A 57180-nucleotide genomic window follows, 5' to 3' on the forward strand; every position below is an offset into this window, starting at 1 on the left:
GGGCGGCTGGATGGCCTGGACCTTCCCGGTCGCGCTGTTCTTCTGGATCATCGCGAGCCTGCTCGTGACCTTCACCATCCTTGCGATCCGGTTCCCCGAAACCCCGCGCGTCGGACTCCTGCGGATCGAGACGACGCGCGGCGACCGGCTGTTCATCTCTCTTCTCGGCTCGGCCTTCATCTGTCTGGCCTGGCTGTTCTTCGCGGGCCCCCCTGTCTGGGGCGGGCTCGCACTGTGCCTTGTCTATGCCGTGGCGGTTTTCGTCTGGGTTTAGACCGGAAGATCCCTCTGGTGCGGCTGGACCCCGCGCCAGAGGGCAAGAATGCTCAACGCCTGTTTCACATTCCAAGGGAGGAATACAATGAGACTGACATCAACCGCAATGGCGCTGGCGCTGCTGGCCGTGGGGGCCCCCGCCTGGGCCGACATGGACGCCGCCAAGAAATTCCTCGATTCCGAAATCGCGGGCATGACCGTCCTGTCGCCCGAAGATCAGGAAAAGGAAATGCAGTGGTTCATCGACGCGGCCAAGCCCTTTTCGGGCATGGATATCAAGGTCGTGTCCGAAACCATCGCGACGCATGAATATGAATCCAAGGTTCTGGCCCCGGCCTTCACTGCCATCACCGGCATCAAGATCACCCATGATCTGATCGGCGAGGGTGATGTCGTCGAGAAGCTGCAAACCCAGATGCAGACCGGCGAGAACATCTATGACGCCTATGTCAACGATTCCGACCTGATCGGGACGCACTGGCGCTATCAGCAGGCCCGCAACCTGACCGACTGGATGACGGGCGAGGGCAAGGATGTCACCAGCCCCGGTCTGGATCTGGCCGATTTCATCGGCACCCAGTTCACCACCGCGCCGGATGGCAAGCTTTACCAGCTTCCTGACCAGCAGTTCGCCAACCTCTACTGGTTCCGCTACGACTGGTTCACCGATCCCAAGACCATGGAGGATTTCAAGGCCAAATATGGCTATGACCTCGGCGTGCCGGTCAACTGGTCGGCCTATGAGGATATCGCCGAATTCTTCACCGGCCGCGACATGAGCTATGCGGGCGGGCCGTCCTCGGGCGTCTATGGCAACATGGACTACGGCAAGAAAGACCCGAGCCTCGGCTGGCGCTATACCGATGCCTGGATGTCGATGGCCGGTATGGGCGACAAGGGCGAGCCGAACGGCCTGCCGGTCGATGAATGGGGTGTCCGGGTCGATGAAAACTCGCGGCCCGTCGGCTCTTGCGTGGCGCGGGGTGGGGCAACCAACGATGCGGCTGCGGTCTATGCCGTGACCAAGGCGATCGACTGGTTGCAGAAATATACCCCGCCGGAAGCCATGGGCATGACCTTCGGTGAGGCCGGTCCGGTTCCGGCGCAGGGTTCCATCGCGCAACAGATGTTCTGGTATACTGCTTTCACCGCCGACATGGTGAAGCCGGGCCTGCCGGTAATGAACGAGGATGGCACGCCGAAATGGCGCATGGCTCCCAGCCCGCATGGTGCGTATTGGACCGAGGGCACCAAGATCGGCTATCAGGATGTGGGGTCGTGGACGCTGATGAAATCCACCCCGGTGGATCGTGCGCAGGCCGCATGGCTTTATGCGCAATTCGTGACCTCGAAGCTGGTTGATCTGAAGAAATCCGATGTCGGCCTGACCTTCATCCGTCAGTCCACCATCGACAGCCAGCACTTCACCGACCGTGCGCCGAAGCTTGGCGGATTGATCGAGTTCTACCGCTCGCCCGCCCGGACCCAGTGGTCGCCCACCGGCACCAATATCCCGGACTATCCGAAGCTGGCGCAGCTGTGGTGGCAGAATATCGGCGACGCGCTGTCGGGGGCCAAATCCCCGCAGGAGGCGCTGGACGCGCTGTGCGCCGATCAGGAAAAGGTGCTGATCCGGCTTGAGAAGTCGGGCGTTCAGGGCGACATCGGCCCGAAGATGAACGAAGAGCAGGACCCGCAATACTGGATCGACCAGCCGGGCGCGCCGGTCGGCAAGCTGGACAACGAAAAGCCGCAGGGCGAAACCGTGTCCTATGACGAGCTGATCAAATCCTGGCAGAACTGATGCCATGAAGGGTCCGGGCGGCTGCGGTCGCCCGGACCTGTCTCTTCCACGACCACGGGACCGCGCTGCCATGACCCATATCCTTGCCATCGACCAGGGCACCACCTCGTCACGGGCGATCCTGTTCGACGCGGATCTTCGCCCGGTCGCTTCGGCGCAAGAGGAGTTTCCGCAGCATTATCCTGCCTCCGGCTGGGTTGAACATGATCCGGCAGATCTTTGGGCCACCACGGCGGCAACAGCGCGGGCGGCCATTGAACGCGCGGGGCTAGGCGTCGCGGCGGTTTCCGCCATCGGCATTACCAACCAGCGCGAAACCACCCTGCTGTGGGACCGCGCGACCGGCCAGCCATTGCACAATGCGATTGTCTGGCAGGACCGCCGCACTGCCCCGATCTGCGAGGGCTTGCGTGCCGCCGGACACGAGGCACTGATTACCGCGCGGACCGGGCTGCTGCTGGACCCCTATTTCTCGGGCACCAAACTGAAATGGCTGCTTGATACCATTCCCGGCGCCCGTGAGCGTGCCAGAAGGGGTGAACTGGCTTTCGGCACTGTGGATAGCTGGCTGATCTGGAATCTGACCGCCGGCAAGGTGCATGCCACCGATGCCACCAATGCCTCGCGCACCCTGCTTTATGACATCGGGGCGAACCGCTGGGATGCCGATATCTGCGCGCTTCTGGATATTCCCATGGCGCTGCTGCCCGAGGTGCGCGACTGCGCGGATGATTTTGGCACCACGCGGCCCGATCTGTTCGGACGGGAAATCCCGATCCTCGGTGTTGCGGGTGACCAGCAGGCGGCGGCAATGGGGCAGGCGTGCTTTCAGCCCGGCATGATGAAATCGACCTATGGCACCGGCTGTTTCGCCTTGCTGAACACCGGGGCGGATCGGGTGCCCTCGACCAACCGGCTGCTGACCACCATTGCCAGCCGTCTGGACGGCAAGACCAGCTATGCGCTGGAAGGTTCGATCTTCATCGCAGGGGCAGTGGTGCAATGGCTGCGTGATGGTTTGAAGATCATCCGCAGCGCGCCGGAAACGCAGCCCCTCGCCGAAAGTGCCGATCCGGCGCAAGAGGTGATCCTCGTTCCCGCCTTCACCGGCCTTGGCGCGCCCTACTGGCGGCCCGAATGCCGGGGGGCGATCTTCGGATTGACCCGCAACTCCGGCCCGGCCGAACTGGCACGGGCTGCACTGGAAAGCGTGGGCTACCAGACGCGTGATCTGCTGCAGGCGATGCGCTCTGACTGGGGCGCGGCTGCCGATGGTGTGCTGCGGGTTGACGGTGGCATGGCGGCAAGTGACTGGGCGATGCAGTTTCTGGCTGACCTTCTTGGCGCGCCGGTGGATCGGCCGGTTGTGACGGAAACCACCGCGCTCGGCGCGGCCTGGCTTGCCGGCTACCGGGCCGGTCTTTACCCCGGACCCGAGCAATTCGCCAAGACCTGGGCGCTGGAACGCCGTTTCGTACCGGCTATGGGCGGGGCAGAACGGGACGCGAGATACGCGCGCTGGACCCGCGCCGTCAGCGCCACTGTGGCCGCGTCCGAATGAAAATCCGCTCCGTCATTTGCTGCGTCAGACAGGAATGACGATGCGCTGACGCAAGGCAGGTCATTGTCCTTTCAAGCACCGCGGCTGTTGCCGCATCGCCGAGGACCGAACGATGACCTGCACTCTCGACAGCACTGAAGTTGCCAGCGCCACGGCGATGGACCAGTTCGATGCCGGATGCGTCTCGCTGATGGATCGCTGGCAGCCGATGACGGAATGGTATGACGAGCGGCTGAAATCTGGGCTTGATGCCACATGCAAGGCCAATGCCTGCCGCATCGGCCCGCGCGTGGTGGCGCGTGATCGGGCAGGGCGCGGGCTGGCGGGAATCAATATGGCCTCGCAGGATTTCCTGAGCCTCGCCTCGCATCCCAAGATCCTTGCGGCGGCTTCGGCGGCGGCACGGCGCTACGGGGTCCATTCGGCGGGCACTGCGGTCCAGATGGGGCTGACCACGCTGACCACCTCGCTGGAAGAGCGGATTGCCGCTTTCGTCGGCATGGCACAGGCCATCGTGTTTCCAAGCGGCTGGACCGCCGGTTTCGGCGCCATTCGCGCGCTGGTGCGGCCGGGCGATCATGTGCTGGTGGACGCCCATGCCCGGGAATGTCTTCAGGACGGCGCCGCCGCTTCCGGTGCAACCGTGCATCAGATCCAGCACGGCTCGACCGAGGCGCTGGTCCGCCGGCTGGAACGACTGCGGGATGAAGACCCGCAGGCCGGCATCATCGTTGTGACCGAGGCGCTGTTCGCCATGGAACCGGGCAGCGCCAGCCTGCCCGAATTGCAGCAGCTTTGCCGTCGCTATGCGGCGACGCTACTGGTGGATGTGGCCAATGACCTGGGTGCGCTTGGCGCCACAGGGCGTGGTGTCTGCGAGATGCAGGGCATCCTTGGCGGTATCGACATCCTCACCGGCAGCTTCTCCAAGACTTTCGCGGCGAATGGCGGGTTTGTCGCCTCCAACCATCCGGCCCTGCGGCTTGCCATGCGGGTGGGCAGTTCGGTGCAGGGATGCAGCAATGCGATATCGCCCCTTCAGGCAGCGGTGGTGCTGGCCGCGCTGGAAATCGTGGACAGCGAGGAAGGCGCCGAACGGCGCAACCGGCTGATGCAGAACATCGAAAGGCTGCGCACCGGGCTGGAGGACGCAGGGTTTGAGGTCACCGGTGCGCCGGGCGCGGTCGTGACCGTCAGGCTCGGGCGGCTGGCCTGCGCGCGGCGGCTGACGGCCGACATGCTGTCGCGGGGCGCGCTGCTCAACCTGACCGAGCCGCTGACGCCGGGAAGCGCCGATGCGCTGTGGCGGCTGAAGCTTCTCGCCGATCACGGAACCAGCGAGGTCGATGGCTTCGTGGCGATTGCCCGCGAGGCGAAAGCCCGGCTTGACGAAGAAAATGCGCGCAGTGCCGCGCTTCAGTATGCGGTGGCCTGACGATCCCCTCAGGGCCACTGTATCGGTGCGGATCGGTCAATGACGGCAGGTGGCGGGGCAACCCGGAATGTCGTCTTTGGCCGATCCGCATCTGCCACGGGTTTACGCCCGCACCGCACACGGCTATCCCTAGAATCAGACTTCGATTTCTGGGGATGTATCGAAGATGGCCGGGTGCACCTACTTCCGCATCCTTGACAGATTTTGCTTGTCGGTCGACGGGCAGGAACTGCCCGTAAAGGGGCAGAAGCAGAAGGCTATTCTCGCATGGTTCAGCCTGACCGGCGAAAGCGGTATCGCGCGCGACCGGCTGGCTGATCTTTTGTGGTCCGATTCCGGCGCGGAAAAGGCTCGTGGTTCTCTGCGCAATACCCTGCATGTGCTGGCACGCGACTGTGCGGGGATTTCGCTGTTCGAGGCTGACCGTCTGGCGGTGCGGGCACGGTTCGCGGGCGCGCCGTGTGACATATCGCAGGCTTTGGCGGCTTTCGACGCGGGGGATACAGCACCGCTTGCGGCGCGGTCGCTTGCCGATGCCGACATCCGCTTCGCCGCCGATCTGTGGGGGCTGGACCCGGAGTTCGATGGCTTCCTGACCGAACGCAAGGCAGCCTATCTGGCGCATCTTTCAGCGCAGCTGCGCTCCCGTCTGCACGCGGCTGGCGAAAAAACCGGCGCGCGTCTGCTGGCCGAGCGCCTGCGCGAGCTGGAACCTCAGGATGAAGAGGCAACGCGGGCGCTGATGCGTCTGGATATCGCGGCGGGTAATAACGCTGCTGCGATGGAACATTATCGCAAGCTCTGGACGCTTCTGGACGAGGAATTCGATCTGGAACCCGCCGAGGAAACCCAGGCGCTTGCGATTTCGCTCAAGCTTTCCGGTTCGGCTGCGCCCTTGCCGGCGCAGCTTGACGACAAACGGATCACGATTTTCGTCCAGTCCTTCGCCTTGTCCGCGCTGCCTGATGACGAACAGATTCTGGTGGCGGCGGTGCAGGCCGAACTGGGATCGGCGCTTTATGCGGTCGAAGACTGGGTGACCATCGAAACCAGCCCCGGAATGCAACTGCCCGCCCGCCCCGGCAATTACGAACTGCGTGGTTCGCTGTCGCCGGGGCTGGAGGAAATGCGGCTGATCCTGTCGCTGAAGGATCTGTCCACTGGCGCGATTATCTGGTCATGGCCGCTGCATATCCGGCGCGGCGACTGGGTGCGCAACTCGGGTTTCGCGGTGCAGCGTATCGCCATGCGCCTGACCGGCAAGCTGGAGTCGCATTACATCAGCGGGCTGGAAGGCCTGTCCGATGCCCAGCTTGCCGATTATCGCAAGCTGATGCGCGCGGGCTGGCTGATGCGCGACTGGTCTTCGGATGCGGACCGGCGGGCGGAGGCGCTGCTGCGCTCGGTTTCCTCCGGCGGCGATCTGGGGCTGCGCGCGCGTATCGGGCTGGCCGAATTGCTCAACAGCCGCGAACTGATCTTTCCGGGCTCGGGTCCGGTTCATGCCGGTGTACCCGAAGCGCTGGAAATCGGGCGGGCCTGCACCGCCGAGGCGCCCGACCGTGGCGATGCCTGGCTTGCCTTCGGCTGGAGCTCGATCCTGCTGGATCACGTCGACGCCGCGGCCGAGGCCGCGAATGTGGTGGCCGACCTGTCGCAAAGCAATCCGCGCCGCCTGTCGGCGGCGTCGGAAATGATGGCGCTGACCGGGCAGGTGACTCGCGCGACCCGCCTGGCCGAGGCGGCTTCGGCGCTTGATGCCGGGGTGTGCCGGGTGTCGATGGGCTATCGGACGCCGGTCGCGCTGTTGTTGGGCGATTATGCCACAGCGATGGATCTGGCCGACCGGGCCGCCGGGGCCATTCCCTTTACCTATGCCTATGGCTGCGCCGCCGCCGTGATGGCGGGGGATATGGCGCGGGCGGCCGGGTTCTGGCACCGTTTCAGCACCGATATTTCCGGCCGCTGGCAGGGCGCAGGTGCGCCAGATCCGCTGTCGTGGTTTCTGGCGGCGACGTCGATGCGGTCAGCCTACGGACTTGACCGCATCGCCGAGGCCCTGTGGCAGATCGCCGGTCAGCGGCAGGATCGCGTGGTATAATCGCCCACATTGCCCCAGACGAACTGCATCGCGGTTGTCTTGCCCGCAAAGTAATCGTCCAGATAGGTCAGGTTCTGGAACCTGCTGCCCTCAGCCTGGTGCTGGAGCGCCAGATCCTCCTTGGCGGCGATGTTGTTCTTTTCGGGCAGGCGGATATTCACATGGTCGGCGGTGTTCTGGAACAGGCTCATCGTCGCGGCTTTGTGGACATGCTGGACCTCAAGCACCCCGTCGACAACCCAATGCCCCAGCGGATCATCGGAGGTGTCCCCGTCCAGCGGTTTGAAATAGGCGGCGAACAGCGGCGACTTGACCGTTTCGGTCACGATGTCGGGCGAACGGGCGAGGCTGCCCTCTCCCTCGGCGAGCTGCGCGGCGAATTTGCGGGCATAATTCGCCAGCAGATTGCAGAATGCCTCGACCGTTGTCGGGTAGTTCGCCGCGGGCTGCCGCGTCATGGCAATCATGAAGGCGCCGACGGTTTCAAAGTCGATGGTATTGTATTTCACATCCGGCTGGGCCGGGCTTCCGGTGGTCATTGTCACACTCCGCTGTTGAGGGTCAGAAATCGTATCAGGCTGGGCATGTCGGGGATATCCGGCATGTCAGGGTCGACGGGGGCGTCTGGCAGGGCGGCTTCGGCAGTTTCAACCGCCGCGCGGATCGCCCCCCACAGAAGTGCCGACCCCAGCGCGCCCAGTCGCAGACCGTCGCCAAAGCCCTGCGTGGCGGGCCCGCGACCGGCCTCAAGCAGCGTGTAAAGATATAGCGGCGGATCGGCAGCCAGATGCGGTGGCGCCAGATGCCCGCAGGCGTTGCACCAGTCGCTGATCAGCTTTGCCCGTGCGGGGCCATCCCATAGCAGCCAGTCGGGAAAGCGGCTCCGCAGGGCAGGGGCCAACCGGGTGGCGAGGCTTGACACGGATTGCAGGCCGCCATCGGTGCTGCGGGCCAGATCGCGCAACGCCAGATCGTTGTCGCTGGTGACAAGCGAGGAGTGAATCTCCATCGCATCCGGCAGGCCGAAATCACTGCCGAACATGGCCGCCAGCCCGCCTTCCATCCGCATGGCCTTTTGCGGTGGTGAGAGCAGATCGAGATCAAAGAAATTGCGCCAGTCGATGCGCCAGAAATTCTCTGCCCCCGGCCGGGCGCGCAGGGCGGCGATATCGGGATCGCCACGCAGCAACAGGCGCACGGGAACGGTGTTGACGTTCAGCCTGTACTGGCTGCGCACCAGCCAGTGTCCTGCGCGCAGGATGGCCGCCATCACTTCAACCGGGATATCGGCGGCGCCGGGCGGTCCCAGGTCGGCAGGCGTATCGGCCAGCGCGGGCAGGGCGAGGCGCGGCAGCAGATCGCGCAGCAACAGCCCGTGCCACATCCGAACCGTGGCGGTCTTGGCCCCGCGCAGGCTGTCGGCAGGCGAATGACCGCGTGCGGCAAGCCGGGTGGTCACCGCCCCGGCATGGGCGATGAACAGCGCCGAAAGCTGTGCGATCATCGGGTTGTCGTCATTGCGCGTATCAGGCAGCGCGCCCAGCGTCCGGCCAAGGCCGCTTGCAGGTTTCCGGCGCGTGATGTCGGCGGCGAAATACGGATAGAACAGCGGTGCCGGGGGAAACCTGTGCAATTCGGGCAGGGACAGATCGGCGGAAACCGGGCCGAACAGGCTTTCCAGATGCAGCGGCTGGGTCCGCTCGGCCTGTGTCACCGTTGTGCGGGTAAGCTCTGGCGCGGGGTCGGACAGCGCATAATCGAATTCACCTTCCGTCGGCGTGCACAGGTCATGGGCCAGCAGTTGCCCGAGGTAGGTATACCCCGCAGGCATCTCGCCTTCGGCACCGGCCTGCGCGGGTTTGACCAGCCGCGCCGCCAGATCCGGCAGGTCGCGCACCGACCCCAGCAGCGATTGCCCACCGCAATAGAGCGATGCGGACTCTGCCATCTTCGGACAGCCGAAACTGCGCCGCCCCGCGGGCAGGGCAGGCGGCGGCAGTTGTGCCGCCGCTTTCAGCATACGCCATGCCATGTAAGGGCTGGTCCCTCCGGGTGGATTCGGCATCGGTTTCTCCCTTGTCACGGGGAATATGTCGCGCGATGCGTCAGCGTAACGTCAGTCAGCGGGGGCAAGCAACGGGCGGGAGCGGGGCCAGGCCGGACAGACAAAGCGCCAGACAGGTACCCGGAGTTGTGGTGATGTCAGGTCAGAAAATCCATAAGTTGTAACGAGATCGCCAAGAAGCTTTTCCAGCGATCCGCCTGCCGGTTCCGGTGCGGCAGCCTGCGCTGTATGCAACGCGGGCAGACGCGGAGCCAGTGCGGTCTGCACATGGTCGCGGAAGGGTGTATCGGGGTGATGCGCCGGGGCGAGCCAGGCCAGTTCGGCCTGCAACATCTCGCGCGTGGCGGCCTCGGCGGCGCGGGCCGGATCGGGAGAGGCGGCGCTGCCAAGCGCGATCTGCCCGCCCGTGCCGTCGTCGCCCAGCATCAGCCGTACAGACAGACCCGGAAGAAAGGGCAAGGCCAGACACAGTACCCGCCGTCCCGTATGGCCCGCGCGGTAGGCGGCGAGTTCGGGCGGCTCGGCGCAGGCGTGGCCGGGCAGTTTGCCCTGCCACCACAGCGCCAGCGCCGCGCGTTCGGCCGCTTCGCAGAAAGCCGCCAGCCGGGCCGCCGCGTCGCTGTCCTGCGCCGCCGCCCCTTCGCTGCCCAGCCCCTCTGGCCCCGGCAGGGCGCGGGCATCTTCCAGCACGATCCTGCCCGTGGCATCCCGCGCGGGTACGGGTTCAGGATGCGCCTCCGGTCCCAATGACAGGCCCTCTGCCACCTCCCCCAGCGCGCGCAGGCGGGCGCTCCCGGCGGAAGGTCCGGTTCCGGTGCCGGGCTGGCCGCTGGCATGTCGTGCAAAGACCACGCAAAGCGCGGGCGCCCAGGGCGCACGCAACTGGTGCAGATCTGTCGTTTCGGCAAGCGGTGCGAGCGGGTTCATTCCCGCAGCCTAAGGTGCGCGGGGACCGCCCTCAAGCCGGGTTCTCGACCTCGCGCCGATTGCCCGCTAGGCTCGCCCCGTCGCAGCGAGGGGAGACGCCGACATGACCATGCCACCCGTGGCCATCGAGGATGCGGCGCTGACGCGGCTTCTGTCGCGTGCCCGCGTTCTGGTGGTGGATGACGAAGCCGGGATGCGCAACTTCCTGATGAAGACGCTGGCGCCCTTCTGTCAGGCGGTCGAGGTCGCGGGCACCACGGCCGAGGCCGATGCCCAGCTGGATCGCGGCAATTTCGACATCGTGATCCTCGACAATATCATGCCCGGCCTGAAAGGGCTGGATTGGCTGGCCGAACAGCGCCGTCGCGGCGGCTTTGCCGAAACCATCATGATCACCGCCTACGCCGATCTGGAAACCGCCATCGAGGCGCTGCGGGCGGGCGCGTCGGACTTCGTGCTGAAACCCTTCCGGTCGAACCAGTTGCTGAACGCCGTGCGGCGGGCCTTGCAGATGGCGCAACTGCGGCGTGAGAATCTGCTTCTGCGGCATGAGCTGGCCAGCGGCGATACCGGGCCGGGGCGGCGCAACCGGCTGATCGGCAGTTCCGCCAGCATCGCCGCGGTGCGGGACATGCTGGCACGGGTGGCGGGAGTGACCACGCCGCTTCTGATCACCGGGGCTTCGGGTACCGGCAAGGAAGTCGCAGCGCGGCATCTGCACGGGATCTCCGACCGCGCCGACCGGCCCTTCGTGCCGATCAACTGCGCCGCCATCCCGCCCGACCGGATCGAGGCGGAACTGTTCGGCCATATCGCCGGTGCTTTGCCCGGCATTCCCGAAGGGCGCGAGGGTTTTCTGCCTTCGGCGCAAGGAGGCACGGTTTTTCTGGACGAGGTCGCCGAACTCAGCCCCGCGGCACAATCGGCGCTGCTGCGGGTGGTGGAGGATGGCCGGATCCGTCCGCTGGGGGCGGCGCGGGATCTGGCGCTGGACCTGCGTTTCGTCCTCGCCTCCAGCCGCCCGCTGGAACCCGAAGTGGCAGCGGGGCGCTTCCGGCAGGACCTGTTCTTCCGCATCAACGTGCTTCAGATCGACATGCCGCCGCTACGCCAGCGCGAAACCGATGTGATCGACCTTGCCGAACTGTTCCTGACCGAAATCGCACAGCGGCAAAGCCTCGCGTCTTTGCAGATGGACAGCACGACCCGCGCGGCCCTGTTGCGGCATGACTGGCCCGGCAATATCCGCGAGTTGCGCAATTTCATCGAACGCGCCCTGATCTTCGGGCGGTTTCCGCTGGAAACGCTGGCTCCGCCACAGCGGCAGGCCGAGGCCATCGAGCCTCTGGATGCGGTGGAACGCCGCCTGATCCTGCGCGCGCTGGATCTGACCGGCGGCAACCGCAGCGAGGCGGCGCGGCGTCTGGGCATTTCGCGCAAGACGATTGACCGCAAATGCGCGGGCTGGGGGCTTTAGTGGCGCGGGTCCTGCGCTCGGTCCGGGTGCGGCTGCTGCTGATTGCGCTGTTGCCCATGCTGGTGCTGCTGCCGCTTCTGCTTGGCGCCACGATGCAGCGCTGGTCTGGCAAGGTGGACGACCTGCTGATCGTCAAGGTGAATGGTGACCTGACCATCGCTGACCAGTATCTCGCCCGGCTGCTGGAACTTTCGGGCGAAAGGCTGGATGCGCTGGCGCAATCGGTGGCGATGGAACGCGCGCTTCAGAGGCCGGACGATCTGACGGCACTGATCGCGACGCAAAGGCAGACGCTGGGGCTGGATTTCCTGTATGTGACCGATGGTACTGACGCCCCGACCGGGTTTTTGCCTGCCGATTGGCCGGTGATCGGCGCCGCGCTGCAAGGGCAGGGCAAGGCGGCGGTGGATATCCTGTCACCTGCCGCGATGGAGGCTTTGGCCCCCGGCTTGGCGGCACGGGCGGCGGTGCCGCTGGTGGCCACTCCCAATGCCGCGCCGACCGACCGGCTGACCGAGGATCGTGGCATGATCATCCATTCCGCCGCGCCGCTGCGCCTGCCCGACGGCCGTGCGGCGGCGCTGGTGGGTGGGTTGCTTCTGAACCGTAACCTCGATTTCATCGACACGATCAACGCACTGGTCTACCAGTCGCGCAGCCTGCCCGAGGGCAGCCAGGGCACCGCGACGCTGTTTCTTGACGATGTGCGCATCTCGACCAATGTGCGCCTGTTCGAGAATGTCCGGGCCCTTGGTACCCGTGTTTCGCAGGCGGTGCGCGCGCGGGTTCTGGGTGAGGGGCAGACATGGCTCGACAGCGCCTTCGTGGTGAACGACTGGTATATCTCGGCCTATGAGCCGATCATCGACAGCCACGGTGCGCGGATCGGGATGCTGTATGTCGGCTTTCTGGAAGCGCCGTTCCGGGCCGAGAAAACCCGCTCTTACCTGATTGCCACGCTGGTGTTCCTGGCCATCGCCGCGCTGTCGGTGCCGATCTTCCTGCGATGGGCGGGGCGCATCTTCCTGCCGCTGGAGCGGATGGGCCAGACTATCGCACGGGTCGAGGCGGGCGAGATGGATGCCCGTAACCGGATCGGCGCCGGGGATGACGAAATCTCGCGCGTGGCCGATCACCTCGACGGGTTGCTGGATACTGTGCAGGAGCGTGACCGCCAGTTGCGCGACTGGAACGAGCAACTGAACCAGAAAGTCGAAGAACGCACCCGTGACCTGCGCGACGCCAACCGGAGGCTGGAACGCACGACCGAACGGCTGATCATGTCGGAAAAGCTTGCGGCAGTGGGCGAGATCACGGCAGGCGTCGCGCATGAGATCAACAATCCCATCGCGGTCATCCAGGGCAATCTGGATGTGGCGCGCATGGTGCTGGGCGAAGGCGCGGCGCCGGTAAAGACCGAATTCGACCTGATCGACGATCAGGTTTACCGCATCGGTACCATCGTCTCGAAACTGCTGCAATTCGCGCGGCCCGGCGAATATTCCGGCGCGGCCAACATCATCTCGCCCGCACAGGTGGTGCGGGACTGTCTGGTGTTGACCCGTCGTCAGATCGAGGGAGCAGGCATCGAAATCCGCACCGATCTGGCAACGGAGGCGCAGGTGTTCATGGAACGGACCGAACTTCAGCAAGTGGTCGTCAACCTGATCCTCAACGCCGTTCACGCCATGCCGGGCGGTGGCGTGCTGTCCCTGTCTGTGGCGCTGCGGCAGGGCAGGGTCGAGATCGGCGTGGCCGATAGCGGCACCGGGATGAGTGCAGAGATCCAGCGCCGCATCTTCGACCCGTTCTTCACCACCAAGCAGGCGCAAGGCACCGGGCTGGGTCTGTCGATCAGCCAAACGCTGATCACCCGCGCCGGAGGGCGGATCGGGGTCCGCTCGGCGCCGGGTAAGGGCAGCCGCTTCGTGATCCGCCTGCCGGTCGTGGAAAGTCCGTAAATGGACAAAATGTCCCACATTCAGCGCAAGGCCTGCACCGTTGCGGACAGAATGTCCCTGTTTTGGCGGATCAGAGAAATTATTACAGCCAAAATGACAATTTAACTCATTGAAATTATTGATAAATTTTGTTGACCTGCAAATGATTCCCTCGCAAGGCTGAAGCGGCATGCTGTCGCATGCCAGATCGGGAGAGGCGCAAGGCAGGAGGGGCCGGCGCGTCATCCCCCGCCAAAAAGGGAGGGAAAACCCATGAGCAACGTCAAGTCAGGCGGCGCTTTCGGCTTCTTGCGGAAAGACCACATCGTCGCCAAGCCCGGCTTCAACCGCTGGCTGGTGCCACCGGCCTCCATCGCCATTCATCTGTGCATCGGATCGGTCTACGCATGGTCGGTGTTCAATCCGGCGCTGACCAAGCAGCTTGGTGTCGTGGCCCCTGCGGCTGACGACTGGTCGCTGGCCTCGGTCGTCTGGATCTTCTCGGTCGCGATCGTGTTTCTTGGTCTTTCCGCCGCTTTTGCAGGGCGGTGGCTGGAAGAAGTGGGCCCCCGCATGGTGGGCGTGGTCGCGGCGATCTGCTGGGGCGGTGGATTTGTCATCGGCTCGGTCGGGATTGCCACCCATCAGCTCTGGCTTGTGTATCTTGGCTATGGGGTGATCGGCGGCTGCGGGCTGGGGCTTGGCTATGTCTCGCCGGTGTCCACCCTGATCCGCTGGTTCCCCGACCGGCGCGGCATGGCGACGGGGCTTGCGATCATGGGCTTTGGTGGCGGGGCTATCATTGCCACGCCGCTGAAGGGCTGGCTGATGCAGACTTTCGCCAAGGCGCCTGAGTTTCTGGGTGCGCAGGAGACGGTGACGCTCGTCACCGAAGGCGGCCGGCAATTCGCGGAAACCGCAGCAGGCAAGGTCGAGGTCGTGGTGGCCTCCGCCGCGCAGGCGGCGGCACTGCCGGGTGGCGGCGAGGCAGGTGTTTACGCCGTTGGCACCGGCAATACCGGCGCGGCGGCCACCTTCCTTGCGCTTGGCATCGGCTATTTCGTCGTGATGATCGTGGCGGCCTTCCTTTATCGCGTGCCCGCACCGGGCTGGAAGCCCGCAGGCTGGCAGCCGAAACCCGCCGCCGCCAATGGCCTCATCACCTCTGCCAATGTTGACATCAATCAGGCGCTGAAAACCCCGCAGTTCTGGCAGCTCTGGATCATGCTTTGCTTCAACGTGACCGCCGGGATCGGTGTGATCGGCGTCGCCAAGACCATGATGTCGGAAATCTTCGGCACCACCATGCCGCTGGTCGTCACCGCCGCCTTCGCCTCGACCTATGTGCTGATGATCTCGGTCTTCAACATGCTCGGGCGGTTCTTCTGGGCCTCGACCTCGGATTATATCGGGCGCAAACCGACCTATATGATCTTCTTCCTGCTGGGGACGCTGCTGTATCTGTCGATCCCCTATTTCGCCAGCACCGGCAGCGCCAGCCCGTCGATGTTCTATCTGGTAGGGTTCTACATCGCCACCATGGTTATCTTCACCATGTATGGCGGCGGCTTCGCCACCATCCCGGCCTATATCGCGGATCTGTTCGGGACGATGCATGTCGGCGGCATCCATGGCCGCATCCTGACCGCCTGGTCCACCGCCGGGGTGCTGGGGCCGCTGGCCATCACCAGCCTGCGCGACATGTCGGTGGGCAGCGCAATCCGGGATCTGGCCTCGCGCGTCGATCCGGCGGCCTTTTCCGAAAAGTTCGGGGCGCCGCTCGATCAGCTAGACAGCCTTGTCGCCGCCAAGACGGTGACTATCGCCCGGCTGATGGAGATTGCACCCGCGGGCACCATTGACCCGACGCCAAGCCTTTACAACACGACGATGTATGCGATGGCGGCGCTGCTGGTGATTGCCTTCATTGCCAACATGCTGATGCGGCCGGTGAAGGAACATCACCATCACGACGAACCAAAGCTGGCGCGCGTTCCGGCAGAATGATGAAAGGGGGCGCCAGTGGCGCCCTTTTTCGCATCAGGAGTGCAGCAGGTGGCGCAGCGCCGTGACCAACGTTTGCACCCCGTCATCGGTGGTGACGGGACCGGGCGAGGTGCGCAGAATCTGCCCGCGCCCGTCGGTGGCAATACCTGCCGAACGCAGCGCCGCTACGATCTCTGGGGCCGGGTGGCTGTCGGGCAGCCGCAACATGACCGAGCCGCCGCGTGCGGTTTCCGCGCGCGGGGTGATCAGGTCCAGCCCCATCTCATCCGCGGCGGCGATGATCCGCGCGGTCTGCCGCCGGTTCTGTGCCAGCAGTGCCGCGCGATCCTGCGCGGCATGCCAGTCCAGCGCGGGCAGCGAGGCGATGGCCGCCATGCAGCCCGGCGTGCCGTTGTCAAAGCGGCGGATGTCGGGGGCATAGGCGAAGCGGTCCAGCGCCCAGTTGAACGGGTCGGGCTGGCTGAACCAGCCGCGCAGCTCGGGCAGACACTGGCTGATCAGATCCGGCGCCACATGCAGGATGCCCGCGCCGGGCGTGCCACACATCCATTTCAGGCTGGTCGAGATGGTGAAATCCACCGCCGGATCGGCGACGTCGAAGGGCAGCAGCCCCGCGCCCTGTGTAATGTCCACCCCGATCAGGCTGCCCATCGTCCGGCCATGCGCCACCATCGCGGGCAGGTCGATCCGGTGCGAGGTGGTGGAGGCGACCCATGTCAGCAGCGCTACAGCCACATCCGGCCCCCAATGCGCAAGGAAATCCTCGGGCTCCACCCAGGCGGCACCCTGCCGCATCGGCACGGTTTCCAGTGTGAACCCCAGCCGGTCCTGCAATTTCGTCAGAAGGAAGTGGTTCGACGGAAAGCAATCTGCCGCCACCAGCACCCGCTTACCGGACAGCCGCTCGGGCGGCAGCGCGGTCATCAGCATGTGCAGGCCCTGCGTGACATTTTCGCAGGTGGTCAGGCTGCCTTCCGGGGCGCCGATGATGCCGCGCCAGTGTTCGATGAAGCCCGCGCGTTTGCCCAGCAGGTAGCCCCATTGCGCGTCATCCGGCGCTGCCCAGACGGCTGCAAATTCGGCCATGGCGTGGGCCAGATCCTCGGCCTTGCCGGGATACTGGCCGATGGAGTGATAAAGGAAATAGCTGTCTTGCATAGGTCTTACCGTTGATAGGCGCGCTGGAAGCGTTGCTCCAGCCAGCCGGTCAGCCGCACCAGCGGCCAGAGGATCGCCACATAGATCAGCGCGGCGCCGATCAGGGGCGTGGGATTGGCGAACAGGGCCTGCGCATCGGTGGCCTGTTTCAGCAGGTCGGTCATTGCCACCACCGACGCAAGCGAGGTGTCCTTGATGATGCTCACGCAGTTCGAGGCATGCGGCGGGATCACGATGCGCATGGCCTGCGGCAGCACGACCTTGCGCATGGCCAGCCAGAAATGGATGCCAAGCGCGGCTGCGGCCTCGAACTGACCCTTCGGGACCGCCTGAATGCCCGCCCGCATCACCTCTGCCGTATAGGCGCCCAGCACCAGCGACAGCGCGATGGCGGCGGCGGCGAAGGAGGACAGCACGACCCCCGCGAAGGGCAGGGCGTAATAGATCAGGATGAGCACCACCAGAACCGGCATGGCGCGCATGAGATCGGTATACAGCACCGCGAACAGCCGCAGCGGTTTCGGCGCATAAAGCCGCATCAGCGCGATGCCGACCCCCAGCGCCGTGCCCATCACGATGGCGGTGACACCAAGCGCCAGCGTCATTCCCAGTCCGCGCAACAGGATCGGGAAAGCGCGTCGCATCACATCGGCGTTGAAGAAGATGTCTACGGCGTCCATGCGCTCGCTCCATGCGGCTGGGCGGGAAGGTCGGTGATCAGCATGTGCCCCGGTGCATGGGTGATGGCGAAGGGCAGCCGGGCGGAGGCGATGGCGCGTTCCATCGTCACGCCGCAGGCCCAGAACACCGCGACTTCGCCGGGCCGAACGTCGGTCAGCCCCAGCCCGTCGATCGGGCGTGACAGGTCGACCCCGATCACCGCCGGATCGCCGGTATGGACGGGCGCGCCATGCGCCTGGGGATGGTTGCGTGTGACCTCGGTCGCCAGCGCGACCTGATCCGCCGCGACCGCCCGCATCGTCACCACCAGATTGCCGCCGAACAACCCAGCCGCCCGGTTGGGCAGCGCAGTATCAAAGGCGGAACAGCTTCGCCCCGGAGCATGGCAGCGCAGGGGAACGCCTGCCGCCACCAGATCGGCTTCGAAACTCAGCGAACAGCCGATGGCGAAGGGCACCAGATCGTCGCGCCAATGCGCGGCGATGTCGGGCAGGGTGCCGGTTGGCTGCCCGTCGCGGAACGTCCGGTAAAGCGGCAGGTCGTGGCGCAGGTCGATGTCGCCCAGATCCGGCAGCGCCGGATCGCCCGCACTTCCACGCGCCAGCAAGGGGCAGGCGGCAGGATTGGCGTGCAGAAACGCCTCGAAATCATCGGCGAAGGCGGCGGGGATCAGCGCCAGATTGGCCTGTGTCCAGCCCGGACACAGCGCCGCCGTCTGCCGCACCTCGCCCGCGCGAAATCGTTGCCGCCAGTCCGCCGGGGTCATGCCGCGTGCCAGTCGGTTTCGATCTGCGCTTTGAACAGCAGCACCTCAAGCTCATGCGTCTTGCGGGTGCGCATCCAGCGGTCGTCATCCATCCAGCCTGCGCGCCAGGTCGTCATCGCGACGAGGCAGGCGCCCGCAGGCAACCCCCAATCAGGCCCGGGCGTCACGCGGATAGAGACCCGCGGCACCCGCGCACCCGCCGCGCCAAGGTGAAAGTCGATCAGCCCCAGATCGGGATGCGGTCGGATTTCCACCGCCGCCTCCGACCCGTCGAAGAGCGATACCCCGCGCCAGAGGCCGGGTTCGGCCTCCGGCTGCAAATCCATCGACCCCAGTGCCCAACGGCCCAGCTTTCGCCCATCTGCCAGATGGCCGAAGGTGAAATCAGAAGGCGCCTCCACGCGCACCGAGGCCAGATGTGCGATATCCTGCATCTCAGTCGGCCGAGGTCGGCACCGGCATCGGCGTCACTGTATAGCTGTCCGCCGCCGGGGCGACGCCCATCCATTTCTCATAGATCGCCGCCATGGTGCCATCCGACTTCATGTCGGACAGGATCTGGTTCACCTGTTCCAGCTTGTCCGAACCCTTCGGCATCATCATGGCGAATTTCTCACCCGTGACGATCTCTGCCCCCACGGTCAGGCCCTTCATCTGGGTGAAGGCATAGCGCAGGCCGACCACATCGTTCACCGCCGCGTCGATCCGCCCGTTCAGCAGATCGGTCAGCATGTTCGAAGTGGTGTCATAGCTTTTGTATTCAGCATAACCGATTTCGGCTTCGCGTTCTTTCAGCCAGTTTTCGGGGAAGGAGGTGGCAACCGACCCCACAACCTTGCCCTTCAGCCCCTCGACCGACACGATGTCGGACCCGTCCTTGACGCCGATCCCCAGCGCGCCCTGGAAGTAGGGCTGAGTGAAGGCCTGGCTGTCCAGCCGTTCATTGGTGATGGTCAGCGAGGAAATCACCATATCCACCCGGCCCGAGGCAGAGGCGACGAACAGCGCCTTGAAATCCATGCCGTCGATATTGGCGGTGCTGCCCATGCGCCGGGCGATTTCGTTCACGATATCGACCTCGAACCCCTCGAACGTGCCCGCCTCGGTCTTGTTTTCCCATGGCGGGTTGGCCGGATAGGCACCAACGCGCAGCGCATCCTGCGCGAAAGCGGCGGTCGACAAGCTCAGGCCAAGCATCAGACCGGCGACGATGCCGGTGCGGCGGGTCATTTTCATGGGAACCTCCCTGTTGGACTTCGGGTCTCTCATCGGCCCGATTCTGCAAGGAATGGTGCCATAAACTGTATACTTTTCAAGAGATATTTCGGATTCAAAATGTCGCTCGGATATAAGAATACCCTTTATATATTGATAAAAATCAGTTTTTATACAGTTAATCGGCTTCCAAAGAGTATGCAAATGTCCAGACAAAGTCATCGTGATCGGATCTATGACGTGCTGATGACGCGTATCCAGCGCGGCGAGGTCGGCTGGGAGGATCGGCTGATCGACACCGTCATTGCGACTGAACTGGGGGTGTCGCGGATGCCTGCGCGCGATGCGCTGATGCGGCTGGCTGCCGAGGGCTATCTGGTGCCGACAACGCGTGGCTTCACGCTGCCGAACCTCAGCCGCGCCGAGGTGCTGGAGGTGTTTGAGCTGCGCCGCATGCTGGACCCCCGTGCTGCCGCCATGGCCGCGCAGGCGATGACGTCCGAGGTGCTGGCCGATCTGACGCATGCGGTCGCGCAGACGCAGGGCTCGCTGGTGTCGGGCGACGTGCCGCTGTTCTTCCACGCCTGCGAGGTTTACCGTAACCGCTGGCTCGACATCGTGCCGAACCGGGTGCTGGTCGACACCATCCGCCGTTACCTGGTGCAGGTGCAGACCGTCCGGCTGACCACGATGCGTGACGATGCAACCAACCGCATCATTGTCGAGGGGCAACGTGATCTGCTGGCCGCATTTCAGGCCCGCGACGCGGTTGCGGCTTCGGACCGGATGCTGCGCTTCGTGATCGAGGGCGAACAGGCGTTCCGGGCAATCGCGTCCTGAAGGGCCGGGGAAACGGTCAGGCCGGGGCGGGGCCGGTGCTGGCGCGCAGGATCAGCTCGACCGGCAGCACGGTATCGGCATCGCGGGCCTCACCCTTCAGGCAGGCCAGCATGCGTTCGGCTGCGGCGCGGCCGATCTCGGTCCGGGGCTGGCGGATCGTGGTCAGTGGTGGCGAGATATGGGCGACCAGTTCGATATCGTCAAAGCCCACCACCGACAGGTCGCCCGGCACGCGCAGCCCGTGGCGCTGCACCTCGCCGATGAAACCGCAGGCCATGGCGTCGGAGGCGAAGAATACTGCGGTCGGGCGGGTGGCGGCGGGTTGATCCAGCCAGATGCGCGCCGCCGTGCGCCCGGAATCCAGCGAGAAATCGCCGGGATAAAGATAGTCCTCGGGGAAGGGCAGGCCGCGCGCCGCCAGAGCCTCGACCGTGCCGGACAGCCGCGCCTCGGTCAGCACGTTGCCGCGTGGCCCGGCGACATGGCCGATGCGGCAATGGCCCAGATCGGCCAGATGATCTACGGCCAGTCCCGCCGCAGCGCGATTGTCGATCTTCACGCGCGGCGCGGGCAGGCCGGGCACCCATTCGCAGGCCTCGACCACCGGCACGCGCCCTTGCAGCGCGGCGGCGGGCAGCGTGCCGTCAAGAATGATCAGCCCGTCGGCCCGGCTGGGTTCGGCGTAATCCAGCAGGGTTTGCGCGTCAGCGGTGCGGGTATCGGCAATCAGCAGGTTGTAACCGGCCGGGCCAAGGACCGAGGCGATGCCGGACAGGATCTGCGAAAAGAACGGGTTGGCGAGGTTCGGCACCAGCGCCACGATGCCGCCCGTTCGCCGGTGGCGCAGATTGCGCGCGGCGAGGTTCAGCCGGTATCCCGTCGCCTCCACCGCCTGTTGCACGGCGGCGCGGGTGTCCTCGCTGACCCGCTCGGGGGTCGACAACGCCCGGCTGACCGTGGCGGTGGAAACCCCGGCAAGGCGGGCAACGTCGCTGATCTTGGGGCGGTCGTGCTTCATGGCCTTTCATACGCCGGGGCTGCGGCGGGCTCAATCCGTTCAGATGTGCAAGAATCATATTGCAAACGATTACATCGCATGTCTATCGTTGATGTAACCGATTACATAATCGGTCCCGTCACCAGTTTTGGGAGGAGCTGATGCGGACGATCAAAGGCCCCGGCCTGTTCCTTGCGCAATTCGCGGGGGACGCGGCGCCGTTCAACAGTTTCGCCGAGATTACCCGCTGGGCTGCCGATTGTGGTTACAGGGGGGTGCAGATCCCGACATGGGACGCCCGGCTGTTTGATCTGGACCGCGCCGCCGCCTCGCAGGACTATTGCGACGAGGTGAAGGGCATCGCCGCCGAGGCGGGTCTCTCGATCACCGAGCTTTCCACCCATCTGCAAGGCCAGTTGGTTGCGGTGCATCCGGCCTATGATGTGGCCTTCGACGGCTTCGCAGTGCCCGCCGTGCGCGGCAATCCGGCGGCGCGGGCGGAATGGGCGCAGGATCAGGTGAAGAAGGCGCTGACCGCCTCGCGTCGTCTGGGGCTTGGGGCGATGGCCACCTTCTCGGGTGCGCTTGCGTGGCCCTATATCTACCCCTGGCCGCAGCGCCCCGCCGGGCTGATCGAGGAAGCCTTTGACGAGCTTGCCCGCCGCTGGCGCCCGCTGCTGGATCATGCCGAGGACTGCGGTGTGGATCTCTGCTATGAAATCCACCCCGGCGAGGATCTGCACGACGGCATCAGCTACGAGATGTTCCTTGAGCGCACCGGCAATCACGCGCGGGCCTGCATGCTGTATGACCCGTCGCATTATGTGCTCCAGCATCTCGACTATCTGGAACACATCGACATCTATCACGAGCGCATCCGCATGTTCCACGTCAAGGATGCTGAGCTGAACCCGACCGGGCGGCAGGGGGTCTATGGCGGCTATCAATCCTGGGTCAATCGCGCCGGGCGCTTCCGCAGCCCGGGTGACGGGCAGGTGGATTTCGGCGGGATCTTCTCGAAGCTTACGCAATACGGGTTCGATGGCTGGGCGGTGGTCGAATGGGAATGCTGCCTGAAACACCCCGAGGATGGCGCGCGGGAGGGGGCCGAATTTGTGCAGGCCCATATCATCCGCGTCACCGAAAAGGCGTTTGACGATTTCGCGGATGCGGGCACCGACCGCGCTGCCAATCGCCGCATGCTTGGGCTGGAGGGCTGACACGATGGAACCGATCCGGCTGGGCATGGTGGGCGGCGGGCAGGGGGCTTTCATCGGCGGGGTGCACCGCATAGCTGCGCGGCTCGATGGCCAGTATGCGCTGGTGGCGGGGGCGCTGTCCTCCGATCCCGCGCGGGCGGCGGCTTCGGCGGCGGAGCTTGGGCTGGCGCGCAGCTATGACGATTACCGCCAGATGGCGGCGCGCGAGGCGCGACGCAAGGACGGCATTCAGGCGGTGGCCATTGTCACGCCGAACCACATGCACGCGGGGCCGGCCATCGAGTTCCTAAAGCGCGGCATCCATGTGATCTGTGACAAGCCGCTGACCGCGACCATGGCCGAGGCGAAGCGGCTCGCCAAGGTAGCCGAAGCCTCGAAGGCGCTGTTCATCCTGACCCATAACTACACCGGCTATCCGCTGATCCGGCAGGCCCGTGCAATGATCGCGGCGGGCGATCTGGGCGCGTTGCGGCTGGTTCAGGTGGAATATGCGCAGGACTGGCTGACCGAGGCGGTGGCCAGCAAACAGGCCGACTGGCGCACCGATCCGCTAAGGTCCGGCCTTGGCGGTGCGCTGGGGGACATCGGCACGCATGCCTGGAATCTCGCAGCTTTCGTGACGGGGATGGAGCCGGAAGCGCTGGCCGCCGATCTGTCCAGCTTCGTGCCGGGGCGGGCGCTGGATGACAATGCCCATGTGATGCTGCGCTATCCCGGCGGGGCGAAGGGGATGCTTTGGGCCAGTCAGGTGGCGCCGGGGAACGAGAACGGGTTGCGGTTGCGGGTTTATGGCGCCAAAGGCGGGCTGGAATGGGAGCAGGAGAACCCCAACCGCCTGTGGTTCACGCCCTTCGGCGAACCCAAACGCCTGCTGACCCGCAATGGTGCCGGGGCGCTGCCCGAGGCGCAGCGGGTCTCCCGCGTGCCGCCCGGTCACCCCGAAGGCTATCTGGAGGGTTTCGCCAATATCTATACCGAGGCCGCGCGTGCGATCCGGGCGCATGAGGCGGGCGAAGCGCTTCCCGAGGGCGTGCTGTTCCCCGGCCTCTCGGACGGGATTTCCGGTATGCGCTTCGTCGCGGCCTGCGTGCAATCGGCGAAACGCAACGCGGCCTGGGTCGCGCCATGACCCCGGCGCTGGCGCTTCAGGATGTGCACAAGAGCTTCGGCCCGATCGAGGTGCTGCATGGCATCGACTTCGCGCTGCGTCCCGGCGAGGTTCATGCGCTGATAGGCGAAAACGGCGCCGGCAAATCGACCATCATGAAGATCCTCGGTGGCTTCCTGACGTCGACCTCCGGTCAGGTGCTGCTGGACGGCCAGCCCGCGCCCTATCGCAGCGGAGCGGAGGCCGAGGCGGCGGGCGTCGTCGTCATCCATCAGGAATTCAACCTCGCCCCCGATCTGACGGTGGCACAGAATGTGTTCCTGGGACGCGAGCCGGGACGGTTCCTGCTGGACCACCGCGCGATGCGGCGCGAGACGCAGGCGCTGCTGGATCAACTGGATTGCCGGGTCAGCCCGGATGCCCGCATTCGCGATCTGGCGGTCTCGGATCGCCAGATGGTCGAGATCGCCAAGGCGCTGGGGCGCAAGGCGCGCGTCCTGATCATGGATGAACCCTCGGCCGTGCTGACCCACCGCGAGGTCGAGGTGCTGTTCCGTCAGATCGACCGCTTGCGCGCCAGTGGCGTCGCGCTGCTTTACACCTCGCACAGACTGGACGAGGTGCGCCATCTGGCCGACCGCATCACCGTTCTGCGCGACGGCGCCGTGGTGCGGCAGGCGCTGCGCGGCGAGCTGACAGAGGACGGCATGGCCACTGCCATGGTCGGGCGCGATCTCAAAGACATCTTCCCGCCCCGGCGCGACAGTTTCGGCCCCGTGGTGCTGGAGGTGCAGGGTTTCAGCGTCCCGCCGGTGGTGCAGGATGTCAGCTTCACCCTGCGGCGGGGCGAGGTGCTGGGGATTTCCGGCCTTGTGGGATCGGGGCGTACTGAACTGGCCGAAGGGCTGGTGGGCCTGCGCACGCACCGTGGCAGCCTGCGCCGCGAGGGCCAAGCGATCACGCTGCATTCCACTGCCGATGCGGCTGCGCATGGCCTTGCCTATCTGACCGAGGATCGCAAGGAACTGGGCTTGCTACTCGATAAATCCCTGCGCGAGAACCTGACGCTTTCGACGCTGGGCCGCTTTGGCCGCCTGATGATCTCGCGGCCCGCCGAGGAAACCGCGCTGACCCGTGCCATTGAGGATTTCGACATACGCGCCCCGCGCCGCGACATGGCGGTGGGCAACCTGTCGGGCGGCAACCAGCAGAAGCTGTTGCTGGCCAAGACCATGCTGCCCGATCCGCAGATCGTCATCATCGACGAGCCCACGCGCGGTATCGACATCGGCACCAAGAGCCAGATCTATCATTTCATCGACCGCCTCGCCCGCGACGGGCTGAGCGTCATCGTCATCTCCTCTGACATGCCGGAAATCCTCGGCCTCTCGGACCGCGTTCTGGTGATGCGGCAGGGCCGGGTGGCGGGCGAGTTGCAGGGCGATGCGATCACCGAAACCGCCGTGGTGCGGCTGGTCATGGGCACAACCGAAGAGGCCACAGCCGATGCGTAACCTTTCGCTTTCCACCCTCGGGCCACTGGCGGCGCTGATCCTTCTGGTGGTGCTGGGGGCCTTTCTGAACGCCAACTTCCTGTCGGCGGGCAATATTACCAATGTGCTGGCGCGGTCCGCCTTCATCGGGATGATCGCCGTGGGGATGACTTTCGTCATCACCTCGGGCGGGCTGGACCTGTCGGTCGGGTCGATGGCGGCTTTCATCGCGGGCATGATGATCCTTGCGATGAACGCCATGCTGCCCACGCTGGGGATTGGCGTGCCGCTCGTGCTGGCGGGTATGGCTGTTGCGCTTGGCGTCGGGCTTCTGGCGGGGCTGGCGAACGGGTTGCTGATCACCCGTGCCGGGATCGAGCCTTTCATCGTCACGCTGGGCACCATGGGCATCTTCCGCAGCCTCGTGACCTGGATTGCCGACGGCGGCACGCTCAGCCTCGATTTCGAGGCGCGGCAATTCTATCGCCCGGTCTATTACGGCGGCATTTTCGGCATCACATGGCCCATTCTGGTCTTCGCCGTGGTGGCCGTGCTGGGCGAACTTGCCATGCGCCGCACCCGTTTCGGCCGCTATTGCGAGGCCATCGGATCGAACGACCGGGTGGCGCGCTATTCGGCGGTGAAGGTCGAACGGGTGCAGTTGATGACCTATGTCGCGCTTGGCGTGCTGGTCGGCCTCGCGACCATCCTTTACGTCCCGCGCCTTGGCTCTGCCTCCGGCTCGACCGGGCTTCTGTGGGAACTTGAGGCCATCGCCGCCGTCATCATCGGTGGCACCGCGCTGAAGGGCGGCTATGGTCGGGTCTGGGGCACGGTGGTGGGCGTGCTGATCCTCAGCCTCATCGACAATATCCTGAACCTTGCCGACCTCGTGTCGCCCTATCTGAACGGGGCCATCCAGGGGGTTATCATCGTGCTCGCCGTTGTGCTGCAACGCGGGAAATCTTCCGCCGAAGGGCGGTAACCATCCGCCGCCGGGGAGGGCGGCGCTCAGGGAGGAAAGACTATGAAACGCAGACAGTTCTTCGGTGCCACCGCAGCGCTTGCCATGTCCGCTAGCCTTGCCACCATGGCGGTGGCCGAGGACAAGACCTATACCATCGGCGTCTCCATCCCCTCGGCCACGCATGGCTTCATGGGCGGGCTGAACTGGCACGCGCAGGACACGATCAAGCGGCTTGAGGCCACTTATCCCAACGTCAAATTCGTGCTGGCCACGGCGGGAGAGCCGGGCAAGCAGGTCGATGACATTGAGGATATGCTGGCCACCCGCAATATCGACGGGCTGGTGGTGCTGCCCTTCGAATCCGAGCCGCTGACCGGGCCGGTCAAGGCGGTGAAAGACGCGGGCAAATGGGTGACCGTGGTCGACCGGGGGCTGTCGCAGCCGGGGATCGAAGATCTTTATGTCGCGGGCGACAATACCGCTTTTGGCCAGGTCGCTGGGGAATATTTCCGCGAAAATCTGCCCTCCGGCGCCAAGGTGGTGATCCTGCGCGGCATCCCCACGACACTGGACAACGAGCGGGTGGACGCCTTCGAGAAGGCCATTGACGGCTCGGGCATCGAGGTGCTGGACAAGCAGCACGGCAACTGGAACCGCGACGACGCCTTCACTGTCATGCAGGATTACCTGTCGAAGTATCCCAAGATCGACGCGGTCTGGGCGGCAGATGACGATATGGCGCTGGGTGTGATGGAGGCCATCGCCGCCGCCGGGCGCACGGATGAGATGTGGATTGTCGGCGGCGCCGGGATGAAGGAAATCATCAAGCGCGTCATGGACGGCGACAAGCAGGTTCCGGTGGATGTGACCTATCCGCCTGCGCAGATCTCTTCGGCCATCGAGATGACGACACTGCATTTCGTGTCGGCGGCGCCGGTCTCGGGGCGGTTCATCATCGGATCGACCCTGGTGACGCCTGAAAATGCAGCACAGTTCTACTTCCCCGACAGCCCGTTCTGACGTGAAGGGCGGGGGCTTTCCTGCCCCCGCCCGCCGCTGCCCTGCGTGACGCAACGTGACCCGGCCCTTCGCTTCGGCCCATGCTATGATTGCGCCGAAGCAGGAGGCAGCCGATGCGACTGAATGTGAACGGGACCATGCACGAGGTGGATGTCGAACCCGACATGCCGCTGTTGTGGGTATTGCGCGATGAACTGGGCCTGACCGGCACGAAATACGGCTGCGGCATTGCGCAATGCGGGGCCTGCACCGTCTGGCTGGGCGGCGAGGCGATGCGGTCCTGCCAGATCCCGGCTTCCGATGCCGAGGGCGCCGAGATCACCACCATCGAAGGGCTGGGCACGCCCGCCGCGCTGCATGCGGTGCAGGCGGCATGGGTGGAAGGGCAGGTGGCGCAATGCGGCTACTGCCAGTCGGGCCAGATCATGCAGGCGGCTTCGCTGCTGACGCAGATCCCGAACCCGAGCGACGCCGAAATTGATGAAGCGATGGCGGGTAACCTCTGCCGCTGCGGCACCTACCCGCGCATCCGTGCGGCGGTGTATCGCGCGGCGCAACTGATGCGGGAGGGTTGAATCATGTCCCGGATCGGCAAGATCGCGCGCCGCAGCTTTCTCATCGGTTCCGCTGCTATCGCGGGGGGCGTTGCTTTCGGCCTTTACGCTGTGCGCAAGACCCCTGAAAACCCGCTGCTGGCTGGGCTGGCGCCGGGGGAGTTAAGCTTCAACCCCTGGGTCAAGATTACCGCTGACCGCATCACCCTGATCACCCCGCATGCCGATCTGGGGCAGGGAGCCATGTCGATGCAGGCGCTGCTGATCGCCGAGGAGCTGGACGTTGATCCCGCGCAGGTCGCCACCGAATTCGGTCCGCCCGCTGCGGCCTATTGGAATACTGCGCTGGGTGCTGAAAGCGCGCCCTTCCTGCCGGGCGATACCGGCCTCGCGGCCCGTGCCACGCGCGGCGCGATGAATGCGGCGTTCAAACTGGTCGGGATGCAGGGAACGGGAGGCTCCAGCGCGGTGCCGGACAGTTTCGTGAAGCTGCGACAAGCCGGGGCCATGGCACGCGAGACGCTGAAGCGGGTGGCGGCACAGCGCCACGGTGTCGATGTGGCCCTGCTGCGCAGCGAGAACGGCGCCGTGATCCTGCCTGATGGCACGGCGGTGCCCTATACCGCGCTGGCGGCTGATGCCGCGCAGTCCGATCCGGTGCAGGAAGTGCCATTGCGCCCCGACAGCGACTGGCGGCTGATCGGCAAGCCGATGCGGCGGCTGGATATACTGCCAAAATCCACCGGCACGCAGGTCTATGGTATCGACCTGAAGGTCGAGGGTATGGTTCATGCGGCGGTGCGGCTGAACCCCCGGCGTGGTGTGCTGCTCAGCCATGACGCGACGGCGGCGAAAGCGATGCGCGGCGTTGCGCAGGTGCTGCCGATCCGCGATGGCGTGGCGGTCATCGCCGACAACACATGGCGCGCCATGCAGGCGGCGCAGGCGGTGGTCTGTGACTGGGGCCCCGCGCCTTACCCCGCCGAAATGGCCGATCACTGGGCGGCAGTGGAGGCAGGCTTTGATCCCGCGCATCTGGACAAGGAATGGCGGGCCGACGGCGATATGGACGCGGGCCTCTCCGCCGCTGATGTCGTCAGCGCCGAATATCGCGCGCCCTATCTGGCGCATCAGCCGCTGGAGCCGCTGAACGCGATTGTCCGCTATTTGGAGGCGGAAACCGAGGTCTGGACGGCGCATCAGCTTCCCCGGATGTTGCAGGATCTGGTGGCGGGTGTCACCGGGCAGGGCTCTGGCCAGATCACGCTGCACAACCAGTTCGCGGGCGGCAGTTTCGGACACCGGCTGGAGTTTGACCATGTGCTGCGCGCGGCCGAGATTGCGCGGCAGATGCCGGGCACCCCGGTCAAGCTGACCTATTCCCGCGAAGAGGATTTCGCGCAGGATTTCACCCGCCCGCCGGGCATGGCGCGCGGGCGTGGCACGGTGGCAAACGGGCAGGTGCAGGCGGTGGAGATCGTGACCTCCGGCCCCTCTCCCAGCCGCTCGCAACTCGGGCGCGCGGGCTATTCGGTGCCGGGGCCGGACAACCAGCTTCCCGCCGGGATCTGGAACGCGCCTTACGCGCCCGCCGCCTTTCGGGTGCGGGCGCATGCGGTGGAAGGGCTGGCGCCGGTCTCCAGCTGGCGTTCGGTCGGCGCCTCGCTCGGCGGGTTTTTCCTTGAAAGCTTTCTGGACGAGCTGATCCACGCCGCCGGGGCCGATCCGATGGCCGAACGGCTGCGGCTTTGCAATGACCCGGTGGCGCGGGGCGTGCTGGAGGCGGTGGCGGAACTGTCTGGCTGGCAAGGCCCCAGCCCGGCACCGGGGCAGGGCAGGGGCGTCGCGCTTGTCCAGAGCTTCGGGGTCAATGTGGCCGAAGTCGTGGATGTGCGCATGACCGACGCCGGGCTGCGTATCGACCGGGTGTTCTGCGTGGCCGATGTGGGCCGCGTCGTCGATCCGGTGAATATCGAGAACCAGATTCAGGGCGCGGTGATCTGGGGTCTGGGTCATGCGATGAACTGCGAAATCACCTATGCCGATGGCATGGCCGAGCAGACGAATTACGACAGCCACAGCGGGATGCGGCTGGACCAATGCCCCGAGATTGTGGTGCGGGTGCTGGAAAACGCGCCAGAGGTGCGCGGCATCGGCGAGCCGCCGGTGCCCCCCGCTGCGCCCGCGCTGGCCAACGCGATCTTCGCTGCCACGGGGCAACGGCTGCGCGAAATGCCCTTCGGCAAGTTTGTCGATTTCGCCTAGGCGCCGTCCAGTTGCGCGACCAGGCATGTGGCGGCGGCATCCAGTGCGGCTACGGTACCTGACAGGTCGAGCGGCTGGGCGCTGACCACGCCCAGACAGGCTTCGATCCCGGCACGGCTAAGGAACCCCGCGCGCAGCGGCACGGCGATACCATGCGCGCCCGGCTGCAATTCGCCGCTGGTCGCCGACCATCCGTCCCGCCGCGCCTGCACCACCTGCGCGCTGTCACCGGGCTGCGGTGACCGGGCTGACAAGATCGCGATGCCCGCCGCGCCGCGCCCGATGGGATGGCGGGCGCCGACGCGATAGGTAATCTCCAGCAGCCCGCTCTTGCCCGGACTGGTCAGCAGCGCCAGACAGTCCTCGCCCGCCGCGACCGAAAGGAAGGCCGTCTGCCCGGTATCACGGGCCAGCGCATCCACCGCTTCTTGCCCGTGCAGCCGCAGGCGGGCATGGACTCCCTGCATCAGCGGCAAGAGCCCCGGCCCGAGGATCGCCGTGCCATCCGCCAGCCGGGTGACGAAGGCATGCGCCTCCAGCGTGGCGACCAGCCGGTAACAGATACGCCGGTCCACCCCCAGCGCCAGCGCCAGCGCCGCCATGCCAATCGGCCCGCGCGCGGCAATGACGCTCAACGCCTGCAAGCCGCGGTCGAGGGTCTGCACCCGTTCGGGAGTCGTTGCAGTTGACACGAGCGCCGCCCTTTCTGTAGCGTCAAATATAGCACATTTATGTGCTATTATCGCTCATATATCAAGCCGCAGGGGAGGATCGCCAATGACCACCGGATGCCCGGCCCATGCTGATGGCGCAGCCTGCCCCGTGTCGGACCGCGCCCGCGCCTTCGACCCGTTCACCGGCGCATATCAGATCGACCCCGCCGCCGCGCTGGCCTGGTCACGGGCGGAGGAGCCCGTGTTCTACAGCCCCGAGACCGGCTATTGGGTGGTCAGCTGCTATGCCGATGTGAAGGCGGTGTTCCGCGATCCATTGCTATTTTCTCCGTGCAATGTGCTGGAAAAGATCACCCCCTTCCCCGACGAAGCGATGGCTGTGCTGGCCTCCTATGGCTATGCGATGAACCGGACGCTGGTGAACGAGGACGAACCCGCCCATACCGAACGCCGTCGCATGCTGATGGCGCATTTCCTGCCCGCCAATATTGAGGCGCACCGCGACCGTGTGCGGGTGCTGACGCGCGAGAAGGTGGATGCTTTCATCGCCAAAGGCCGTGCCGATCTGGTGGAGGAGATGCTGTGGGAAATCCCGCTGACGGTGGCGCTGCATTTCCTTGGTGTGCCGGAAAGTGACATGGCCCGCCTTCGCGAGTTCTCCATGGCGCATACCGTCAACACCTGGGGCCGACCCTCGCGCGAGGATCAGATCGCGCTGGCGCATGAGGTGGGCCGGTTCTGGCAGTTCGCGGGCGAGGTGCTGAACCGGATGCGGGCGGAACCCCACGGCCAGGGCTGGATGCATGAGGCGATCCGGCAGAACGCCCTGCACCCTGACATCGTGACCGACAGCTATCTTCATTCGATGATGATGGCGATTATCGTCGCGGCGCATGAGACCACCGCCCATGCAGCGGCCAATGCGATCAAGCTCTTGCTGACCGATGGCGCGGGCTGGCGCGCGATCTGCGAGGATGCGGCGCTGATCCCCAATGCGGTGGAGGAATGTCTGCGCTATGCTGGGTCTGTAGTGGCCTGGCGGCGGCAACTGACTTCGCCCGCCACAGTGGGTGGCACCGATTTGCCTGCGGGAGCGAAGCTGCTGATCGTCATGGCCAGCGCCAACCATGACGAACGCCAGTTCCAGAATGCCGACAGTTTCGACATCTACCGAGATAATGCCACCGATCATCTGACCTTCGGTTATGGCGCGCATCAGTGCATGGGCAAAAACCTTGCCCGGCTGGAACTGCGCATCATCCTTGAGGAACTGTCCCGCCGCCTGCCGCATCTGCGCCTGGCCGAACAGGAATTCACCTATCTGCCCAATACCTCGTTCCGGGGGCCGGATCACCTTTGGGTGGAATGGGATGTTGCCGCCAATCCGGCAGAGGGGGCCGAGCGGGCGCGGTTCGAGATCGGCGCCCCGCGTCGCAAGGACATCGCCCGCAGCGTGGTGGTGACAGCGGTGCAGACGGAGGTTGAAGGCGTCATCTCTCTGCATCTGGCCGATCCGCAGGGACGGCCGCTGCCGCGCTGGACCCCCGGTGCGCATGTGGATCTGGAGCTTGATGGCTTTGATCGCAGCTATTCGCTCTGCGGCGACCCGGATGCGCCGGGCTATACCGTCTCGATCCTGCGTGAAGAGGCCGGGCGCGGCGGCTCGCGTCGTTTCCACGCAGTAACACCCGGCACGGTGCTGCGGCTGCGCGGGCCGCGCAATCACTTCCCGCTGGACGAGGCGGCGCCTGCGCATCTGCTGATTGCGGGCGGTATCGGAATCACGCCGATCCTGGCCATGGCTGACCGGCTGAAACGGATCGGGGCGCGCTATCATCTGCATTACCTTGGCGGGGCCGAGGCGCGGATGGCGCATCTGGCGCGGCTGAGCCGCGATCACGCGGGGCAGGTGGCGGCGCATCCGCGCGACCGCGCACCACGCGCCGATCTGGCGGCACTGGTCGCCGCTGCTCCGCCGGGCACCCGCATTTCCGCCTGCGGCCCGGCGCGGATGCTTGAGGCCCTGCAAACCCTGACGGCCACGCGCCCCGATCTGGTGCTGGCCATCGAGCATTTCAGCGCGGGCGACGATACCGACCTTGCCGACAACCGTCCCTTCGAGGTCGAACTGGCCGACAGCGGCTTCACCCTGCCCGTGCCTGCCGACCGTACCCTGTTGCAGGTTCTGCGCGCGGCTGGCATCGACATCGCCTCGGATTGCGAGGAAGGGTTGTGCGGCAGCTGCGAAGTCGCGGTGCTGGATGGCACGGTCGATCATCGCGACAAGGTGCTGAGCATTGCGGAAAGGGCTGCGGGCACCCGGATGATGTGCTGCCGCTCGCGCGGCGCGGGGCGGCTGAAACTGGCGCTTTAACGCCCTTTCAGCTTGTCCATCACTGCGTCGCAGGCGGCCTCCCATCCCGCACTGACGTCATGCGCTTTCAGTATCTGAAAGCCGCGTTCGGTGATGCCGCCGGGGGTGACAAGTTCGTGCAGCATCTGCGCCATCGGCTCGTGCTTGCTGTCGATCAGCGCCCCGGCCGCCGCGAAGGTCAGCGCGTTCAGCCGCCGCGCCACCAGTGGGTCAAGGCCCTGCGCGGCTGCCCATTCAGCGCTGCGCGCGATGAGATCCTGCGCCCAGCCATAGATCGCGGCGGAAACCGTGGCGATTTCAAACTCCGCCTCGCTGGTTAAGGGGATGACGGGCCCAAGTGCCTCCAGTAACCGTCGAGCTTCGGGCAGATCAGGGAAGCAGGCGGTCGGGCTGGCACCGACCTCGGCCGCCGTCAGGGGCATGATGCGCATGCGCCGGGCAGGGCCTGTGTCCAGCGCCGCAATTGGCACACCGGCGCAGGCCGAAACCAGCACCTGCCTCGCGCGCCACGGCAGCCCCGCCACCGCGCCGGGTGCCGCCGCTGGCCGCACCGCGAGCAGGACCAGATCGCAGCGCGCCACCAGATCGGCATTGTCGCGGGCTAGCGGATGCCCGTATCGCACCGCCATCTCTGCCGCCCGGCCACGCGGCGACAGCAGCACCTCGCCGGGCGCGAACCCCGCCCGGTGCAGCCCCGCCAGCAGCGCCGCCGCCAGATGCCCGATTCCGATGATCCCCAGCATCTTGCCCCCTTTTCCTTGCCGTATCCTCGTCCGCAGAAACGGCCCAGGCAAGGGCTGGCGCGCAGGCTGCGCCGCGCTATCCTGCCGCTGACCCCTGCGAGAGCGATCATGTCCGAATCCCCGCCGCTCACTGACCCGCGCCTTCCTCCCGGTGCTGAACTTCTGTCGCGTGGCCGCGCGCTTGCCCGTGACTGGCGCGTCGGCCCTTGCCCGTTCTTCGCCGAGAAGGCTGTGACGTCCGAGGCGGAATGGAAGCGCCGCATCGGTAACAGCCGCATCATGCAGCACGCCCATATCGGTTTTCGCAATGTCGACCGCACGCTGGGCGCCATTGCCGAGGTGCATGACCGCTGTGCCGCCCAGAGCGTGACGGTGGATCGCTTCGGCATCACGCTCGACTGGTCGATGGGCTATCCGCAGGCGCTGCGGGAAAAGGCTGCGCGTGGCACCGGCATCGTGCTGACGGGGCCGGAAGATTTCGCCCGCATCACCCATGCCGCCCCCGCCGCCGCGCATTTCGGCGATTTCATGATCGGCCTGCCGGGCTGTGTGGAAAACACCTGCGCCGCGCTGGCGGCAGGCGCCACCTCGGTCGGCAATCTGGGGCAGTATTTCACCTTCCGCCTGCCCTATTGGAACGATGACGTGGCGACGACCGAGGCGACCGTTACCGCCCTTGGCCTGATTGCCGCACAAGAAACGCAGGTGCTGGTGCATTCAAACCTCGATGACGGCTTCGCGGGGCTGTTTCTGGACATGGCCTCGGCGCTTGGCATGGTGCTGGTGGAAAAGCACATCGTCGAAGGGCTGATCGGCGCACGGCTGGCGCATTGCTATGGCCACCATTTCAGCGACCCGCTGTCGCGCATGGCCTTCCATGCCGCGCTGGCGCGGGTGACAGACCCGCCGGGCACCATGATCTTTGGCAATACCGTCGCCTATCAGGCTGGGTCTGCGGGGAATTATGCAAGCCTTGCGAGCTATCTTCTGGCTGACATGATGGCGCTGGGTCGCTGGGCCACGGGGCATGCGGTGAACCCTGTGCCGGTGACAGAGAACCAGCGCATTCCCGATGTCGATGAAATTGTCGAGGCTCAGGCTTTTGCCCGTCGCCTGGCCGATCACGCGCCGCATCACGCCGCGCTGACCGACTGGCACCGGGTCGAGGCGCTGGCCGACCGGCTGGTCGCCGGGGGACGCGCCTTCGCGCAGGCGGTGCTGGCCGGGCTGGCCGACCGGGGTGTGCCGGAGGACGACCCCGCGGCCCTGTTGCTGGCGATCCGCCGTATGGGGCCGAAACGACTGGAGGCGCTGTTTGGGCAAGGCCCGCTGGCCGCGCGCGGTCGGGCGCCATTGGTCGCCGCCGAATGGGCGCGCGAACTGGATGAAAAGGCCGAACGCTGGGTCGCCGGGCAAACCGCGCTGCCGCGCCGTCTGCGGGTCTGTGTCGGCACCAGCGATGTGCATGAACATGGCAAGTATCTGGTCGAACAGGCGCTGGAAGGTATGGGCGTCGAGGTTCTGGACGGTGGCGTCAGCACAGATCCCGAAGCGCTGGTCGCGCAAGCCTTGGCTGAAGGGGCCGAGGCGCTGGCGATCAGCACCTATAACGGCGTGGCGCTTGGTTACGCGCAGGCTGTGATGGCGGCGCTGAACCAGAGCGGGGCGACGCTTCCGGTTCTGATCGGCGGCAAGCTGAACCAGATCCCCGATGCGTCAAACACCGGCCTCCCGGTTGATGTGACGGCGGAGATTGCGGCCCTTGGCGCCACGCCCTGCGCGGGGCTGGATGACATGCTGCCCGCGCTGCGAAAGCTGCTATAGCGCGGCGGCCTGCCCGGCCCGCAGCGCAGCGGCCAGCAGCAGACCCAGCCAGCGCTGCTCTGCCCCGTCTGCGCGCGAATTCAGCAGGATCGGCACGCGCCCGCCCAGCACAAGGCTGGCGGTGCGGGCATGGCCATGAAGTTTCCACGCCTTGACCGTGGCATTGCCCGCCTCGATGGACGGAAACAGGATCAGATCGGCGCGACCGGCCACCGCCGAGGCCAGCCCCTTCTTTGTGGCAGCGGCTGCCGACAGCGCCACGTCATAGCCGAATGGCCCGTCAACCAGCGCACCGGAGATCTGCCCGGCGGCGGCCTCGGTAGCCAGAGCGCTGGCATCTGCCGTCGCAGGCTGGCTGGCGCTGACCTTTTCAGAGGCCGCAATGGCGGCAACCCGCAGGGGCGTGACGCCAAGACCCCGGAACAGCGGCACCGCATTCAGGATCATGGCGCGCTTCTGGTCCAGTGTCGGCAAGGGCACGATGCCATTGTCAGTGGCGCCGATCAGCCGGTCGAGGCCGGGCATTTCGGCCAGCGTCAGGTTTGACAGCGTGGCCGAGGCGCGCAGGCCGGTTTCCCGCGCCACCACGGCGCGCAGATAGGCGGCGCTGTCGATCCGGCCTTTCACCAGCACATCGGCGCGCCCCGCCCGCACTTCGGCCACCGCAACAGCGGCTGGGTCGTGGGTATCGGCGATTTCCACCCTCATACCGGGGGGCAACATTGGGCGCAACAGGGCCGCGTCATCGGCAAGAAAGGCACCGGCGATCAACCCGCGCGCCTGCGCCTCGGCCAGCGCCTCCAGAACCGCAGGATCGGCGGCCCCGGCGACAGCGGGGCGCAGGGGGCGGCTGCCTTTCAGTGCGCGTTCCAGTTCGGTGAAGCTGCGGATCACCATGGCATCGGCTCCACCTCGGGGGTTGGCGGCCAGACCCGCGCAATCTCCTGCCCGGCCAGAACACGGGCCGCCCCCTCGGCCAGTGCCGCGCTTTCGTGACTGCCGGGATAGCAGACCACAGGTGCCAGTGCCGAACAGCGGGCGGTGATCGCCGCGCGCAGCCGGGCCGATTGCGCCATGCCGCCGGTCAGCAGCACCGCATCGGGCCGGAAGTCCAGCACCGCCGCCATGGCGCCGATAGCCTTCACGATCTGATAGACCATGGCCTGCCAGACCAGATCGGCCCGCGCGTCGCCCGCGTCGATCATCGCCTCGACCTGGCGCATGTCCTTGGTGCCCAGATAGGCGAAAACCCCGCCCTGTCCGTAAAGCCGCCGCTTCAGCGCGGTCTTGTCATAACCGCCGGAATAGCACAGATCGATCAGTGCCATCGGTGGCAGCCCGCCTGCGCGTTCCGGGGAAAAGGGCGAATTTTCCATCCGGTTGGTGCTGTCGACGATCCGCCCGCCCTTCAGCGCGGCAATCGAAATGCCCGCACCCAGATGGGCGACCACGGCATCCAGCGCGGCGAAAGGCTTGCCCAACTCGCCTGCCAGCCTGCGTCCGCAGGCCCGGATATTCAGCGCATGCACGAAGGAAAAGCGGGGGATGTCCGGGCAGCCCGATATACGGGCGACAGGCGGCAGTTCATCCACCGACACCGGATCGACGATGAAGGCCGGGCAGCCCGCCGCCGCCGCGATACGCTGCGCCAGCGGCGCCCCGAGGTTCGAGGCATGCGGATGCAGTGGCCGGTGCAGCGCAAAATCCACCAGCGCGTCATCGACGGCGATCACCCCTGGCGGCACCGGCGTCAGCATCCCGCCACGCCCTGCCACGGCCACCAGCCGAACCGAAGGGCGGCCGCGCAGGAAAGCCGTAATTGCCTCGGCCCGGAACGGCAGTTGTGCGGCGATGTCGGGGAAAGCGGCCATGACCGTCTCGTCATGGTCCAGCGTCACTTCGGCCAGCGCCCGCACCCCGGCGCCATCCGAGGTGAACAGGCCCAGCCGCGTCGTCGTGGTGCCGGGATTGATGGTCAGGATCGCATCCATGGCCTAACCCGCGAAACTATAAGAGGTTTTAACCGTGGTATAGAACTCCGCCGCGTGGCGGCCCTGCTCGCGAGGGCCAAGCGAGCTGCCTTTGGTTCCACCGAAAGGCACATGGTAATCCACCCCGGCGGTCGGCAGGTTCACCATGACCATGCCCGTCCGCGCCTGACGGCGGAACTCCCGCGCGTGCCGCAACGAGGTGGTGCAGATCCCCGCGGACAGGCCAAAATCACTGTCATTCACCACCACCAGCGCCTCGTCAAAATCCGCGACGCGGATGACGGCGGCGCAGGGGCCAAAGATTTCCTCCCGCGCCACGCGCATGTCGTTGCGGGCGTTCAGGAACAGGGCGGGGCGCTGGAAATGCCCCTCGGTCGGCAGGTCCAGCCGTTCGCCGCCGACCACCTCGCAGCCCTCGGCGCGGGCCAGATCGACATAAGACAGGTTTCCGGCAAGTTGCTGTACGGAAACCACCGGGCCGATCTGGCTGTCAGGCGCCAGCGCCGGGCCGACACGCAACGCCATCATCTGCCGCGTCAATTCCGCCACGAAGGCATCGTGAATCCCCGACTGCACGATCAGCCGCGACGAAGCGGTACAGCGTTGCCCGGTCGAAAAGAACGCGCCGTTCAGACAGGCTGCAACGGCGGTGGGCAGGTCGGCGTCATCCAGCACCACCATCGGGTTCTTGCCGCCCATTTCGAGCTGCACTTTCTTCATCCTCTCGGCCGCCGCGCGGGCGATGGCGCGCCCCGTCGGGACCGAGCCCGTGAAGGAAATCGCCCCGATCTGCGGCGCCTCGACCATGGCGCGGCCCACAACCGAGCCCGGCCCCATGACGAGGTTGAACACCCCCGCCGGGCAGCCCGCCTCATGGATGATCCGGGCGAGCATATGGGCGGTGCCGGGCACCAGTTCAGCGGGTTTCAGCACCACTGAATTGCCATAGGCCAGCGCGGGCGCGATCTTCCACGCCGGGATGGCGGCGGGAAAGTTCCATGGGGTGATCAGACCGACCACGCCTACCGGCTCGCGTGTGACTTCGATGTCGACGCCGGGGCGGACAGAGGCCAGCGCCTCGCCCGACATGCGCAGCGCCTCGCCCGCGAAGAAGCGGAAGATCTGCGCCGCGCGGCGGGTCTCGGCCAGCGCTTCGGGCAGGATCTTGCCCTCCTCGCGCGCGAGCTTGGTGGCGATGTCTGTCGCGTCGGCCTCGATCCGGGTGGCGATGCGGTCCAGCAGATCGGCGCGCGCCTGCGGACCGGCGGCAAACCAGCCGGGTTGCGCAGCCGCCGCCGCCCCGGCTGCCGCAGTCACATCCCCGGCGGTGCCTGCGGCATAAAGCCCGATCAGATCCGCGAGGTCCGAGGGGTTGCGGTTTTCACTCAGATGATCGCCCGGCACCCATGCGCCGTTGATCAGGTTCAGATGCGGGTCAGACATGGCAGGCTCCGGGCAAAGCAGGGCCGCGCCCTGCCGGTGGGGCAGGGCGGGCGTCGCGCAAGGGTGGCTTGGGATCAGGCGGCGCGGGCCGTCACGGCGGCCTCGATCGAGGCTTCGATGATGTCCAGTGCCTCGTTCAGCTGATCCATCGGGATGGTCAGTGGCGGCAGCAGGCGGATGACGTTGTAGCGCGTGCCGCAGGACAAGAGGATCAGCCCGCGCGCCTCGGCCTCGGCCACGACGGCGGCGGTGAGGGCGGCGTCGGGGCCGTTGGTGGCGCGGTCGGTCACCAGTTCCAGCGCGTTCATCGCACCAAGCCCGCGCACCTCGCCAATACACTCCATTCCCTGCCGGGCCGCGATCTGGGTCAGGCGGGCGCGGATCACCTCGCCAATCTCGGCGGCGCGCAGGCAAAGCTGTTCATCCCCGATCACATCCAGCACGGCATGGGCCGCGGCCACCGCCAGTGGGTTGCCGGCATAGGTACCACCGACACCGCCGGGGTTCGGCGCATCGACGATCCCGGCGCGGCCGGTCACCGCCGAAAGCGGGAAACCACCGGCCAGCCCCTTGGCCATGGTCACCAGATCGGGGGCGACGCCGGAATGATCAAAGCCGAACATGCGGCCGGTGCGGGCCATGCCGGCCTGCACCTCATCTGCGATCAGCACGATGCCATGTTGGTCACAAATCTCGCGCAGCGCGCGCAGGAAGCTGAACGGAGCGATATTGAAACCGCCTTCCCCCTGCACAGGTTCGATGATTATGGCGGCTACCCGCTCCGGGTCCACGGACGAGGCGAAAAGCCGCTCCAGATGTCCCAGCGCATCGGCCTCGGTCACGCCGTGGAAGGCGTTCGGGAAAGGGGCATGTACGATTTCGGGCGGCATGGCCCCGAAGCCCTTCTTGTAGGGCGCAACCTTGCCGGTCAGTGCCATACCCAGCAGGGTGCGGCCATGGAAGGCGCCCGAAAAGGCGATGACGCCTGACCGCCCGGTGAAGGCGCGGGCCATCTTGATGGCGTTTTCCACCGCCTCGGCGCCGGTCGTTACCAGCATGGTTTTCTTGTCAAAATCGCCCGGCGTTGCCGCATTCAGCCGCTCGGCCAGCGCGATGTAGCCCTCATAAGGTGCGACGTGGAAGCAGGTATGGGTGAAGGCCTGCGCCTGTTCTGCGACGGCGGCCATCACACGCGGGTGGCGATGGCCAGTGTTGTTCACTGCGATCCCGGCGGCGAAATCGAGGAAGCGGCGCCCCTCGGCATCCCAGAGTTCGGCGTTTTCGGCGCGGGTTGCATAGATACCGCGCGTGGCGACGCCACGGGCGACGGCGGCGGATTTGCGGCTGGCAAGGCGGGCGGATTCGGACATTGCACTCTCCGGGGCTATACGGTGATTCTGTGTATCAATGCTCAATATATTGAGCAATATAATGCGGTGTGGCAATGCGCTGCATGGCAAAAGATTGCGCGCTTTCGGTGGGCTGACTATGCTGTGCAAAACCAAGGGGTTCGGCATGCAGGATTTCGATGTGGGCGCGCGGCTGAAGCAGATGCGGCAGGCAGCAAACCTGTCGCAACGGCAATTGGCCGAGGCCTCGGATGTGCCGCATGGCCAGATTTCGATGATCGAGACCAACCGCTCCAGCCCTTCGGTCTCGTCCCTGCGCAAGATTCTGGGCGGTCTGGGCGTCACCATGTCGGAATTCTTTGAACCCGATGCCCCGGTCACCCAAGCGTTGTTCTTCAAGCCGCACGAGCTGCGCGATCTGACCACCCGGCTTTATTCGACGCTGGAAGGTCCGCGCGGGCGGATCACCTTGCAACAGGTCGGGGACGCGCGGGCGCATAACCTGCAAATCCTTTACGAACGCTATGAGCCCGGCGCCGATACCGGCGAGCAGATGCTGGAACATGCCTCGCATGAGGGGGGCGTGGTGGTGGCGGGGGAAATCGAGGTGACGGCGGGCGACCATTGCGCGGTGCTGAAGGCGGGCGACAGCTATCTGTTCGATTCGACTCTGCCACACCGCTTTCGCAACATCGGCGACCGCGAGGCGCTGGTGGTTTCGGCCTGCACGCCGCCCTATCTGTAAGATGCGCACCCCGTAACGGGGCGCGCCATTGCCTCACTTGCCCAGCAGCACATCCAGCGGAACGGGCTGAGAGATCTGCCATTCATCGACCCGCGCGGGCTTGCCGCCGGTGATCTCGACAATCTGCATCAGCGCGGTGTTCTGGTGGTGCAGCTCGGCGCTGAAGCTGCGCGGGCCGAAGGCGGTGGGTTCGGCCTGCATCTTTTCCAGTTCGGCGGTGACGGCGGCGCCATCCACGGTGCCCGCGCGTTCCACCGCCTTGGCCCAGAGGTCGATCAGCACATAGCCGGGATAGGCATACTGGCTGGCCGGACGCGCGCCGGTCCTGGCCTCATATGCGGCGTTGAAGGCCTCGACCTCGGGGCGGGGATCGTCACCGTAGATCGTTCCTTGCACCGGCAGCGCAAAGCCCGAAAGCCCCGGTACCGCATCCAGCCAGTAAGACCCGTCCACCGCCGAGCCATTGAGGATCAGCGCCTCGATCCCCGCCGCGCGGATCTGGCGCACTGCCGCCGCTGCACCGGGCATGACCGAGCAGAGCATGATCACATCGGGCGTCTTTTCCAGCGATTTGATGCGTGTGATCTGGCTGGCGATGGAGGCATCGTCGTTCTTGAAAGTGTCGCGGCCGAGGATCTCTGCGCCTTCCAGTTGCGGGAACATCCAGTCAAAGCCGGTGCAGATGCCCTTGTTATATTCGATAAAGGTGTCTTCCAGCACGAAGGCGGTGCGGGCGTCGCGTTTTGCATAGGCCCATTCCGCCATGGTCGCGCCTTGCACCGGCGCGAGGACAGACGACGAAAAGCTGTTCGGGCCAACACCCTGCAACCCGGCTTTCACATCCTCGGCGCAGAGAAAGAAGCTGTTCATTCCTTCGCCCTCCGCCACCAGCGCTGCGGGGGCGCCAAAGTCATAGTCGCAGGACACGACCATCATCTGCGCGCCCTGATCCAGCACGTCGAGCCCGGCCTTGGCGGCCTCGGCCCGGTCGGTGCGGGTGTCGGCCTCCACCACCTTGATCTGCTGGCCCAGCAGACCACCCGCGGCGTTGATTTCCTCGATACGGATTTTCGCGGCGGTGGCGGCAGGGGTGTCATAGGCTTCCATCCAGCCGGATTTGGCGATGGCGAAGCCGACGGTGATGTCATCGGCGGCACGGGCGGGCGCGGTCAGCGCCAGCAGGGCCAGCAAAGAGCAGGCGTATTTCATGGCAAGTCTCCTGTTGGATCCGGGTCAGTTTTGCGATGTGCCGCGCCCGGTGACCCAGCGGGCGGGCAGCATGATCTCGCGCCCGGCCATCAGACCGGCGGGGCGAAAGACAAGGACGAGGATCATCGCAACGGCGATGATGATTTCCTGACTGCCGGGGGGCAGGGCGAAGGTGGCGGTGCCCAGGGTGAAGCCCTTCTCCAGCCGCACCAGCGCCTCCACCGCCAGCGACACTGCCAGCACGCCGATCACCGCGCCCGAAAGCGAGCCGATGCCGCCGACCACCAGCATGGCAAGCATGAGGAAGGTCAGGCTCAGGTAGAACCCGTCAGGATTGATGACACCGATGAAGTGCCCGGCCAGCGCCCCGCCCACGCCGCAGAAGAAAGCCGACAGCGTATAGGCCAGCAGGCGGTGGCGGTATTGGTCGATACCGGAGGCAGAGGCCGCCACCTCATCCTCGCGCGTGGCGCGCAGGGCGAGGCCTGAGGCAGAGGCGGCGTAAAGGCTTGCGGCAAGGATCGCGGCGATGGCCCAGCCAAGTGCCACCCAAGGGGTGACATAGCGCGCCAGCCCCACGACAGACGAAGTACCGCCGGTGACGGGCGTCCAGTTCGCCCAGATCGTGTTGACCATGGCAAGAAAGGCGAAAGTGGCGATGGAGGCGGCGATGCCCGAAAGGCGCAGGATGGCGGCCCCGGTCACCAGCGCCAGCGCGGCTGCCACCAGCCCGGCGGTCAGCGCGGCGGGCAGGACATGCCAGTGCGCCTCGGCCAGTGCGGGTGGCAGGCCGGGCAGCAGCGTCGCCTTCATCGCGGGGTTCAGCGTCGTCCAGGCCGAGACATAGGCGCCCACACAGGCAAAGGCGGCATGGCCAAAGCTGATGACCCCGGAATTGCCGGCGAAGATCCAGAATCCTACGACCAGCGTGACCCGGATCAGGGTCTCTGACGCCATGCGTGCGGCGGCGCGGTCGCCGAGCGCAAGGGTCAGTGCCACGAAGGCCAGTAGCAGTAGCGCCAGCAGGATCGGTGTGGTGGTCGCCATGCGGCGGCGGATACGGTGTTGCGTGATCATGGCTCAGACCCTTGGTTTGGCGTCGGCGGCGGCGAACAGGCCCTGCGGGCGGAACAGCAGGACGACGATGACCAGCGCGTAAAGGAAGGCATCGCGGAACGGTCGCGCCGCATCGGGCAGACCGGCTTGCAGCAGGGCGGAGGCCGCGCCGATTGCCAGCCCTGCAGCCACGGCGCCGGGCAGGCTGCCCATGCCGCCAACCACGGTGGCGATGAAGGCGATCAGCATGATCTGCCCACCCATCCGCACATCGGCGACCCCGGTCTGTGCCACCATGACCAGCGCGACCACTGCCGCCAGCGCCCCGGAAAGCGCGAAGGCACCCGAGATCACGCGGTTCGCCCGCACGCCCAGCAGTTGCGCCATGCCGAAATCTGCCGCTGCGGCGCGCATCTCCAGCCCGAGGCGCGAGCGTTTCAGCATCAGGCCAAGTGCGAGCAGGATGGCGATGACCGCCGCAATGACGATCAGTTGCAGCAAGGGCACCTCGGCCGGGCCAATGCGCACCGGGGCGCCCAGCCCGGCCCAGAGGCTGATCGCCTTGGGCCGCCCGCCATAAAGCACCAGCAAGAAGTTTTGCAGCGCCACGCCAAGCGCGAAACTGCCCACCATCAACGCCACGGGCGAGGCATTGCGCAGCGGCCGGAACACCAGCGCTTCGGCTGCCACGGCAAGCCCCGCGCCGAAGCCAAGGATCGCCAGGATCAGCAGCGGCGTGGGCAACAGGCCCAGCCCCAGCGCCGCCACCGCATCGGTGGAGGGCAGGATCAGCGCGAAGACCGCGCAGGCGATGAACTGGCCATGGGCAAAGTTCACCAGCTTCATCACGCCGAAGATCAGCGCGATCCCCAGCGCCGCAATGGCATAGATACCGCCCAGTGACAGGGCGTCGAACAGAAGTTGCAGGCTCATGCCGGGTCTCCGAAATAGGCTTCCGACAGCAGGTCGGCGGCGGCGAAACCGGCGGCATCGCCATCGGCGACGATGCGTCCGCCACGCATCAGGATCATGCGCCCGCCCACCCGCGCGGCGCGGGTCGAGGATTGTTCGACGATCACCAGCGTCAGCCCGCGCAGGGCTTGCAGGCTGCACAGCCGGTCATAGACCTCGTCCACCACCTTGGGCGCGAGGCCGAGCGAGGGTTCATCAACCAGCATGACCTTGGGGTTGGTCATCAGCGCGCGGGCGATGGCCAGCATCTGTTGCTGGCCGCCCGACAGCGCGCCCGCCGGGGCCTGGGCGCGGGTACGCAGGATGGGAAAGGCGGTAAAGGCCGTCTCCAGATCGTCGGCGACAGCGGCCCGGTCACGGCGGATGCCGGTGCCGACCATCAGGTTCTCCTGCACGGTCAGCCCGCCAAAGATACGCCGCCCCTCCGGCACCATCGACAGCCCGCGCCGCGCGATGCGTTCGGGGCCAAGGCCGGAAAGGATGTCGCCATCCATCTCGATCCGGCCATGCGCCGCAGGCACCGCGCCCGAGATCGCGCCCAGAAGCGAGGATTTGCCCGCACCATTGGGGCCGGAAATGAACAGCCGCTCCCCTTCGGCCACGGTGAAGGACAGATCGGAAATCGCGGTCAGCTTGCCGTAGCGCACCGCAAGGTCATGGATGCCCAGCTTCGCCATCATGCGGCCTCCGCCTGGTCGGCGCCGAAATAGGCTTCGCGCACGGCAGCAGATCCAAGGATTGTGGCACGGTCGCCCTGTTCGATGACGCGCCCGCCATCCAGCACGACAACATGCGCACAGACCGACAGCACGAGGCCGACATTGTGTTCAATGAGCAGGCAGCCGATGCCCTTTTCCGTGGCGATGCGGCGGATCAGGCCGGCCAGATCGGCGGCCTCTTTTTCCGACATACCGGCGGCGGGTTCATCCAGCAGCAGGTAATCCGGGTTTCCGATCAGCGCGCGGGCAATGGCGATGCGGCGCTCGTCGGTATAGGGCAGGCCGGCGGCGGGGCGGCTTTCCAGCGCCTCCAGCCCCATCCAGTGCAGCACTTCTGCCGCTGCCTGTTCCGCCGCCGCGCGGCGCATGCCAAGTCCCACGCCGGTGCAGGCGAGATTATCGAGCACATCAAGGCCCCCGAACAGCCGCCCGGCCTGAAAGGTGCGCGCCACGCCCGCGCGGCGAAAGCCATGGGCGGGCAGGCGCGACATGTCGCGCCCTTCCAGCACCACCCGGCCGGTGTCCGGACGCTGGAAGCCGGTGAGCGTGTTGACACAGGTCGTCTTGCCCGCCCCGTTCGGCCCGATCAGCCCGGTAACTTGTCCGGGCGCAATGGCAAGGCTGACCTCGGTCAGCGCCCGGAAGCCGCCGAAGGCGACCCCCACCTGTTCCAGCGTCAGGGTCATCTCAGGCGACCTCGGTCGCGCGCTGCGGCTGTGCCGCGCCGGTCTGGGTTGCCAGCGTCAGAACGTAAACGCCAGAGGCATCCAGCTCCGCCAGCCAGCCGGGTTCGATCACGATGGTGGTCGTGACCTCCTGAATGACAGCCGGGCCGGTGATGCGGTCGCCCGCGCCCAGTGCCGCACCGTCATAGACGGGGGTTTCATGCGCGATGCCGTCGGCGTTGAAGATCATCTCGCGCGTGCCCTTCAGTGCCGAATGCGCGCCCTTGCCGGGGACGACGGTCATGCGGCCGGGCTTGTCCACCGCGCCGGTGATCGCGCTTTCGACATTGACCACCTCGACGGCGCTGTTCGGCTCGGCATAAGTGTAAAGCTCTTCATGCCGGGCGTGGAAGGCGGCCTTCAGACGTTCCAGCGCGGCCTCGGTCACCTCGAACGGGTCGACGTCCACGGTGCATTCATGCACCTGCCCGACATAACGCATGTCGAGGCTGCGGCGGATGCTGATCGTGTCATCGGTGAAGCCATCGGCCATCAGATCGGCACGGCCGCGTGCCTCCAGCCCGTTGAACAGGCCGTTCAGCTTTGCGGCGGATTCGGCGCCTTCCAGACGGGCGGCGGCGGGGGCCATGTAGTTGTATTTCACATCGGAAATGATCTGCCCAAAGGCGCAAAGCCCCGAGGCCAGCTTCGAGATCAGCACCTTGCGGGTGCCCATCTCGCGTGCCAGCGCCGTGATATGCGCCGCCGTCGCGCCGCCCGCGCAGTTCAGCACGAAATCGCGCGGATCATAGCCCCGCTCGACCGAGACGCGGCGGATCGCGTTCACCATGTTGTTGTTGACGATGGTGAACATGCCATAGGCGGCCTTTTCCACGCTGATGCCCAGCGGATCGGCCAGATGGGTCTTGATCGCGGCGCGTGCCTTTTCGACGTTCAGGGGCAGGCGGCCCCCCACCAGACCATCGGGGTTCAGATAGCCCAGCACCAGATTGGCATCGGTGGTGGTGGGTTTCTCGCCGCCTTGGTCATAACAGGCCGGGCCGGGTTCGGACCCCGCCGATTGCGGCCCCATCTGCATCAGGCCCATGCTGTCGATCCAGCCGATGGAGCCGCCGCCCGCGCCCAGCGTTTCGACCTGGATCATCGGAATACCGATGCGATAGCGCAGGAAATCGACGTTTTTCGACACATTCGCGCGGCCATCGCGGGTCAGCGTGATGTCGAACGAGGTGCCGCCCATGTCGACGGTGATGATGTCCTTCATGCCCCAGGGCTGGCCGAGCCACAGCGCGGCCTGCGGTGCCGAGGCGGGGCCGGAATTGATGGCATAGACCGACTGGTCCGACACAACCTTGCCGAGCGCCAGCCCACCGTTCGACTGGAAGTAGCGCACGGGATGGCGGGCGCCGAGGCTGCGGAAATAGGCGTCCACTGCCTCGACATAGCGTTGCAGGATCGGGGCGAGATAGGCATTCACGATGGCGGTGGAGGTGCGGGTATATTCGCGCACCTGCGGGTAAAGCTGGCTGCCCACGGTCAGCCGGACATCCGGCATCATCTCGCGCACGATTTCTGCGGCGCGGTTTTCATGTTCGGGGTGCAGCACCGACCAGACAAAGCTGATGGCGACGGATTCGACGCCCTCGCGCAGGAAATGCCGGCAGGCCTCGCGCACGTCATCCTCGTTCAGGGGGGTGTGGACCTGGCCGTTCGACAGCACCCGTTCACCGACGCCCCGGCGCAGATAGCGCGGCACCAGCATGGTGGCGGGCGGATAGTCGGGGTCGTAGCGATAGCCGTCTTCCTTGTGGCCAAGACGGATCTCGATGCTGTCTTCATGGCCGCGTGTGGCGATCAGGCCGGTCTTGGCGCCGTTATGGGTGATCAGCGCGTTCAGCCCGACCGTGGTGCCGTTGATGCAGAGATCGGCGTTGGAGACGATGGTTTCGGGGGAAAGCCCGGTTTCCTCTTCGATCAGGGCGAGGCCGTTGCGGATGGCGGCGGTCGGGTCGTTGGGGGTGGAGAGCGCCTTGAAGATGCGCACGCCGCCCTTGCGATCGGCGAGGATGAAATCGGTGAAGGTGCCGCCGGCGTCGATGCCGAGACGATACTGGTTCTGCATGGGTTGCGGTCCTTTGGGATGGTGGGGCCGGACGGGGGGCTGTCTGCCCCCCGAACCCCCCGAGGATATTTTTCGACAGAAAATGGGGATCAGGCGGCGCGGAGTTTCGCGGTGGCGGCGTGATCGACGCTCAGGCTGTCGCGGTCGGTGATGACGACGCCATAGTCGAGGCGGGCGCCTTCGAGGCTGACGAGGCCGTTGCGCACGTCTTCGACCACCTTCTGGATGTCGCGTTCGAACGGGTTGCCGTAACCGCCGCCGCCGGGGTTCTTGTTGGCGGCGCGTTCGCCGGGCTGGATCGTCTCAATCACGTTTTCGGTGATGATCCGGGTCTGCCCGTTGCGTGTGACCTCCAGCCGTCCAACCTTGGGCTGGATCAGCGCCGATTTCGCGCCGGCGGCACCCATGGCGGGGATGCGGCGGCCTTCGCCGAAGGTGACGAGCGTCATGGGCGTGTCCATCGGCTCCACCTCCCAGCAGGTGCCGGAGCCGCCGCGGTTCTTTCCCGCGCCGCCCGAATCTTCCATCAGCCCATAGCGGTGAATGATGATCGGGTAGCTGTGTTCCAGCATCTCGATGTCGCCGCTGGTCAGCGCGCCGAAGCAGCATTCCGGGCCGCAGGCATGCCAGCCATCCTGTGCGGCCGTGGCTCCCGCGCCCGAGATGATCGAGGCCAGCACCATGGTCACATATTCCTCGTCATGGCGCTTGTCCCAGCCTGCGATGTTGCAGCCATTGGCATGGCCCCAAGAGGCCGAGACCTTGGCGGGCGCTGCCTGTTCAAAGGCAAGCCGCACGGCGTCGGTCAGGGTTTCCATCGGCGTGGTGGTGCAGTTCATGTGCGGAGCAGGGGATTTTGCGTTGCACAGCGTGCCCTTCGGCCCCATGTCGGTGGTGACACAGCGATAGAGCCCCTCGTTATAGGGTGGCGGCAGTTGGGCAAACATCATCAGCCCGAGATAAACGCCGGAATGGCTGTTCCCTTCGTAGCTGTTGATGAAATAGGGCACCTGCGGCGGCGAGGCGATCTCGATATGACAGGCATCGCCCTTGATGGTGACGGTGGCGGTGATGTCGAAATCGCCGAAGCCGTGACCGGCATCCTCAAGGATCGCGGTGCCGGTATAGGTGCCGTCGGGCACGCCCGCGATCAGCTTGCGCATATGCGCCTCGGCCATGTCGAGCAGTTCGGCGATGCAGTCCTGCACCACGTCTTTGCCGTATTTCTTCATCAGGTTGATGAGGTTGCGCGCGCCCACCTGACAGGCGCCGATCAGCGCGTTGAAGTCGCCCTCCTGGTCGCGGCGTGCGCGCATGTTGGTCAGGAGCAGGTTCATCACGTCATGGCGCGGCTTGCCCTTGTCCCACAGTTTCACCGGCGGGATGCGCAGGCCTTCGGCGAAGATCTCGGTCGCATTGGGGTTGTAGCCCGCCGGAACCGGGCCACCGATATCGGTCAGGTGGCCCTTGCAGACGGTCCAGAATACCAGCTCACCTTCATAGAACACCGGGTAATACATGCAGGTGTCGATGATATGCGAACCGCCATAGGCCGGATCGTTGTGCAGGATCAGGTCACCCTCGTGGATCTCGCCCTCGAAGAACTTCGCCACCGATTTCATCGCGGGGATCAGCGAGCCGAGGTGGATCGGGATGTCCTGTCCTTGCAGGATCATCTCGGGCGTGTGGTTGAACAGCGCCGTCGAATAATCATGCGCGAGGTTGAAGACAGAGCTGCGCGCCGTCTGTTCCAGCGTCAGGGTCATTTCGCGCTGGGTGGTTTCCAGCACACCGCGCACCACCGAAAGGGTGATCGGGTCCACGTTGCGTTTGGTCATGTCGGTCCTTCCCGTTGGGAAGCAGCCACGAAAACAGGCACGCCGGGGGCGCGGTTGTCCTTCTCCCTGTTTCCGGGCCGCTCGCCGGCCTCTCAAGATGGCAGACAGGATGACGCGGGACGCGGCCACGATCTTGCAGACCGGCGCGGGATCATTTGCAAACCGGCGCAGGGATGGGCAGGGCCTTGACGCCCTGCGCATGACCCTTTGTCATTCCGTGCAGGCCGGGCGCGTCGCCGCGAAATTTTCTTGAACGGAAGGGCGTTCGTGGTTAGCGATTCTTGCAGGCCCTCCGGGGGAGATCGCCATGGACATCACTGCCCACAGCACGGCCCTGACGGCCCCCGCGCAGCGGGCGGCGCACTGGAACCGTGTCATTGCCGAGACCTATTTTCCGCTGCATCTGACCTATCGGGATGCGCGCAGCTTCACCGGCACGCTGGAGCGGCGCGAGATGGGGCAGGTGTCCCTGTCGCGGCTTTGCACGGAACCCCTGCAATACGAACGCCTGCCCGACCACATCTCGCATACGCGGGAGGAGGAATATCTGGTCACCATTCCGCGCCGCAGCCCGGTGGAGTTTCATCAGCTTGGCCGTCAGGTGCGCTGTGATCCCGGCGGGTTTATCCTGGAACGCGGGGACGAACCCTATCGGTTCTCCTATGGCGCTGCGAACGAACTGACGGTGCTGAAAATCTCGAAGCGCATGCTGGCGGAAAAGCTGCGCGACCCGGATCGGTTCTGCGCGCGCATCATAGACGCGGGCAGTGGCCTGCCCGCGCTGTTTTCGGCGATGATGGGGCAGCTGCAGGTACTGCCGGAAACCGAGGCGCGGGCGGCGGCCATTCTGGGGCGGCAGACGGTCGAGGTGCTGGCGCTGGCGCTGGAGGGCAATACCGAAGATGGCGAGGCGGGCGTGCGCACCGCCGTGCGGGCGGGTCATCTGCGGCGGGCAGAGCATGTCATCCGGCAGAACCTGTCAAACACCGCCCTGTCACCGGAATATGTGGCCGATGCCTGCGGCATCTCCAAACGCTATCTGCACGAACTGTTCAGCGATACCAACAAGACCGTCTCGCAATTCATCCGCGAGGAACGGCTGATCGCGGCGCGGGATGTGATCGGCGCCTCGCGGCATCTGCCAATGGCCGAGATTGCCTATCGCTTCGGCTTCTCCGATCAGGCGCAGTTCTCGCGGCTGTTCAAGGCGTTGTTCGGCCTGACCCCGACCGACTGGCGCAGGCAGGCTGGCGATGCTTGACAGGCGGGCCGGGTGCTGCGCAGCCTGACCCCGCGAACAGGAGGGGGCGCCATGCAGGATCATCATTGTCACACCAGCAGCATCGTGGTGAACCGCCCGGCAGAGGTGGCCTTTGCCATCATGTCCGACGGGATAGCGCAGGGCCAGTGGGCCTGGGGCAGCGCCAACCGGCGCGAGGCGGAGCCGGGGCTGTTTGTAGGCACCTCGGTCTTTTCGGGCAAGGAAACCTGGGTCCGGCTGAACGCCGATCCGGCACGGTTTCAGGTGGATTACGACGTCGGCCCGTCGAAAGAGGCCATGCAGTTTCGCAACATGTCGCGGGTGATCCCCGGTGACGTGCTGAAGATCGGCGCCGACAAATGCGTGGTGACGCTGCTGACATGGCGGCTGGCCACCCAGACCGATCCGGAATGGGAGCAGATGGGCTGCATCCACGAGGCGGAGATGTTTCTGATCCGGGGCCTTCTGGAACGGAGTTAACCGTTCCCGGCCAGTGCGGTGATCACCTCGAAGGCCGTGGCCACATCGGCCTCGGTCGCGTCGAACTGGCCGACCTGAAAGCGGATCACCAGCCCATCCTGCACCCGCGTCTGCGTGATGTAGATGCGGCCATCATCGTTGATCCGGTTGATGAAGGCCTGCTGCGCCGCCTCATCCGCGCCTTTCAGCCGGAAGGTGAACAGTGACAGGACCGGCTCGGTCACGATCTCGAACCGCGGATCGGCGCGCAGCCGGTCTGCAAGCGCCTGCGACCAGCGCACATGGTTGCGGATGCGGGTGCGCAGCCCTTCCAGCCCGTAATGCCGCAGCACGAACCAGAGTTTCAGCGCACGGAAGCGGCGGCCCAGCGGAATCGACCATTCCGAATAATTGACGATCCCGTCCGCGCCATGGGTTTTCAGGTATTCCGGCCGGATCGCCAGCGTCCGCACCAGCGGTTCGGGGTCGCTCAGGAAATGCGCCGCGCAGTCGAATTGCACGCCCAGCCATTTATGCGGATTGAACACGATGGAATCGGCGCCTTCTATGCCGGTCCACAACTCGCGGAACTCGGGGCAGATCATCGCGGCGCCTGCCCAGGCTGCATCGACATGGGTGTAAAGCTTGTGCGCCTTCGCCACGGCAAGCGTCGCCGCAATGTCGTCGCAGGCGCCGGTTCCGGTGCCTCCGGTGCAGGCGATCACCCCGCAAGGACGCAACCCCGCCGCCAGATCGGCACGGATGGCGGCATCCAGCGCCGCCAGGTCCATGCTGCGCCGCGGGCCTTGCGTCGGGATGCGGACGAGGTTCGCGGCCCCGATGCCGGAAATCCAGATCGCCCGGTCGATGGAGGTATGCACCTCGCCCGAACAATAGACCCGCAGGCGCGGCTGGCCGCTCAGGCCCTGTTCATTGCCCGCCCAATCCAGCGCGCGTTCGCGCATCGTCAGCACAGCGGCGAGCGTGGCGGACGAGGCGCTGTCCTGAATGACCCCCTTGAATCCTTCTGGCAGACCAACCGACTGGCGCAGCCAGTCCATCATCACCGTCTCCATCTCGGTCGCGGCGGGCGAGGTCTGCCACAGCATGCATTGCGCGGCGACGGTGCTGGCCAGAAACTCGGCCAGCATCGAGGGCGGCGTGGCATTGGCGGGGAAATAGGCGAAGAAGCGCGGGTGCTGCCAGTGCGTCATACCGGGCATCACGATCTGTTCGAAATCGGCGAAGATTGCCTCCATCGCCTCGGGCGTTTCCGGCGGACAGGCGGGCAGGGCGGCGGCCACTTCGCCGGGACGGGTGCCGGCGCGGACCGGGCGCTCGCGCAGACCCTGATGATAGTGTGCGCCCCAATCGGCGATACGGGCGCCCCAGCGGGCGAAATCGGTCCAGTTCATCGGGGCTCCTTGGTCGTGGCTTCGGGGATGGCGCAGAGCTTACCGCATTGTGCCTGTGGGGCTGGGCTTTCCGGATCGTTCAGCCCGCATCCTGCGGCGTGGTCATCTGCGCTCCTCCCCCGGGTGGGCAAAGCTTTGCTGCTTGGCCCGGTCCCGTCAAGCAGGCGGGGTGCGTGCATGGTGCCACAGCGGAATGCGATCCACCCGCCGCGCTGCGGCGCGGCCTTGACTCGCGCAGCCCCCGGACCCTAGATCGCAGGACCAAGTTCCGGCCCGCCGGATGAAAAGGGAATACGGAGGAACGCCTGCGTTCTGGCCGTAGCTGCCCCCGCAACTGTCAGCGGTGAGCGACGTCGATCATGCCACTGGGGCGGCAAAGCCCCGGGAAGGCCGGCAACGCTACGACCCGCGAGCCAGGAGACCTGCTTGGAGGATCACCCTTTCCGGGCGCGAGGGGCGCCATGGAAGCGGCCTTAACCGCAGCGGTGACAGCAAGCACTGTCTGCGGAGCCCTTTCCGCGACACATCGGGTCTGTCGGGCATTTGCCCGCGATTGGGAGAACGGAACATGGGTTCCAAACGCGTGTCGTATCTTGGTCTTCTGGCCACCACCTGCCTTCTGGTGCCGGGCGCTGCCGTGGCGCAGGAGGTCACCGAAATGGATGAGATCATCATTTCCGGCGGCCTGACCGGCATTGCCGCCAATGCCTATGGCCGGTCGGTCACCGTGCTGGATGGCGCCGAAATCGCGGATCGCGGCATCGCGACGGTGCAGGATGCCCTGCGCGCGCTGCCAGGGGTTTCCGTGACCGGCTCGGGCAGCACCTATACGCAGGTGCGTATCCGGGGCGGCGAGGCCAGCCATACGCTTGTGCTGATCGACGGGATCGAGGCCAGTGCCGGGTCCGATGAATATGTCTTCACCGGGCTGGAAGCCGCCGATATCGACCGGATCGAGGTGCTGCGCGGCCCGCAATCGGCTTCTTACGGCTCCAATGCCTCGACGGGGGTGATCAACATCATCACCAAAAAGGGCGATGAGGGCACGCATTACGGCGGCCGGATCGAGTTCGGCAACGGCACTGCCGCCTCGGCCTTCCTGTCGCAGCGCAGTGCGCGCGGCGGGCTCAAGCTGAGCCTCTCGGATCGTGATGACAAGGGCTATGACCAGTCCGGCGATGGCGGCGAGAAGGACGGTATCCGCCGCCGCACCCTGAACCTGTCGGGCGACTGGCAGGCGACCGAGGATCTGACGCTGGGCTTCACCCTGCGCCGCTCGAAAGAGCGCTACGACTATGATTCCGAAAACTGGGCCGCGACCGATGCCGACAGCTACGTCGTGGATGACCCGGCGCCCTACAGCAACCGCGATGAACAGACCGGCGCTTTGTGGGCGGAATTTTCGATGCTGGATGGCCGGATGACCCATCGGCTGGAATGGCAGAACACGCTGTTCAGGCAGAGCTTCAACGGCGGCCCGACCACGCGGGGTGAGACCGGGAAGCTGAAATACCGGCTCAGCTACGCGCTGGACGGACAGGCGGTGGAAGATGCGTCGCACCTGCTGAACCTGCTTGCGGAAAAGGAGGATGATGAATCCTCGGCGGCGCCGGGTTACAAGCGCGGCATGACCTCGGTCGCGCTGGAATATCGCGGTTTTCTTGACAACGGGCTGGACATCCAGGCTGGCATCCGGCGCGACAACAACAAGACCTTCGAGGATTTCACCAGCTGGAACATCGGCCTGTCGTGGCGCGTGCCGGATACCGGGCTGCGCGTCCATGCCTCGGCGGGCCGCGCCTCGGTCAACCCGTCCTATTACGAACTTTATGCCGATGACAGCTACACGCTGGGCAATCCCCGTCTGGCACCCGAACGCAACACCGGCTTCGATCTGGGGATCGAGACCGAGGTTCTGGGCGGTCGCGGCCTGATCGACATCACCTATTTCAACGAGAAGCTGGAAGACGAGATCACCTATGCCTATGGCGCGGCACCCGATGGCTCGGGCCGGGCGACCTATGTCAACCAGTCGGGCAAAAGCCCGCGTCAGGGGATCGAGCTCAGCGGTCGCCTGCAAGCCACCGACACGCTGTCTCTGGGGATGAACTACACCTATCTGGACGCAAAGAACCCCGACGGCTCGGTCGAGATCCTGCGCCCCCGGCACGAGCTTGGCCTGTCAGGCACCTGGCAGACCTTTGGCGGCCGCGGTTCGGTTACGGCGGACATCCGCTATGCGGCGGGGAATTACAGCACCGAATACTGGGGCGCCTTTGCAACCCGCAAGACCCCGGTCTGGACCACCGTGAATGTCGCCGCGCGCTATGATCTGACCGACAGCGTGCAGCTGACCGGGCGCGTCACCAACCTCTTTGACCGCAAGAATGTGGAAACCTGGGGTTATGCAACGCCAGGTCGCACCGCATGGCTGGGGCTGGAGGCGAAATGGTAAGGCAGCTTGCGCTGCTTTTGCTGCTGGCCGGTCCGGTAAGCACCGGGCCGGGGTTCGCCGCGCCGGACGCCCCCCGGCGCGTCGTCTCGATCAATCTCTGTACCGATCAGCTTGCTATCCTCCTGGCCGCGCCGGGGCAGTTGATTTCCGTCTCCGATCTGGCGCAGGACCCGCGCTCCTCCACCATGGTCGAGGCGGCCATGGCCTATCCGGCCAATCAGGGTCAGGCCGAGGAGGTTTACCTGATGAAGCCCGATCTGGTTCTGGCCGGAGCCTATACGGCGCGTGCCACGGTATCGATGCTGGAAAGGCTGGGTATCCGCGTGGTCACCTTCCCGCCTGCGAGTTCCATCGCGGAGGTGCGGCAGGGCATGATCGAGATGGGCCGCGCTCTGGGCCGTGAGGCGGCGGCGCAGGCCATGCTGGAGGCGTTCGATGCCCGTCTCGAGCGGCTGCCACCGGCCCCGTCGCAGCGCCCAACCGCCGCGACCTTCGCGGCCAACGGCTATGCCTCGGGCAGCCGGAGCCTTGCGGGCGAGATCATCGAACGCGCGGGCTATCACCATCTGGCCGAGGATCTGGGCATGCCCATGGGCGGCTTCCTGCCGCTGGAGGCGCTGATCATGGCCGACCCCGATCTGGTGATTGCGGGCGATCCCTATCCCGGCGCCTCGCGCGCCGAAGAGGTGCTGCACCACCCCGCGCTTGCCGCGCTGACCGGCGGGCAGACGGTGCTGGAGGAGAATGACTGGGTCTGTGGCCTGCCCGCGCTGCTGGATGCGACCGAACGGCTTGCCGCGACCCGCAAGTGGGGCGCGCCATGAGCTTTGCGCGGCTGCTGACCCTGCTGGCTGTGCTGGTTGCGCTGCTGTTCCTCGTCTCGCTGGTGACGGGCGTTGCGGCGGCGGGTCCAGGGGAATCCCTGCGCGCGCTGGTCTTTGGCGATGGCGGGCCGTTGACGCTGGTGATGCGGGAAATCCGGCTGCCGCGTGCGCTGCTCGCGGTGATGGTGGGGGTGAGCCTTGGCCTTTCGGGGGCGGCAATGCAGGGGCTCTTGCGCAATCCGCTGGCCGAACCCGGTCTGATCGGCGTTTCGGCCTCGGCGGCCCTCGGCGCGGTGCTGGCATTGCAGACTGGCTTTGCGGCCGCCTTCACCCTGGCACTGCCATTTTCGGCGCTGGCGGGGGCGCTGGCGGGAGTGTTGCTGATCCTGCTGCTGGCGGGCCGCAGCGGTGGCGCGCTGGCGCTGATCCTGGCGGGGGTGGCGCTGTCGGCGCTGGCCGCCGCAATGACCTCTCTGGTGCTGAACCTGTCGCCCAACCCGTTTGCGGCCAATGAAATCGTGTTCTGGATGATGGGATCACTGGCTGACCGCAGCTTTGCCCATGTCTGGATCGCCCTTCCGATCATGGCGGCGGGCTGGCTTGCACTGGCGCGGACAGGCCGGGGGCTGGAGGCGCTGACGCTGGGCGAGGATGCCGCCGCCGCCATGGGCACCGATCTCCGCCGCCTGCGGTTGCTGGTGGTGACGGGCGTCGCGGCCTCGGTCGGCGCCGCCACGGCGGTGGCAGGCGCGGTGGGCTTCGTCGGGCTGGTGGTGCCGCATCTCTTGCGTGGCGCGGTCGGGGGGCGCCCGTCGCGGCTGTTGCCTGCGGCCGCGCTGGGGGGGGCGGCGCTGGTGCTGGCGGCCGATATCGGCGTGCGCGTCATCCTGCCGGGGCGTGATCTCAAACTCGGCGTTCTGATGGCGCTGGTGGGCGCGCCGGTGTTCCTGCATCTGATCTGGCGCATGCGGGGGCAGACATGAGCCTGTTGACGCTCGACCGTCTGAGCCTGTCCCGCAGCAGCACGCCCGTTCTGCGCGAGATTTCCCTGACCATCGCGCCCGGCGAATGCGTGGGGTTGCTGGGACCGAATGGCGCCGGGAAATCCACGCTGATGCGCGCGGCGCTGGGGCTGGTGCAGGCC

The 57180-nt window shown here is 65.9% G+C and carries 48 protein-coding genes and 1 riboswitch (2 of these 49 running past the window's edge); of the genes, 25 read left to right on the plus strand and 23 right to left on the minus strand.

From position 1 onward, the window contains the following. The 5 genes from C8N34_RS12640 to C8N34_RS12660 form a co-directional block, all read left to right on the plus strand. Positions 1–274 carry the 3' portion of a DUF2160 family membrane protein gene (locus tag C8N34_RS12640; RefSeq protein ID WP_054303050.1) on the plus strand. 8 nt of this gene lie to the left of the window's left edge, so 274 of the gene's 282 nt are visible here — the last part of the coding sequence; the start codon falls outside the window, past its left edge; the stop codon is at positions 272–274. An 87-nt stretch (positions 275–361) separates the two neighbouring features. Next, positions 362–2080, plus strand: coding sequence for an ABC transporter substrate-binding protein (locus C8N34_RS12645; RefSeq protein ID WP_108129142.1), 1719 nt, complete (start codon positions 362–364; stop codon positions 2078–2080). Between the two features lie 70 nt (positions 2081–2150). After that, positions 2151–3641 carry a glycerol kinase GlpK gene (gene glpK / locus C8N34_RS12650; protein ID WP_108129143.1) on the plus strand — a complete coding sequence of 497 codons (1491 nt, stop codon included), beginning with the start codon at positions 2151–2153 and terminating at the stop codon, positions 3639–3641. A gap of 112 nt (positions 3642–3753) precedes the next feature. After that, positions 3754–5076 carry an aminotransferase class I/II-fold pyridoxal phosphate-dependent enzyme gene (locus C8N34_RS12655; RefSeq protein ID WP_054303028.1) on the plus strand — a complete coding sequence of 441 codons (1323 nt, stop codon included), beginning with the start codon at positions 3754–3756 and terminating at the stop codon, positions 5074–5076. Between the two features lie 166 nt (positions 5077–5242). Then, entirely contained in the window at positions 5243–7177 is a 1935-nt protein-coding gene (locus tag C8N34_RS12660; RefSeq protein ID WP_108129144.1) for an AfsR/SARP family transcriptional regulator, read from the plus strand. Here the strand turns inward: C8N34_RS12660 and C8N34_RS12665 are convergent. Genes C8N34_RS12665 through C8N34_RS12675 form a run of 3 tightly spaced genes read right to left on the minus strand, consistent with a single transcriptional unit; the run spans position 7153 to position 10169 of the window. Beyond that, positions 7153–7716 carry a hypothetical protein gene (locus C8N34_RS12665; protein WP_054303030.1) on the minus strand — a complete coding sequence of 188 codons (564 nt, stop codon included), beginning with the start codon at positions 7714–7716 and terminating at the stop codon, positions 7153–7155. The two genes, C8N34_RS12660 and C8N34_RS12665, sit on opposite strands and share 25 nt — an antisense overlap. A gap of 2 nt (positions 7717–7718) precedes the next feature. Beyond that, a complete protein-coding gene (locus C8N34_RS12670; RefSeq protein WP_145693600.1) occupies positions 7719–9242 on the minus strand; it encodes a peroxidase family protein in 1524 nt (507 codons plus the stop codon). 51 nt (positions 9243–9293) lie between these two features. Continuing rightward, positions 9294–10169, minus strand: a complete 876-nt coding sequence (locus C8N34_RS12675) for a YcaO-like family protein (RefSeq protein ID WP_108129146.1) — start codon at positions 10167–10169, stop codon at positions 9294–9296. 103 nt (positions 10170–10272) lie between these two features. Here C8N34_RS12675 and C8N34_RS12680 point away from each other — a divergent pair, with 103 nt between their 5' ends. From C8N34_RS12680 to C8N34_RS12690, 3 genes are all read left to right on the plus strand, one after another. Beyond that, the gene (locus C8N34_RS12680) at positions 10273–11646 is read left to right on the plus strand and encodes a sigma-54-dependent transcriptional regulator (RefSeq protein ID WP_242013797.1); all 1374 of its coding nucleotides are present in this window, start codon (positions 10273–10275) and stop codon (positions 11644–11646) included. A gap of 56 nt (positions 11647–11702) precedes the next feature. Beyond that, positions 11703–13607 carry a cache domain-containing protein gene (locus C8N34_RS12685; protein ID WP_242013799.1) on the plus strand — a complete coding sequence of 635 codons (1905 nt, stop codon included), beginning with the start codon at positions 11703–11705 and terminating at the stop codon, positions 13605–13607. A gap of 252 nt (positions 13608–13859) precedes the next feature. Continuing rightward, the gene (locus C8N34_RS12690; RefSeq protein ID WP_108129148.1) at positions 13860–15593 is read left to right on the plus strand and encodes an OFA family MFS transporter; all 1734 of its coding nucleotides are present in this window, start codon (positions 13860–13862) and stop codon (positions 15591–15593) included. Between the two features lie 33 nt (positions 15594–15626). Here the strand turns inward: C8N34_RS12690 and C8N34_RS12695 are convergent, their stop codons facing one another. The 5 genes from C8N34_RS12695 to C8N34_RS12715 are packed head-to-tail and all read right to left on the minus strand — an operon-like array spanning position 15627 to position 19434. Continuing rightward, positions 15627–16751: an aminotransferase class V-fold PLP-dependent enzyme gene (locus C8N34_RS12695; protein ID WP_108129149.1), complete on the minus strand. Its 1125-nt coding sequence runs from the start codon at positions 16749–16751 to the stop codon at positions 15627–15629. A 5-nt stretch (positions 16752–16756) separates the two neighbouring features. Beyond that, the gene (locus C8N34_RS12700; RefSeq protein WP_054301286.1) at positions 16757–17431 is read right to left on the minus strand and encodes an amino acid ABC transporter permease; all 675 of its coding nucleotides are present in this window, start codon (positions 17429–17431) and stop codon (positions 16757–16759) included. Continuing rightward, complete coding sequence (locus tag C8N34_RS12705; RefSeq protein WP_108129150.1) at positions 17419–18198, minus strand: D-glutamate cyclase family protein; 780 nt, start codon at positions 18196–18198, stop codon at positions 17419–17421. The genes C8N34_RS12700 and C8N34_RS12705 overlap by 13 nt, the downstream gene beginning before the upstream one ends. Beyond that, positions 18195–18632 carry a hypothetical protein gene (locus C8N34_RS12710; RefSeq protein ID WP_108129151.1) on the minus strand — a complete coding sequence of 146 codons (438 nt, stop codon included), beginning with the start codon at positions 18630–18632 and terminating at the stop codon, positions 18195–18197. Before C8N34_RS12710 ends, C8N34_RS12705 begins: the two co-directional genes overlap by 4 nt. Position 18633: 1 nt before the next feature. Continuing rightward, complete coding sequence (locus C8N34_RS12715) at positions 18634–19434, minus strand: ABC transporter substrate-binding protein (protein ID WP_108129152.1); 801 nt, start codon at positions 19432–19434, stop codon at positions 18634–18636. A gap of 183 nt (positions 19435–19617) precedes the next feature. On the opposite strand from C8N34_RS12715, the gene C8N34_RS12720 reads away from it, so the two are divergent. Further along, positions 19618–20253, plus strand: a complete 636-nt coding sequence (locus C8N34_RS12720) for a GntR family transcriptional regulator (protein WP_211317730.1) — start codon at positions 19618–19620, stop codon at positions 20251–20253. Between the two features lie 16 nt (positions 20254–20269). Here C8N34_RS12720 and C8N34_RS12725 read toward each other — a convergent pair whose 3' ends face one another. Further along, positions 20270–21271, minus strand: a complete 1002-nt coding sequence (locus tag C8N34_RS12725) for a LacI family DNA-binding transcriptional regulator (protein ID WP_108129153.1) — start codon at positions 21269–21271, stop codon at positions 20270–20272. 140 nt (positions 21272–21411) lie between these two features. On the opposite strand from C8N34_RS12725, the gene C8N34_RS12730 reads away from it, so the two are divergent. The 7 genes from C8N34_RS12730 (at position 21412) to C8N34_RS12760 (ending at position 29877) form a co-directional block, all read left to right on the plus strand. Then, a complete protein-coding gene (locus tag C8N34_RS12730) occupies positions 21412–22470 on the plus strand; it encodes a sugar phosphate isomerase/epimerase family protein (RefSeq protein ID WP_054301292.1) in 1059 nt (352 codons plus the stop codon). A 4-nt stretch (positions 22471–22474) separates the two neighbouring features. Continuing rightward, the gene (locus C8N34_RS12735) at positions 22475–23599 is read left to right on the plus strand and encodes a Gfo/Idh/MocA family protein (protein WP_199750675.1); all 1125 of its coding nucleotides are present in this window, start codon (positions 22475–22477) and stop codon (positions 23597–23599) included. Beyond that, a complete protein-coding gene (locus C8N34_RS12740; RefSeq protein ID WP_108129154.1) occupies positions 23596–25092 on the plus strand; it encodes a sugar ABC transporter ATP-binding protein in 1497 nt (498 codons plus the stop codon). Before C8N34_RS12735 ends, C8N34_RS12740 begins: the two co-directional genes overlap by 4 nt. Beyond that, the gene (locus tag C8N34_RS12745; RefSeq protein ID WP_108129155.1) at positions 25085–26056 is read left to right on the plus strand and encodes an ABC transporter permease; all 972 of its coding nucleotides are present in this window, start codon (positions 25085–25087) and stop codon (positions 26054–26056) included. Before C8N34_RS12740 ends, C8N34_RS12745 begins: the two co-directional genes overlap by 8 nt. 42 nt (positions 26057–26098) lie before the next feature. Further along, the gene (locus C8N34_RS12750; RefSeq protein WP_054301295.1) at positions 26099–27058 is read left to right on the plus strand and encodes an ABC transporter substrate-binding protein; all 960 of its coding nucleotides are present in this window, start codon (positions 26099–26101) and stop codon (positions 27056–27058) included. Between the two features lie 113 nt (positions 27059–27171). Beyond that, positions 27172–27633: a (2Fe-2S)-binding protein gene (locus C8N34_RS12755; RefSeq protein ID WP_108129156.1), complete on the plus strand. Its 462-nt coding sequence runs from the start codon at positions 27172–27174 to the stop codon at positions 27631–27633. 3 nt (positions 27634–27636) lie between these two features. Beyond that, complete coding sequence (locus C8N34_RS12760; RefSeq protein ID WP_108129157.1) at positions 27637–29877, plus strand: xanthine dehydrogenase family protein molybdopterin-binding subunit; 2241 nt, start codon at positions 27637–27639, stop codon at positions 29875–29877. Here the strand turns inward: C8N34_RS12760 and C8N34_RS12765 are convergent. Continuing rightward, positions 29874–30569: an IclR family transcriptional regulator gene (locus C8N34_RS12765; protein ID WP_145693599.1), complete on the minus strand. Its 696-nt coding sequence runs from the start codon at positions 30567–30569 to the stop codon at positions 29874–29876. The two genes, C8N34_RS12760 and C8N34_RS12765, sit on opposite strands and share 4 nt — an antisense overlap. A gap of 85 nt (positions 30570–30654) precedes the next feature. On the opposite strand from C8N34_RS12765, the gene C8N34_RS12770 reads away from it, so the two are divergent. Then, a complete protein-coding gene (locus C8N34_RS12770; RefSeq protein ID WP_108129159.1) occupies positions 30655–32925 on the plus strand; it encodes a cytochrome P450/oxidoreductase in 2271 nt (756 codons plus the stop codon). Here the strand turns inward: C8N34_RS12770 and C8N34_RS12775 are convergent. Then, entirely contained in the window at positions 32922–33668 is a 747-nt protein-coding gene (locus C8N34_RS12775; protein WP_054301300.1) for an NAD(P)-binding domain-containing protein, read from the minus strand. The two genes, C8N34_RS12770 and C8N34_RS12775, sit on opposite strands and share 4 nt — an antisense overlap. Before the next feature lie 108 nt (positions 33669–33776). Between C8N34_RS12775 and C8N34_RS12780 the strand changes: the two genes are divergently transcribed. Beyond that, on the plus strand, positions 33777–35492 hold the full coding sequence (locus C8N34_RS12780) for a cobalamin-dependent protein (protein WP_108129160.1): 1716 nt from the start codon (positions 33777–33779) through the stop codon (positions 35490–35492). Here C8N34_RS12780 and C8N34_RS12785 read toward each other — a convergent pair. The 4 genes from C8N34_RS12785 to gabT form a co-directional block, all read right to left on the minus strand. Continuing rightward, positions 35487–36389 carry a phosphate acyltransferase gene (locus C8N34_RS12785; RefSeq protein WP_108129161.1) on the minus strand — a complete coding sequence of 301 codons (903 nt, stop codon included), beginning with the start codon at positions 36387–36389 and terminating at the stop codon, positions 35487–35489. The two genes, C8N34_RS12780 and C8N34_RS12785, sit on opposite strands and share 6 nt — an antisense overlap. Continuing rightward, the gene (gene buk, locus C8N34_RS12790; protein ID WP_108129162.1) at positions 36383–37483 is read right to left on the minus strand and encodes a butyrate kinase; all 1101 of its coding nucleotides are present in this window, start codon (positions 37481–37483) and stop codon (positions 36383–36385) included. Before buk ends, C8N34_RS12785 begins: the two co-directional genes overlap by 7 nt. Before the next feature lie 3 nt (positions 37484–37486). Further along, positions 37487–38926 carry an aldehyde dehydrogenase family protein gene (locus tag C8N34_RS12795; RefSeq protein ID WP_108129163.1) on the minus strand — a complete coding sequence of 480 codons (1440 nt, stop codon included), beginning with the start codon at positions 38924–38926 and terminating at the stop codon, positions 37487–37489. Between the two features lie 74 nt (positions 38927–39000). After that, positions 39001–40296, minus strand: a complete 1296-nt coding sequence (gene gabT, locus C8N34_RS12800) for a 4-aminobutyrate--2-oxoglutarate transaminase (protein WP_108129164.1) — start codon at positions 40294–40296, stop codon at positions 39001–39003. 145 nt (positions 40297–40441) lie between these two features. Between gabT and C8N34_RS12805 the strand changes: the two genes are divergently transcribed. Then, entirely contained in the window at positions 40442–41020 is a 579-nt protein-coding gene (locus C8N34_RS12805) for a cupin domain-containing protein (RefSeq protein WP_108129222.1), read from the plus strand. A 33-nt stretch (positions 41021–41053) separates the two neighbouring features. On the opposite strand, the gene C8N34_RS12810 is transcribed toward C8N34_RS12805, so the two are convergent. The 7 genes from C8N34_RS12810 to capB all read right to left on the minus strand — a co-directional run bounded on the left by C8N34_RS12810 (position 41054) and on the right by capB (position 49622). Further along, complete coding sequence (locus C8N34_RS12810; protein WP_108129165.1) at positions 41054–42229, minus strand: ABC transporter substrate-binding protein; 1176 nt, start codon at positions 42227–42229, stop codon at positions 41054–41056. A 24-nt stretch (positions 42230–42253) separates the two neighbouring features. Beyond that, complete coding sequence (locus tag C8N34_RS12815; protein WP_054301307.1) at positions 42254–43306, minus strand: branched-chain amino acid ABC transporter permease; 1053 nt, start codon at positions 43304–43306, stop codon at positions 42254–42256. 3 nt (positions 43307–43309) lie between these two features. Beyond that, positions 43310–44218, minus strand: a complete 909-nt coding sequence (locus C8N34_RS12820) for a branched-chain amino acid ABC transporter permease (RefSeq protein ID WP_054301308.1) — start codon at positions 44216–44218, stop codon at positions 43310–43312. Then, the gene (locus tag C8N34_RS12825) at positions 44215–44937 is read right to left on the minus strand and encodes an ABC transporter ATP-binding protein (RefSeq protein WP_229825369.1); all 723 of its coding nucleotides are present in this window, start codon (positions 44935–44937) and stop codon (positions 44215–44217) included. Before C8N34_RS12825 ends, C8N34_RS12820 begins: the two co-directional genes overlap by 4 nt. Further along, positions 44934–45662, minus strand: coding sequence for an ABC transporter ATP-binding protein (locus C8N34_RS12830; protein ID WP_108129166.1), 729 nt, complete (start codon positions 45660–45662; stop codon positions 44934–44936). Before C8N34_RS12830 ends, C8N34_RS12825 begins: the two co-directional genes overlap by 4 nt. A 1-nt stretch (position 45663) precedes the next feature. Further along, entirely contained in the window at positions 45664–47784 is a 2121-nt protein-coding gene (gene capA / locus C8N34_RS12835; RefSeq protein WP_108129167.1) for a caprolactamase subunit alpha, read from the minus strand. An 89-nt stretch (positions 47785–47873) separates the two neighbouring features. After that, positions 47874–49622: a caprolactamase subunit beta gene (capB, locus tag C8N34_RS12840; protein ID WP_054301311.1), complete on the minus strand. Its 1749-nt coding sequence runs from the start codon at positions 49620–49622 to the stop codon at positions 47874–47876. Between the two features lie 307 nt (positions 49623–49929). On the opposite strand from capB, the gene C8N34_RS12845 reads away from it, so the two are divergent. After that, complete coding sequence (locus C8N34_RS12845) at positions 49930–50883, plus strand: AraC-like ligand-binding domain-containing protein (RefSeq protein WP_108129168.1); 954 nt, start codon at positions 49930–49932, stop codon at positions 50881–50883. A gap of 51 nt (positions 50884–50934) precedes the next feature. Then, positions 50935–51363, plus strand: coding sequence for a hypothetical protein (locus C8N34_RS12850; RefSeq protein ID WP_108129169.1), 429 nt, complete (start codon positions 50935–50937; stop codon positions 51361–51363). Here the strand turns inward: C8N34_RS12850 and C8N34_RS12855 are convergent. Then, positions 51360–52757 carry a pyridoxal phosphate-dependent decarboxylase family protein gene (locus tag C8N34_RS12855; RefSeq protein WP_108129170.1) on the minus strand — a complete coding sequence of 466 codons (1398 nt, stop codon included), beginning with the start codon at positions 52755–52757 and terminating at the stop codon, positions 51360–51362. The two genes, C8N34_RS12850 and C8N34_RS12855, sit on opposite strands and share 4 nt — an antisense overlap. A gap of 246 nt (positions 52758–53003) precedes the next feature. Continuing rightward, a riboswitch (cobalamin riboswitch) is annotated at positions 53004–53201 on the plus strand. Positions 53202–53325: 124 nt separating this feature from the next. On the opposite strand from C8N34_RS12855, the gene C8N34_RS12860 reads away from it, so the two are divergent. The 4 genes in view from C8N34_RS12860 to C8N34_RS12875 are tightly spaced (each overlapping or abutting the next) and all read left to right on the plus strand, a layout consistent with a single transcriptional unit that may run on beyond the window. Then, complete coding sequence (locus tag C8N34_RS12860; protein ID WP_108129171.1) at positions 53326–55212, plus strand: TonB-dependent receptor plug domain-containing protein; 1887 nt, start codon at positions 53326–53328, stop codon at positions 55210–55212. Next, positions 55206–56036 carry an ABC transporter substrate-binding protein gene (locus C8N34_RS12865; protein WP_108129172.1) on the plus strand — a complete coding sequence of 277 codons (831 nt, stop codon included), beginning with the start codon at positions 55206–55208 and terminating at the stop codon, positions 56034–56036. Before C8N34_RS12860 ends, C8N34_RS12865 begins: the two co-directional genes overlap by 7 nt. Then, the gene (locus C8N34_RS12870) at positions 56033–57019 is read left to right on the plus strand and encodes a FecCD family ABC transporter permease (protein WP_108129173.1); all 987 of its coding nucleotides are present in this window, start codon (positions 56033–56035) and stop codon (positions 57017–57019) included. The genes C8N34_RS12865 and C8N34_RS12870 overlap by 4 nt, the downstream gene beginning before the upstream one ends. Continuing rightward, positions 57016–57180 carry the beginning of an ABC transporter ATP-binding protein gene (locus tag C8N34_RS12875; protein WP_108129174.1) on the plus strand. 579 nt of this gene lie beyond the right edge of the window, so only the first 165 of its 744 coding nucleotides appear in the window; its start codon is at positions 57016–57018; its stop codon lies off the right edge, out of view. The genes C8N34_RS12870 and C8N34_RS12875 overlap by 4 nt, the downstream gene beginning before the upstream one ends.

The organism is Gemmobacter caeni (genome assembly GCF_003054195.1).
Lineage (GTDB): Bacteria > Pseudomonadota > Alphaproteobacteria > Rhodobacterales > Rhodobacteraceae > Gemmobacter > Gemmobacter caeni.

Coding starts and splice junctions, on each gene's coding strand:
- C8N34_RS12785 (WP_108129161.1), bottom strand. CDS start 36,389: ATGGTGATCCGCAGCTTCACCGAACTGGAACGCGCACTGAAAGGCAGC.
- C8N34_RS12815 (WP_054301307.1), bottom strand. CDS start 43,306: ATGATCACGCAACACCGTATCCGCCGCCGCATGGCGACCACCACACCG.
- C8N34_RS12865 (WP_108129172.1), top strand. CDS start 55,206: ATGGTAAGGCAGCTTGCGCTGCTTTTGCTGCTGGCCGGTCCGGTAAGC.
- C8N34_RS12830 (WP_108129166.1), bottom strand. CDS start 45,662: ATGACCCTGACGCTGGAACAGGTGGGGGTCGCCTTCGGCGGCTTCCGG.
- C8N34_RS12870 (WP_108129173.1), top strand. CDS start 56,033: ATGAGCTTTGCGCGGCTGCTGACCCTGCTGGCTGTGCTGGTTGCGCTG.
- C8N34_RS12715 (WP_108129152.1), bottom strand. CDS start 19,434: ATGAAAATGACCCGCCGCACCGGCATCGTCGCCGGTCTGATGCTTGGC.
- C8N34_RS12745 (WP_108129155.1), top strand. CDS start 25,085: ATGCGTAACCTTTCGCTTTCCACCCTCGGGCCACTGGCGGCGCTGATC.
- C8N34_RS12760 (WP_108129157.1), top strand. CDS start 27,637: ATGTCCCGGATCGGCAAGATCGCGCGCCGCAGCTTTCTCATCGGTTCC.
- C8N34_RS12855 (WP_108129170.1), bottom strand. CDS start 52,757: ATGAACTGGACCGATTTCGCCCGCTGGGGCGCCCGTATCGCCGATTGG.
- glpK (WP_108129143.1), top strand. CDS start 2,151: ATGACCCATATCCTTGCCATCGACCAGGGCACCACCTCGTCACGGGCG.
- C8N34_RS12775 (WP_054301300.1), bottom strand. CDS start 33,668: ATGCTGGGGATCATCGGAATCGGGCATCTGGCGGCGGCGCTGCTGGCG.
- C8N34_RS12655 (WP_054303028.1), top strand. CDS start 3,754: ATGACCTGCACTCTCGACAGCACTGAAGTTGCCAGCGCCACGGCGATG.
- gabT (WP_108129164.1), bottom strand. CDS start 40,296: ATGTCCGAATCCGCCCGCCTTGCCAGCCGCAAATCCGCCGCCGTCGCC.
- C8N34_RS12695 (WP_108129149.1), bottom strand. CDS start 16,751: ATGCAAGACAGCTATTTCCTTTATCACTCCATCGGCCAGTATCCCGGC.
- C8N34_RS12810 (WP_108129165.1), bottom strand. CDS start 42,229: ATGAAATACGCCTGCTCTTTGCTGGCCCTGCTGGCGCTGACCGCGCCC.
- capA (WP_108129167.1), bottom strand. CDS start 47,784: ATGCAGAACCAGTATCGTCTCGGCATCGACGCCGGCGGCACCTTCACC.
- C8N34_RS12820 (WP_054301308.1), bottom strand. CDS start 44,218: ATGAGCCTGCAACTTCTGTTCGACGCCCTGTCACTGGGCGGTATCTAT.
- C8N34_RS12750 (WP_054301295.1), top strand. CDS start 26,099: ATGAAACGCAGACAGTTCTTCGGTGCCACCGCAGCGCTTGCCATGTCC.
- C8N34_RS12685 (WP_242013799.1), top strand. CDS start 11,703: ATGCTGGTGCTGCTGCCGCTTCTGCTTGGCGCCACGATGCAGCGCTGG.
- C8N34_RS12705 (WP_108129150.1), bottom strand. CDS start 18,198: ATGACCCCGGCGGACTGGCGGCAACGATTTCGCGCGGGCGAGGTGCGG.
- C8N34_RS12670 (WP_145693600.1), bottom strand. CDS start 9,242: ATGCCGAATCCACCCGGAGGGACCAGCCCTTACATGGCATGGCGTATG.
- buk (WP_108129162.1), bottom strand. CDS start 37,483: ATGGATGCGATCCTGACCATCAATCCCGGCACCACGACGACGCGGCTG.
- C8N34_RS12755 (WP_108129156.1), top strand. CDS start 27,172: ATGCGACTGAATGTGAACGGGACCATGCACGAGGTGGATGTCGAACCC.
- C8N34_RS12780 (WP_108129160.1), top strand. CDS start 33,777: ATGTCCGAATCCCCGCCGCTCACTGACCCGCGCCTTCCTCCCGGTGCT.
- C8N34_RS12645 (WP_108129142.1), top strand. CDS start 362: ATGAGACTGACATCAACCGCAATGGCGCTGGCGCTGCTGGCCGTGGGG.
- C8N34_RS12710 (WP_108129151.1), bottom strand. CDS start 18,632: ATGCAGGATATCGCACATCTGGCCTCGGTGCGCGTGGAGGCGCCTTCT.
- C8N34_RS12740 (WP_108129154.1), top strand. CDS start 23,596: ATGACCCCGGCGCTGGCGCTTCAGGATGTGCACAAGAGCTTCGGCCCG.
- C8N34_RS12725 (WP_108129153.1), bottom strand. CDS start 21,271: ATGAAGCACGACCGCCCCAAGATCAGCGACGTTGCCCGCCTTGCCGGG.
- C8N34_RS12825 (WP_229825369.1), bottom strand. CDS start 44,937: ATGATGGCGAAGCTGGGCATCCATGACCTTGCGGTGCGCTACGGCAAG.
- C8N34_RS12700 (WP_054301286.1), bottom strand. CDS start 17,431: ATGGACGCCGTAGACATCTTCTTCAACGCCGATGTGATGCGACGCGCT.
- C8N34_RS12690 (WP_108129148.1), top strand. CDS start 13,860: ATGAGCAACGTCAAGTCAGGCGGCGCTTTCGGCTTCTTGCGGAAAGAC.
- C8N34_RS12665 (WP_054303030.1), bottom strand. CDS start 7,716: ATGACCACCGGAAGCCCGGCCCAGCCGGATGTGAAATACAATACCATC.
- C8N34_RS12735 (WP_199750675.1), top strand. CDS start 22,475: ATGGAACCGATCCGGCTGGGCATGGTGGGCGGCGGGCAGGGGGCTTTC.
- C8N34_RS12770 (WP_108129159.1), top strand. CDS start 30,655: ATGACCACCGGATGCCCGGCCCATGCTGATGGCGCAGCCTGCCCCGTG.
- C8N34_RS12675 (WP_108129146.1), bottom strand. CDS start 10,169: ATGAACCCGCTCGCACCGCTTGCCGAAACGACAGATCTGCACCAGTTG.
- C8N34_RS12730 (WP_054301292.1), top strand. CDS start 21,412: ATGCGGACGATCAAAGGCCCCGGCCTGTTCCTTGCGCAATTCGCGGGG.
- C8N34_RS12850 (WP_108129169.1), top strand. CDS start 50,935: ATGCAGGATCATCATTGTCACACCAGCAGCATCGTGGTGAACCGCCCG.
- C8N34_RS12680 (WP_242013797.1), top strand. CDS start 10,273: ATGACCATGCCACCCGTGGCCATCGAGGATGCGGCGCTGACGCGGCTT.
- C8N34_RS12860 (WP_108129171.1), top strand. CDS start 53,326: ATGGGTTCCAAACGCGTGTCGTATCTTGGTCTTCTGGCCACCACCTGC.
- capB (WP_054301311.1), bottom strand. CDS start 49,622: ATGACCAAACGCAACGTGGACCCGATCACCCTTTCGGTGGTGCGCGGT.
- C8N34_RS12720 (WP_211317730.1), top strand. CDS start 19,618: ATGTCCAGACAAAGTCATCGTGATCGGATCTATGACGTGCTGATGACG.
- C8N34_RS12795 (WP_108129163.1), bottom strand. CDS start 38,926: ATGTCTGACCCGCATCTGAACCTGATCAACGGCGCATGGGTGCCGGGC.
- C8N34_RS12660 (WP_108129144.1), top strand. CDS start 5,243: ATGGCCGGGTGCACCTACTTCCGCATCCTTGACAGATTTTGCTTGTCG.
- C8N34_RS12805 (WP_108129222.1), top strand. CDS start 40,442: ATGCAGGATTTCGATGTGGGCGCGCGGCTGAAGCAGATGCGGCAGGCA.
- C8N34_RS12845 (WP_108129168.1), top strand. CDS start 49,930: ATGGACATCACTGCCCACAGCACGGCCCTGACGGCCCCCGCGCAGCGG.